This window comes from Paraoerskovia marina DSM 21750, from assembly GCF_000701465.1.
GTDB classification, from domain to species: domain Bacteria; phylum Actinomycetota; class Actinomycetes; order Actinomycetales; family Cellulomonadaceae; genus Paraoerskovia; species Paraoerskovia marina.
This window is the reverse complement of record NZ_JNIY01000005.1, coordinates 227,160-283,807: the sequence shown is the minus strand read 5'-3', so window position 1 is coordinate 283,807 and position 56,648 is coordinate 227,160. Positions and strand designations below refer to the sequence as shown.

The following is a 56,648-nucleotide window of genomic DNA, read 5'->3' as shown; positions in this document are numbered from 1 at the left end:
GGGCCTTGACCCCAGATAGTGGACACGCTTGATCCAGGTTCGTCCTGGAGGAAGCGAGATGATCCACTCATGGCGAGGAAGAACTATTCCGAGGAGTTCCGCCTCGATGCGGTCGAGCTCTACCGGTGCACCGATGGCGCGACGATCAGACAGATCGCGGACGAGCTCGGGGTCTACGACGCGACGTTGTCGAGCTGGCTCAAGGCAGCCGGCGTGCCGACAAGGTCGGCCTCCGGGACGACGGCGTCGTCGACCACCGGTGGTGGGGCCGGGACCGCCGAGGAGGAGAACGCCCGGCTGCGCGCCCAGGTCGCCCGCCTGGAGGCAGATCTCAAGCGCACCGAGACCGAGAAGGACATCTTGAAGAAGGCGGCGAAATATTTCGCCGGGGAGACGAACTGGTGAGCCGCTTCCAGTTCGTCGCCGACCACTGCGACACCTTCGAGGTCAAGCGGCTGTGCAGGGTCATGGGGATCGCCCGTTCGTCGTACTACAAGTGGGTCGCCACCGCTGGCGCCAGGGCCGCCCGCAAGGCCGCTGACGACGCCCTGGCCGCGCGGATCGTGGCGGTGCAGAAGAAGGACAAGGCCTACGGGGCGCCGCGGGTGACCGCGGACCTCAACGACGGCGTCGCCGAGCCTGAGCGGGTCAACCGCAAGCGAGTCGCCCGCGTGATGCGTCAGCACGCTCTGCCCGGGCTGCGGCTGCGCCGACGTGTACGCACCACGATCCCTGAACCCGCCGATCGCAAGTACCCCGATCTACTGGGCCGCGACTTCACCGCCGTCGAGGCGAACCGCAAGTACGTCGGCGACATCACCTACCTGCCCTGCGGTGACGGCACATTCCTCTACCTGGCCACCGTGATCGACTGCTACTCACGCCGACTGGTCGGCTGGTCGATCGCCGACCACATGCGCACCGAGCTCGTCATCGACGCCCTGGATGCCGCAGCCCGTGAACGCGGCACCCTGACTGACGCGATCTTCCACGCCGACCATGGGGCGGTCTACACCTCCAAGGACTACGCCGCTGCCTGCGCCCGCCACGGCGTGCTGCAGTCCATGGGCGCCGTGGGCTCCAGCGCGGACAACGCCCTGGCGGAGTCGTTCAACGCCACGATGAAACGCGAAACCCTCGCCGGCGCGCACGCCTACCACGGCCCCGAACACGCCCGCCGGACCGTGTTCCGCTGGATCAACCACTACAACAAGCGCCGCCGCCACTCCTGGTGCGGATACCGCTCACCGATCACCTACGAGACCACGACCACCGCTACGCTGCGACTGGTCGCCTAACCACCCAGCGCGTGTCCACTATCTGGGGTCAAGGCCCACCGAACGATCCTCTGCGCCTGCGGGCGGCGATCTCGTCCTTCTTCTGCGGGACCACCGCCTTGATCCCGCGGGCAGTGAGCATCCTTCGTGTTACACCCGAGGAGTGGACGCGATCGGCAAGGACCGCGTCGGGCCTGATGCGCGGTCGGCCGGCGCCCAGGCGTGGGACACGGATGTCGGCCAGCACGCTGGCGGGCATCGCTCCGTCGTTCCGCTGCCCGCCAGTGACGACCGCGGCCAATGGCCGCCCACCGCCGTCGACCGCGGCCAATGGCCGCCCACCGCCGTCGACCGCGGCCAATGGCCGCCCACCGCCGTCGACCGCGGCATGAATCTTGGTCGTCAGACCGCCGCGGGATCGTCCGATGCCGTGCCCGGCAGGTTCACACTCGCCGCCGAGCGGGCTGTGGACGAACCCCTCGGGCCTCGGCGTGTAGTTCGACGCCGCCCCCTGTGTCCTGCTCCGGGCGGGTCGTGTTCGTCGCGTGTTGGTGGGCGCGGGTGATCGTCGCATCCACACTCACGGCCCAGTCGATCTTTCCCTCAGCGTCCGCCTGAGCGAGCAGTGCCTGCAGGACCCGTTCCCAGGTGCCGTCCTCGGCGTAGCGTCGGTGCCGGTTCCACACCGTCTTCCAGGAGCCGAACTCCTCCCGAGGTAGATCGCGCCAAGGAATCCCCGTCCGATACCGGTAGACGATCCCTTCGACCACCCGCCGGTTGTCACCGAACGGACGACCCCGGCGGCCCGCGTTCGACGGCAGCAGCGGCTCGATCTGCTCGCACAGCGCATCGGACAACGACCGGAACTGCGACGAACTCACCCGGCGATCATGCCGCGAGCCTCAGCGCGCATATGGGAGACACGCCGTAGCCGCTGCTCCTGCTGTCGCGTTCCACCAAGTGCGATAGCCCAGTTCGTTCTGCCTATGCCTGGTTCTTAGCACGCTCGCGGCGCTTGAACTCCGCAGCGATGTTCCCGTCAGGCCAGTCTGTGAACGCGGTGAGCCGGTAGTAGCTGCGGATGCGCCCGTTCTCCTTGCGTTTGATGGTCTCGTAGTCCCAGCCGAGCTCCCTCAGCTCGCGCATCCGCTTCTGCCAGTCCTCTTGACACTGGTGCATCGATGCCACGACGCCAACGACCTGCGACGGTGCATCGACACCGGCGGCATGGAAGGCCTTCAGCAGCTCGCCGATGCGGCGGTGCGGCTCCATTTACGAGGTCGCGGCACGGATCTGCTCCTCGAACGGGTCCAGCGATGAATAGAACGCCTGCTTGTCGTGGTTGCACTGTGCGCAGAGCGGCTGGAGGTTTTCGATGTCGTCCGTTCCGCCCCAACTGTGCGGGATCTTGTGATCGACTTCCAGCTTCACGTGGTCGTCGGCCGGGGTCTTCCCGTACTGTGCGCACCGCTTCGCGCTAAGCACCTCGCCGCGCACCCTCGGGGAGATCCCGCCACGTCCGTCCCGGATGGTGTCTGCGCGGCCGTCGAGACGGTATACGTGCGCGCGGCCGGAGCGCACCGCGGGCAGCTTGAACCAGTTACGTCGTTCCCGGACTCGCCGGTCGGTCTGCGAATGTGACTCGCCGTTCTCAGCTGCGGCATGCTCCCGGATTTCCACCATCGTCGGCGGGTTCGCGCGCCGCTCATACAGGAACTCGTACAGCGAGCGCAGGCCCTCGCGCGTCAGGAGCTGCCGTAGCTCGTCACTATCGGGCCCGGGGAGATCGTTCTCGCTCATCGTGGCAGCACCGGGGCAGGCGATTCGATCTTCTCTTCCTGCCCGGCAAGCTTCCACCAGCCGCCCGCGATCTCGACGCCGTCTTGCGAGGTTGCGGGCACGACCTGGATGCTGACAAGTTCGCCAGGCTCGGGGGTCGTGGCGCCGAGTGCGGCCGCCAGGTTGCGCTGCACGGAGTAGTCACCGCCGAGGATGAGATAGCCCTCGGGGCGCAGGGCGCTGCGAGAGCCGCCGTTATCGCGCACGCGCTTCATGTAGTCGTCTTGCTGGGCGACCGTGGCGATGATGTTCCGGGACAGGCGCCGGTTGGTGGCCCGGCGGAACAGCTCGTTGAGCCTGGCCTGCCCGCTGCGTGCGGCCATAATCTCGGCCACGACGGGAGGCGGGAGCTGGAGCAGGGCGTTGGGCTGTATCGGTGCGTCCTTGAACAGCCAGGTGATCTGCGTACGGCCGTGTGCGTTCAGGCCCGTCTTCTTGTCGCGGTTCTCGCTCGTGCGACGGTTCTCTTCGGTCACTCGCACGACCCCGGCGCTCCAGACCGATCGCTGGTCATCGGCCTGGGTGACGAGGATGATCTGGTCGAAGCTCTCGATCGGCAGCATCCATGCGCCTGTGTGAGAGTACTTGCAGTCGACCTCGAGCCCGGCGATCTTGAAGTCGAGCACGTCTCCGTCGGTGAGCTTGAGCTCGCGCTGGAGATTGATCTCGATGAGCGTGCCGAAGTGCGTCTTCTCCGTCTTGAACAGCTGGTCGACGCTGTACCGGCCGGTGTGCTGGCCGTCATAAAGCTGATCGAACGTGGCCCGGAACACCTTCGCCATCCGCGTCCCGTCAGGGTCAAGTCGGCGCAGCTCGGCCACGACCGCGGCAACGCTAGGGCCAGCAGCAGGTGCGGGAAGGTCAATCAGGGTCACCCCTTCACCATAGGGGTCGTAGCCCACTTAACTTCTGGTCCCCGCCGCGCGATGCCCAGCCTGAATGTCGGAGGTGCACGGTTCTATAGCACTGCTGGCGTGGCCCGCGCTCAGCGCAGAGAGAGGAAGCGCGCATGTCCGGACCCAACTTCATGAAGTACGACCTTGGCAGGATCGAGAAGGGCTCGACCGTCGTTGTCACGCTGAGCACCGGGGCGAACGTCCGGCTCATGGACTCCTCGAACTTCACTAGCTACCGCAACGGGCGCGAGCACCGTTACTACGGCGGGCTCGCAAAGCGGACCCCGTTCCGCATCGTCGTCGCCTCGACCGGGACCTGGTACGTCACTGTCGACCTGGCGGGGCTTCGGGCAACCTCGGTCCGCTCCGGCGTCCGGGTCGAGCCGCCCGCCCTGCCGGTCGCCTGACCTGCCCGGAACGCGCCCCTGTCGGGCATCCGCTCCGAGCCGCCGGTCCGGCTGACCCGGGATGAGTCCGGGCAGACGTGGGACATTTTCGTCTCGCATGCCAGCGAGGACAAGGCCGCCGTCGCCAGCCCACTGGCGGCTGCCCTGGAAGAGCGCGGCCTGCGAGTATGGATCGACAAGGGCGAGTTGCGCATTGGCGACAGCCTGCGCCGGAAGATCGACGACGGCCTGGCGCACTCCTCGTTCGGGATCGTCGTGTTCTCCAAGTCGTTCTTCGCCAAGGGGTGGCCGCAGTACGAGCTCGACGGCATCGTCGGGCTCTCGGTGGCCGGGAAGCAGCGCATGCTGCCGATCTGGCACGAGATCTCCAAGGACGAGGTCGAGCAGCAGTCGCCATCTCTCGCGGACAAGATCGCCCGCACGACCGCGACCAGCACGATCGCTGAGATCGCCGACGAGATCGCCTCTGTCGTCCGCGACAGCATCGCCGCCTGACCCGCATGCCCAAACTCACCGAGGAGCAGAAAGCCGAGCGTGCCCTGAAACGCCGCCGGGCCGAGGCGCTGAAGGTGGAGGCCCAGGCATTCCGGCACGAGGCGAAACGCCGCGAGTGGGCCCAGCAGGGCATGTACCTGACACGAGAGGGAGCCCAGGCCGGTGCGCTCTGCCGCGGCTGCGGTCTTCCCGCCGCGGACAAGCTCGGTGAGCGGCCGCCGCTCACGCACCTCACCGATCAGGAGCGCGCTGAAGACGACGCGGCCGAGGCCGCATTCCAGGCAGCGCAACCGGACTGCGGAACCTACAGCCGGAGCATCAGCGGATCGCGGACCCGGCACTGCGGCCTGTGCTGCCCGCCGCACCCGATACCGGAGACGGCGCTAGGTGTACTGACCCAGCAGGTTGGTGACGCTCGCCAGGGCATGAGCAAGGGGTAGATCCCGAAAGGAGGATGGAAGTACTCCTACATCCGCCGGCCAAGAAGGACCTACCCCTCATGCCTGACGCTAACGCCCCGTTGACCCCTGCCGGAAGACTGCGCCTGATCGAACGCTGCCAGACCCGCCCGATCGCCCATGTCGCGGCCGAAGCCGGCATCTGGCGGGCGTGCCTGTCGAAGGCGAACGCCCGCTACGAGTCCGACGGGACCGAGGGCCTGGTCGATCGCTCCAGCGCCCCTACGCCCGCCCGACCCAACTCGGACCCGAGATCGTGGACCTGATCGAGACGTGGCGGCGCGAGAAGAAGTGGGCCGCTCGCCAGATCCACATCGAGCTCACCGGACGCGGCCATCAGGTCTCGATCGCGACGATTGGGCGCTGGTTCGTGCGCCCGGGGATCAACCGGCGCAAAGACCTCGACCCCACGGGCGAGAGCAACAAGAGACCGGGCAAGATCATCGCCCGGTTCGCCGGGTACGTGGTCCACCTCGACGCCGAAGGTGGTCGGACGTATCCCTGACGGCGGCGGGTGGCGTGCCCACGGACGCGGATCAGCAGCGGACAAGGCCGCCCAGCGCGCGAAGCCCAAGGGCGCCAGGGCCGGATACGTCTACCTGCACTCGATCATCGACGGCTACTCACGCCTGGCCTACACCGAGGCCCACGAGAACGAGACCGCAGCGACCACGATCGGGTTCTTCGCCCGCGCCCGGGCGTTCTTCGCCGCGCACGCCATCACCCGGATCGTGCGCGTGATCGCCGACAACGGGTCGAACTACCGGGCGAAGAACATCGTGCGCGCGGTGCTCTCGGCAGCCTCACGCCACCAACGGATCCGCCCCTACACGCCCAAGCACAACGGCAAGATCGAACGCTACAACCGGATCCTGGCCGAAGAACTTCTCTACTCCCGCATCTGGTCGACCGAAGCCGAACGACGCGTCGCGATCGCCACCTGGAGCATCCACTACAACTATCATCGCAACCACACCGCCATCGGGAACCGACCCCCAGCCTCACGACTCCGGGCCTGTGTCACCAACCTCATGAACCAGAACAACTAGCGGCAGTATCGGCGCGCTGCTTGGCTATCCGCGCGGCGACGCGGTCGTCGGGGGCGGCGTCTCGCGAACCTGGTCATGGTCGCCGGCTTCGCCTCCGTCGTCGCGCCGTTGGCCCCCTTCCTCCTGATCGTTGCGGGCATTGTCGCCGCGGTGACCGGCACCACTGCACCGGTTCCATGCAAGTCGCCGACGGTGGCACGGTCTCATGCACCGTGGACGGTTCGACGTTCGCCGACAACGATCCGGCGGCGAACGCGTGCGGCGGCGACGGTAGTGGCCGTACCCCTGCCGCGGACCCGTGCCTGGAGCCGACAGTGCTTGGGCATCGGGCCCGCTGCGACACGGCCGAGCCATTCGGCCACCTCACGGCAACGTCCAAGCAGGATTATGTCTCGTGACGGGGTCAGTGGAGACTTGGAACTGACGCTTCGACGGTAGTCGGAGCGGGGTTGTGATGGTAGTAGTAGTACTGCGCGAAGCCGGTGGGTGGGACGAGGCTGATCTCGCCGTGCAGGCGTCGGTGGTTGAGCCAGTCGATGTACTCCGCGGTCGCGATCTCGAGGCCGCCGATGTTCTTCCACGGACCCCTGTTTCGTACGAGTTCAGCCTTGAACAGCGAGTTGCACGCTTCAGCCATGGCGTTGTCATAAGAGTCGCCGGTCGGTCCGACCAAGGCCATGGCACCGGCCTGCGTGCGCCGCCGGGTGTAGCGAATTGCGGCGTACTGGACTCCTTTGTCGCTGTGGTGCCTCAGACCGGTCAAGTCGGCGCCCTCGCGGGTGCGGGACCAGATCCCTACCTCGAGCGCGTCTAACGCGAAGTCGGCGCGCAATGACGCGACAGTTGCCAACCGGCGACGTGGCGGGAGTGGAGGTCGACGATGCACGCCGCGTAGACCCGGCCGACGAGCGTGCGGCAGTACGTGATGGCAGCGACCCATTGCTGGTTGTGTGTGGTCGCGGTGAACTGGCGTTGGACCAGGTCCGGGCGAGTGTTGGGACGACGCTCGGCGATCGAGGTGCGCCGACCGTCCAGCGCGGGATCTGGTGGCCCTGACGATTCAACTCGGCGTGGACAATACTCACCCCGTAGACCCCGTCGTTGTGCTGATGAATCTTGCGGATCACGCTGAGTCGCTGTGCGTTGGACACCGACCGCCACGAAGGCGATCGTGACTTGGCGGCGCAGTAGGTGCACAGAGCGATCTGGAGCACCACGCAGATCGGCGTGACCCCGAGGTCACGACCCTCGAGGACCTCACGACGGTGCAAGTCGAGATTGGCCACTACCTAGGCGACGGGCAGTCGGGGTCGGCTACGAAGACGGCCGACGCACTGCGCAAAATGTGGATAGCACGGCGCAACTCGCGGCTCTCCCGTTCGAGCTCGGTCAACCGCTGCGCATCGCTCGTCGTAGGTCCAGGCCGATGACCAGCATCGACCTCAGCCGGTATCACCCAGTTGTGCAACGTCTCGGGGTTGATCCCGAGTTGCTCGCCGACCCTCGCCAAAGCGCCATTGCGCGTCGCAGGATCACGCCGCAGATCGACCGCCATCCAGATCGCGCACTCCCGAGCTTCGTCCGGGTACTCCCTCAGTTCTGCCATCACTCTCATCCTCTCGGAGAATGTAAGGCCCCACCAGGCCCGGCACGACCGCTCGTGCACTCCGGCGGACCTCCACGGGCGGAATCTCAACGATCTGAACATGCTTGACCAGGTCAGAGTTCATTCACACCGAAGAGGTCACTGGTTCGAACCCAGTATCGCCCACCCGAGACGAACGACCCCTGATCCGCGGAGACGCGGACCAGGGGCCGTTTGCGTGCGGCCGTGCACGCGTCAGACGACGGTCTCCGCCGATCGCCGGCCGGGTGTCCACGGCAGGGGGGACTCCGCCACGAGCGATCCCGGCACGTCGAGGACCCGCTGGTTGCGGCTGCCGCGGAACGCGAGGGAGAGGTCGCGTTCGTCGCGGCGGAACGGTCCGTCGACCAGGACGTCGACGTGCTGGAGCAGCTCTCGCTTGTCCGGGCTGCCGGCCAGGAGTTGCTCGAACGTGTACCCGCTCCATGCCCAGATGTCCTTGGTGCGCCCAAACCGTTCGCGGACGCGCCCGGCGAGCCGGAGACAGACCTCGGTGTTGAGGAACGGCTCACCGCCGAGGAGGCTCAGCCCCTGGACCGCCGGGTGTGCGAGGTCGTTGAGCACCCGGTCCTCCAGCTCGCGCGTGTACGGCGTGCCGTAGCGAAAGCTCCAGGCCGCCTCGTTGAAGCAGCCGTCGCACGCGAAGAGGCACCCGCTGACGTACAGGCTGCACCGCACGCCCTCGCCGTCGACGAAGACGAACGGCTTGTAGTCGGCGACTTGACCGTGGCTGACCCGGGCGGAGAGCCAGTCGGGCCGGGGCTCACGCATCTCGTGGACCTGCGTCGGGGGAGGGCGCCGCGGCGTCGAGGTGCTTGACCCGCGCCGAGATCTCGGCATGACGGCCCTGCACCATGGGGCGGGCCTGGGGGTTGCCGAGGTAGCCGCAGGTGCGCTTGACGACGTCGCACGTGCGCGGGTCGTCGTTGCCACACCCCGGGCAGGCGAAGCCCCGGGCGGTGGGCGTGAAGTCGCCGGAGAAGCCGCACGCGTAGCAGCGGTCGATCGGGGTGTTGGTCCCGAGGTATCCGACGCGGTCGTAGGCGTAGTCCCACACAGCCTCGAGCGCGGACGGGTTCTGCTCGAGCACCGGGTACTCGCAGTAGTGGATGAAGCCGCCCGAGCTGAACTGCGGGTACGGGTGCTCGAAGTCCAGCTTCTCGAACGGTGTCGGGTTCTTGCGCACGTCGTAGTGGAAGCTGTTCGTGTAGTAGCCCTTGTCGGTGATGTCAGGGATGGCGCCGAAGCGGGCCGTGTCGAGGCGGCAGAAGCGGTCGGTCAGACTCTCGCTCGGGGTGGCGTACACGGAGAACCGGTAGCCGTGGGTGCGGGTCCAGGCCTCGGCCGCCTCGGCGAGCCGGCGGACGACGTCCAGCGTCAGTGCCTTGGCGGCGGGGTCGCTCTCCCAGGCGCCGCCGAAGAAGGCGGTCGCCACCTCGTACAGTCCGATGTACCCGAGCGAGACGGTGGCCCGGCCGTCCCGGAACAGCTCGTCGACGGCGTCGTGCGGGCCGAGTCGTCGGCCGAAGGCTCCGTACCGGTACAGGATCGGCGCGTTCCCGGGAACCGCCTCGGTGCAGCGGGCGATCCGGTAGACCAGGGCGTCGTGGACGGTCTCGAGCCGCTCGTCGAGGAGCGACCAGAACCGCTCGAGGCTGCCGTCGGCCTCGAGGGCGACGCGGGGGAGGTTGAGGGTGACGACGCCCAGGTTCATCCGTCCGTCGACAACCTCGTTCCCGTCGGGGTCGGTCCAGGACGGCAGGAAGGAGCGGCAGCCCATCGGCGTCTTGAAGCTCCCCGTGATCTCGACGATCTTGTCGTAGTTGAGCACGTCGGGGTACATCCGCCGGGTCGAGCACTCGACCGCCAGCTGCTTGATGTCGTAGTTCGGGTCGGTCGGCTCGAGGTTGAGCCCCCGCCGCAGCGAGAAGATCAGCTTGGGGAAGATCGCGGTGCGGTGCTCGGCACCGAGCCCGTCGATCCGGACCTGGAGGATCGCCCGCTGGATCTCCCTCTCGAGCGGCCCCGCGCCGAGCCCCAGGCCGAGGGAGGTGAACGGTGTCTGGCCGTTCGACGTGAACAGCGTGTTGATCTCGTACTCCAGGGACTGCATCGCGTCGTAGACGTCCTTGCGGGTCCGGGCCTGCGCGTACTCCTCCCGACGCTCGGGCTCGCTCACCCACCTCTCCGCCTCGGCGCGGTGCTTCGCCAGGTTCTTCGCGGCGTAGGGCGCGAGCAGCTCGTCGATCCGGTCGACCGAGCATCCGCCGTACTGGCTCGAGGAGACGTTCGCGATGATCTGGGCGATCTGGGCGGTCGCGGTGCCGATCGACCGGGGGGACTCGACCTCGGCGTTGCCGATCCGGAAGCCCTGGCCGAGCATCGACGTGAAGTCGATGAGGCAGCAGTTCGTCATCGGCGAGTACGGGTGGTAGTCGAGGTCGTGGTAGTGGATGTCGCCCTTCTGGTGGGCGTTCGCGACGTGCGGCGGCATCATGCCGAGCCCGACGACCTTCCCGACGGCCCCGGCGGTCAGGTCTCTGCGCGTGTTGAAGACGTTGCTGTCCTTGTTGGCGTTCTCGTTGACGACGGTGGAGCGTCCGGCGTCGAGCTGGTCGAGGGCTGTCTCGAGGCTCGTCGAGGCGGCACGGTCCGCGGCACGTTCGACCCACCGTCGTTCGTACGCGGCCGCGGCCTCGGCGAGTCCGGCCGCCACGAGTCCCTGCATCACGGCCTCGCGGATGTCCGCGACGGCGATCTCCGTCCGTCCGTGACCGCCGACCCGGGTCACGACGCTGTCGACCAGCCCCGCGACGTCGGCGTCGCGGGGGTCGCAGGACTCCGTCGCGGCACGGACCGACCGCGCGAGTCGTGCCGAATCGAACGCGAGACGTCGTCCGTCCCGTTTTGTCACGATCGACGCGTTGCCCTCGACGGGGCCGTGGTTCGACAGACGATCCGACTCGACAACAGTCACGGTTCTCCTCGGGCTTTGGCGAGCCTCGCCGCGCGAGGGGCATCGAGATTCACATCATCTAGTGGGTCGATCTGAATCTGATACTAGATGTAGTGGTCGACGCGTGCTGCCGGGAGAAGGCCTGTCAGATCGTCCGCCGCATCGGGCTGCGGAGGATCTGTCGAAAATAGGTGTGGTGTCAGAATGTCGGGCGTGCGCCGGTGCGGCCCGCCGGACGTCAGGCGCTCGGGCCCGACTGGCGACGCCCCGTCTCGCGCTCCCAGGCGTCGAGCTGCTTGGTCAGGGCGCTCGCCAGCTCGAAGACCTGCTCCGGAGGGATGCGGATGCGCGAGACGACCTTGACGGGCAGGTCCGACACCTCACGGTCCGTCTCGGGGTCGCGCCGCGAGATCGGTGGCGACTTCATCGCGACGAAGTCAATGACGAACGTCGACTGGGTGTGCCACAACCGGGCGAAGTCGGCGGGGACGCCCGCCTCGTTCTCCACGGGCAGGTCGATCTGAAGATTGCGCTGCTGGCGTTCTGCCGGCTGGTCCATGAGTGCCTCCTCGGTGTCGTGGGCGACGCTACGGCGTCGGGCAGGGCAGCGCACCAGGGGCGAACGGGACGTTGCTCAGATCTCCGACGCCTGCCGGGTGAGGGCGACGTTTCCGGCCTAGCGTGGAGAGGAGCGGGGCACGAGCCTCGCCGTCCCGGACGCAGGAGGTTGACCGTGAGCGACATCTTCAACAAGGCGAAAGAGGCCATGACCGACGAGCGCGTCGACCAGGTCGCCGAGCAGATCAAGGACAGGACGCCGGACGACGTCGACGACAAGGTGGACCAGATCAAGGAGCAGGCGAAGAAGTACAACGACTGACCCGCCAGGGATCGGTAGGATCAGGGGCGCCGCCGGTCGGTGGCGCCCCTGTCGATCTCGAGGAGATTTCCGTGTCGCAGCCCGATGTGTCCGCCGTACCCGTCACCGTCGACGGTGAGGCGACGACGATGACGCCGGGCACCACCGGCGCCGACCTGTTCGCCGGACGGCGCGAGGTGGTCGTGGTCCGGGTCGACGACGAGCTCCGCGACCTCGACCAGCCGCTGCCCGAGGGCGCCGTCGTGGAGGCGGTCACGATCGACTCTCCGGACGGGCTCTCCGTCCTGCGCCACTCGGCGGCCCACGTGCTCGCCCAGGCGGTCCAGCAGGTGGACCCCGACGCGAAGCTCGGCATCGGCCCGCCGATCACCGACGGCTTCTACTACGACTTCGACGTCGAGACGCCCTTCACCCCCGAGGACCTGAAGAAGCTCGACAAGGCCATGGCGCGCATCATCAAGGAGGGTCAGACCTTCCGTCGTCGTGTCGTGACCGAGGACGAGGCGCGCGCAGAGCTCGCGGACGAGCCGTACAAGCTCGAGCTCATCGGGCTCAAGGGCGGCGCGAGCGACGACGACGGGTCCTCCGTCGAGGTCGGTGCCGGCGAGCTGACGATCTACGACAACGTCCGCGGTGCCGGTCGCGAGAGCGAGACGGTGGTCTGGAAGGACCTCTGCCGCGGCCCGCACCTGCCCAGCACCAGGCTCATCGGCAACGGGGTCCGGCTCATGCGCAGCGCCGCCGCCTACTGGCGAGGCAGCGAGAAGAACGACCAGCTGCAGCGTGTCTACGGCACCGCCTGGCCGACCAAGGACGAGATGCTGGCCTACCTCGACCGGCTCGCCGAGGCCGAACGGCGCGACCACCGTCGTCTCGGCTCCGAGCTCGACCTCTTCTCCTTCCCGGACCAGATCGGCTCCGGGCTTGCGGTGTTCCACCCCAAGGGCGGCATCATCCGCAACGAGATGGAGGACTACTCCCGGCGCAAGCACGTCGAGGGAGGCTACTCGTTCGTCAACACCCCGCACATCACCAAGGGGCAGCTGTTCGAGACGTCCGGCCACCTCGACTGGTACCGCGAGGGAATGTACCCGGCGATCCACCTGGACGAGGTGCTCGACGACGACGGCGCCGTCGTCAAGCCGGGCCAGGACTACTACCTCAAGCCGATGAACTGCCCGATGCACAACCTGATCTTCGACTCCCGCGGGCGCTCCTACCGCGAGCTGCCGCTGCGGCTGTTCGAGTTCGGGACGGTGTACCGGTACGAGAAGTCGGGCGTCGTGCACGGCATGACCCGCGCGCGCGGGTTCACCCAGGACGACGCGCACATCTACTGCACCCGTGACCAGATGAAGGACGAGCTCACCACGACCCTCACCTTCGTGCTGGACCTGCTCAAGGACTACGGGCTCGACGACTTCTACCTCGAGCTCTCCACGCGGGACCCGGAGAAGTCGGTCGGCTCGGACGAGGTCTGGGAGGAGGCGACCCGCACCCTCGAGGAGGTCGCCACCGCCTCGGGGCTCGAGCTCGTGCCCGACCCGGAGGGCGCCGCGTTCTACGGTCCCAAGATCTCCGTCCAGGCACGCGACGCGATCGGTCGCACCTGGCAGATGTCGACCATCCAGCTCGACTTCAACCTCCCCGAGAAGTTCGAGCTCGAGTACACGGCCGCGGACGGCACCCGTCAGCGTCCGGTGATGATCCACCGTGCACTCTTCGGGTCGATCGAGCGCTTCTTCGCCGTGCTGCTCGAGCACTACGCGGGCGCCTTCCCCGCGTGGCTCGCCCCCGTCCAGGTGCTGGCGATCCCGGTCGCCGAGCCCTTCAACGCCTACCTGGAGGAGATCGTCGGCCGGCTGCGCGCGCAGGGCATCCGGGCCGACGTCGACGTGTCCGACGACCGGTTCGGCAAGAAGATCCGCAACGCGAGCACGCAGAAGATCCCGTTCGTGATGATCGCCGGGGGTGAGGACGTCGAGGCCGGCGCGGTCTCGTTCCGCTTCCGTGACGGTACGCAGGAGAACTCCGTGCCGGTCGACGAGGCCGTCGAGCGGGTCGTGGCGGCCGTACGCGACCGCGTGCAGGTCTGACGATGGCAGCGCCTGGACCCCGCGTCGACGCGGCCGGTGACTTCCCGCCGGCCGACGACTCCCTCGAGCGTCTGTGGACCCCGCACCGCATGGTGTACATCGGGGGGCAGGACAAGCCCGAGGACGCCTCGGCGAACGCCTGCCCGTTCTGCCGTGCGCCCGAGCGGGACGACGAGGACGCGCTTGTGGTCGCCCGCGGGGAGCACTGCTTCGTCGTCCTGAACCTGTACCCCTACAACTCGGGACACCTGCTGGTCTGCCCGTACCGGCACGTGGCCGACTACACCGACTTGACCGCGCCGGAGACCGTGGAGCTGGCGGAGATGACGCAGACGGCGATGACCGTGGTCCGTTCGGTCTCCTCGCCCGCGGGCTTCAACCTCGGGATGAACCAGGGCGACGTCGCGGGCGCGGGGATCGCCGCGCACCTGCACCAGCACGTCGTGCCGCGGTGGCTCGGCGACGCGAACTTCCTGCCGATCGTGGGCCAGACGAAGGCCGTGCCCGAGCTCCTGGCCGACACCCGGCGACGGTTCGCCGAAGCCTGGCCGGAGGGGGACTGATGTTCGGCAGGCTCCGCGGGCTGACCACCCGGATCTTCACCCCGCTCGGCGCACTCCTCCTGCGGTGGGGCGTGAGCCCCGACGCCGTCACCGTCGTCGGCACCCTCGGCGTCATGGTCAGTGCGCTCTGGCTCTTCCCCACGGGCCACCTGTTCGCGGGGACGATGGCCGTCATGGTCTTCGCCTTCTCGGACGTCCTGGACGGCAACATGGCGCGCCAGGCCGGACGGACGGGCACCTGGGGCGGGTTCCTCGACTCCACGCTCGACCGGCTCGCCGACGCCGCGGTCTTCGCCGGCCTCCTGCTGTGGTGCTGGTCCGTGGACGACGTCTGGGGCATGGGCGCGGCGCTCGCGTGCCTGGCGCTCGGCGGGGTGGTGCCGTACGCGCGTGCCAAGGCCGAGAGCCTGGGGGCGACCGCGAGCGTCGGCATCGCCGCTCGCGCGGACCGCCTCGTCCTCGCCCTCGTGGCCTCGGGATTCGTCGGGATCGGCGTCGACCAGCTGCTCCTGACGGGCATGCTGACCCTGCTCGCGGCCGCGAGTGCCGTCACGGTCGTCCAGCGCATCCTGGTCGTCCGGCGCCAGCTCGCGACGGCGGAGCCCGACCCGACGCCGCGGACCGGGTGATCCGTATCGCCCGCTCTGCGTTCCTCCTCGCCTGGAAGCATGCCCACCGGGTGCCCGCGCCCGTCCTGCGCGGGGCGTTCGGTCTCGGTGCCGACTACGTCTGGTGGCGTCGGACGGCGGGGGTCCGACGTCTCGAGGCCAATCTTCGCCGCGCCCGTCCCGAGGCCTCCGGCGACGAGATCCGCAGGCTCTCGCGCGCCGGCATGCGCAGCTACATGCGGTACTACAGCGAGGTGCTCACGCTTGCGCACCTGGGGGACGACGTCGTCGACGCCCGGGTGCGTACCCGCGGGGCCGACGCCGTGCGCGCCGAGCTCGCCGCCGGACGCTCACCTCTCCTGGCGCTCGGCCACCTGGGCAACTGGGACCTCGCGGGTGCGTGGGCCGCGCGCCACCTCGCGCCGGTGCTGACCGTCGCGGAGCGGCTGGAACCGCCCGAGCTCTTCGACGAGTTCGTCGCGCTCCGCAACGCCGTCGGGATCGAGATCATGGCCCTCGGCGACGTCGGGGTGTTCCGCGACCTCACGCGCGCCGCCGGGGCCCCGGGCCGGGTGCTTCCCCTCCTGGCCGACCGTGACCTGACCGCCAGCGGCATCGAGGTCGACCTGCTCGGCGAGCGCGCTCGTGCCGCGGCGGGGCCCGGGGCGCTCGCGGCCGCCACCGGGGCACCCCTGTTCGTCGCCGTGCTCTACTCCGAACGGCTCCACGGGACGGCACGCCGTGCCGCACGGTCGCCCTGGGGAATGGTGATCGAGTTCCGGCGCGTCGAGATCCCTGACGTGCACCGTGCTGAGAAGATCCAGGCGATCACCCAGGCCTGGATGGACCTTCTCGGCGAGGGGATCCGCGAGCACCCGGAGGACTGGCACATGCTGCAGCGTGTGTTCGTCGACGACCTCGACGCCGACCGCGACGCCGAGATCCGGCGTCGGACACCCGCCGACGAAGGAGGCGCAGGATGACCCGGCCGCTGCGGATCGGCATCGTCTGCCCCTACTCCTTCGACGCGCCCGGGGGAGTCCAGTTCCACATCCGCGACCTCGCCGAGGAACTGATGGAGCGGGGACACTCGGTCGACGTCCTCGCCCCGGCCGACGAGTCCACACCCGTCCCGGACTACGTGACCTCGGCCGGCAAGGCCGTCCCCGTCCGGTTCAACGGGTCCGTCGCCCGGCTCACCTTCGGGCCTCGTGCGAACGCCAAGGTCCGCCGATGGCTCGACGCGGGGCAGTTCGACGTCCTGCACCTGCACGAGCCGATGACCCCCAGCCTGAGCATGCTCGCCCTCTGGGCCGCCACGTGCCCCGTCGTCTGCACGTTCCACACGTCGCTCGTCCGATCGCGTGCGCTCCAGTTTGCCAACCCGCTCGCCCGGTCGAGCCTGGAGAAGATCGACGCGCGGATCGCGGTCTCCGAGGACGCCCGTCGCACGCTGATCGACCACCTCGGGGGAGACGCCGTCGTCATCCCCAACGGCGTCTACGTCGAGAAGTTCGCCGACGCCGAGCCCGCGGCACGCTGGCAGGGAACACCCGAGCGGCCGACCGTCGCGTTCCTCGGACGTCTGGACGAACCCCGCAAGGGACTGCCCGTGCTGACCGGCGCCGTGCCGACGATCCTCGCCAGATATCCCGGCGCGCGGATCCTGGTCGCCGGGCGGGGCGACGCCGGGCACCAGCAGGCGCTCGCGGATCTCGGCGAGAACGCGTCCGCCGTCGAGTTCCTCGGCGGCCTGAGCGACGAGGACAAGCGGTCCATGCTCGCGTCGGTCGACCTCTACGTCGCCCCCCAGACCGGTGGTGAGAGCTTTGGCATCGTCCTCGTCGAGGCGATGAGCGCCGGGGCCGGGGTGGTCGCGAGCGACCTCGGAGCGTTCCGACGGGTGCTCGACGACGGTGCGGCTGGCGGCCTGTTCGCGACGGGTGACAGCGAGGCTCTCGCCACGTCGGTCCTCGACGCCCTCGACCACCCGGAGCAGACCGACGAACGCCGCGCCGGCGCGACGCAGTTCGTCCAGCAGTTCGACTGGTCGAGCGTCACCGACCGGATCGTCGCCGTCTACGAGACCGTTCTCGCGACGAGCGAGGCCGGCCGCGACGTCGGTTCGCGGCGCACGCTCCTCTCGCGCCTGACACAGCGCGCACGGATCAAGGACGACGCATGACCGGGGCCGAGACGGCCATCGTCGTCATCGCGGTGGTCGCGGTCCTGACGTGGGTCGGGGTCGTCGCCGCGACGCGGCTGGATCGGATCCACCGCAAGGTCGTCGCCTCCCGTCTGGCGCTCGACGCCCAGCTTGTCCGCCGCGCGGCCGTCGCGACGGAGCTGGCTGGCTCCGGCGTCCTCGACCCCGCCAGCTCGTTGCTCGTGGCCGAGGCGGCCTCGGCCGTGACCCAGGACGCAGAGGACGCGCGGAACGAGCTCGCGCTCGCGCTGCCCGACCTCGACGAGGAGTCCGTGCGCTCGGTACGCGCCGGCCTCAACGGGTCGGTCGCCGAGTCTCGCGTCCGGGCGGAGAGCGAGCTGTCGGAGCTCCTGCGCACGGCTCTCGGCGACCCGGACGAGATCCGTGCGCTCGCCGAGGACCCCGACGCCGCGCCGCTGATCCACGCGCTCGGGGCCGCGTGGTACCGCGCACAGCTCGCGCGGCGCTTCCACAACATGGCTGTCGCGCACGCGCGCCAGTACCGGCGGCACTGGTCGGTGCGCCTCCTGCGACTGGCCGGACACGCACCGATGCCCGTGACCGTCGACCTCGACGACGCGCTCCCGGACGGGCTCGACCACGGGTCGGTCAGCGTGGTCGGCGGGTGATCGCGGCGCGTACGATGGTCCGGCGGCGTCCGCGGGGCGATCGCACGACCAGCAGAGTGAAGGTGAGGTAGTGGTGACGAACGAGACCACCCCGGAGGGCACGAACGTCGGGACCGCGCACGTGAAGCGTGGAATGGCGGAGATGCTCAAGGGCGGCGTGATCATGGACGTCGTCACGCCGGAGCAGGCGAAGATCGCCGAGGACGCCGGTGCAGTGGCCGTCATGGCTCTCGAGCGTGTCCCGGCCGACATCCGCGCCCAGGGCGGCGTGTCGCGCATGAGCGACCCGGACATGATCGACGGCATCATCGAGGCCGTCTCGATCCCGGTGATGGCCAAGGCGCGCATCGGCCACTTCGTCGAGGCGCAGGTCCTGCAGTCGCTCGGTGTCGACTACATCGACGAGTCCGAGGTCCTCACTCCGGCCGACTACGCGAACCACATCGACAAGTGGGCGTTCAAGGCTCCGTTCGTCTGCGGTGCGACGAACCTCGGCGAGGCGCTCCGTCGTATCACCGAGGGTGCGGCGATGATCCGCTCGAAGGGCGAGGCCGGCACCGGTGACGTCTCGAACGCGACGACGCACATGCGTCAGATCCGCCAGCAGATCCGCGCGCTCGCGTCCCTGCCCGAGGACGAGCTCTACGTGGCCGCCAAGGAGCTCCAGGCGCCGTACCAGCTCGTCAAGGAGGTCGCGGCCACAGGCAAGCTCCCGGTCGTGCTCTTCACCGCGGGCGGCATCGCGACCCCTGCCGACGCCGCGATGATGATGCAGCTCGGCGCCGAGGGCGTCTTCGTCGGGTCCGGCATCTTCAAGTCGGGCAACCCGGCCGAGCGTGCCGCGGCCGTCGTCAAGGCCACGACGTTCTTCGACGACCCCGACGTCATCGCGAACGTGTCGCGCGGTCTCGGCGAGGCGATGGTCGGGATCAACGTCGACGAGATCCCGGAGCCGCACCGGCTCGCCGAGCGCGGTTGGTGACGACACCCTGATCGACGACGCCCCCGGACCGGACGGTCCGGGGGCGTCGTCGCGCGTCGGCCGGGCATGGAACCCGTAGCCTGGCCCGATGGTCGACCTTCCTCCGCGCCGGCCCGTCCTCGGAGCCGACTGGGTGCCCGGACCGGACGGTCTGCGGCACCGACGCGCCGCGCGCGTGATCCTGCTGGACCCGGACGGCCGGGTGCTGCTCGTGCGCGGGCACGACGTCGACCAGCCGGGCCGGTCGTGGTGGTTCACCGTCGGCGGCGGGATCGACCCGGGCGAGTCGGCGTGCGCCGCCGCCGTGCGCGAGGTCCGCGAGGAGACCGGGATCGTGCTCGCCGAGGCTGATCTCGAGGGGCCCGTCGTCCGGCGCAGCGCGCTGTTCGACTTCTTCGCCGAGCACTGTCGCCAGGACGAGGAGATCTTCGTCGCCCGGGTCTCGCGCGAGAGCGCCGGTGCGTTGAGCCGGGACGGGTGGACCGCCGTCGAGCGCGAGGTGGTCGACGACGTGCGCTGGTGGTCCGCGACCGACCTGGAGACCGTCGACATCGAGGTTTTTCCGGCCGAGCTGCCCGACCTGGTGCGTTCTCTCGGGGCAGGGTGGGACGGCGTCGTGCGTCACCTGGGGACCGGGGGCGGCTAGCGCTGCGCCGCTGCCAGGCTCCGGTTCCCGGGGCCTGCTGCGCGGTCGGCGGACGGTGCGGCCGAGAGCGCGGCGAGCACCGTGCGGTGCGAGAGCCATCCGACGAGCGCCTCGCCGTCCGTCACGGCCCCGCCCTCGTCGTGGGGGAAGCGGCGTAGCGCCTCGAGAGCCTCCAACAGCGTCGAGGAGACGGGGATCCGTGCGACGTCGTCCACCGCGTCGCCGACCCGTGCCTCGGTCGCCTCGTCGTCGAGCTCGAGCACCTCCGAGGCCGCGTCGGCACGGAACTGGCCGACGAGCGCACCCTCGTCGCACACGGGAAGCGTCGTGCGGCCGCTGACGAGCAGGAGCCGGGTGGCGCTGCTCACGCGGGTCGACGACGTGACGGAGGAGGGCGCAGGTTCCATCACCGTCCGGACGGGGACGTCGTGGAGGATCTGGTCCGCCGGGTGCCCGTCGAGGACGACTCCTCGCCGGCGCAGCTTGAGGGTGTACACCGTGTCGGAGCTCAAGAGCCTGCTCGTCCCGGTCGCGAGCACGATCGCGAGCATGAGCGGCAGCACGACCGAGTACTGGTCCGTGAGCTCCACGAGCATGATGACGGCGGTCAGCGGCGCGCGGGCGGTCCCGGCGAAGACGGCGCCCATCCCCACGATCGCGAACGCCCCGGGCGAGGGCGCGAGGTCCGGGGCGACAGCGTGCACGACCTGCCCGACGGACGCACCGAGCACGGCACCGATGAAGAGCGAGGGTGCGAAGACGCCGCCCGAGCCGCCGATGCCGAGCGTCAGGCTCGTGGCGACGACCTTGCCGACGAGGAGCAGCGCGAGGAACCCGACCGCGTACCGACCGGCCACGCTCGCCTCCAGGACGGGATACCCGACGCCGTACATCTGGGGCAGCACCAGGAGGACGACCCCGAGCACAAGGCCGCCCACGGCCGGGCGGGCCCACTCCGGCCCGCGCCAGATCCTGTCGCAGAAGTCCTCGGTGGCGTAGAGGAACCGGACGAAGACCACGCCGACGAGTCCGGCGAGGACACCGAGCGCGGCGAAGACCAGGTAGGCCCAGGGACTGTCGACGGCGAACGGGGGCAGGTCGAGGAACGGTGCGTCGCCCACGAGGGCGCGCGAGACGATCGATCCGACGACGCCGGCGACCACGACCAGGCCGAACGACCCCGCCGAGTACGAGCGGAGGATCAGCTCCATGGCGAACAGTACGCCGGCGACCGGGGCGTTGAACGTCGCGGCGATCCCCGCCGCCGCGCCGGCCGCGACGACGGTGCGCACGCGATGGAGGGGCAGGTGCAGGGCCTGGGCGATCCCCGACCCGAGCGCGGACCCGATCTGGACGATCGGTCCCTCCCGTCCGACGCTGCCCCCGGAGCCGATGCAGATCGCCGAGGCGACAGCCTTGACCGCCGCGACGCGAGGGCGGATGCGGCCGCCGTTCCGGGAGACGGCGAGCATGACCTCCGGGACGCCGTGGCCGCGGGCCTCGCGGGCGTAGCGATAGACGAGCGGTCCGTAGATCAGGCCGCCGACCGCCGGGACGAGGACGACGAACCAGGGGCCGAGCCAGCTCACGCCCTCGTATCCGGGGTGGGTGCCGGGTGCCGCGGCCGAGAAGTCGGCCGTGCCGCTGAAGAGCGTGGTCGTCTCCGTGATGAGCCATCGGAACCCGACGGCGGCGAGTCCGGTCACCGCGCCGACGGCGACCGTGACGGCGACGATCCCGACGGTTCCGACACGAATGCTCGCCGCTGTTCGTGTGCGGAGACCGTGCAGGAGACGTGTAGGCATGCAATGAATGTATCAATACACCGGCCAGGCTACGGCCAGATATCCTGATCGGATGTCCGCCGTCGACGACTCCGTCCGTGCCACGCTCCAGGCCTCGCGCGCGCTTCTGGGCGTGATCGCCCGTTCCGTCGCCGATGCGCTGGAGGAGGTCTCGCTCCCGCAGTTCAGGGTCCTCGTGCTCCTCGCCCACGACGGACCGACGCGTTCGGGCGTCGTCGCCGACCATCTCGACATCCACCCGTCGACGTTCTCGCGCAACGCCGACAGGCTCGTGGCCGCAGGGTGGGTCGTCCGCACCGAGGACCCCGACCGGCGCGGGGCCGTCCGTATCGAGCTCACCGCGCGGGGGCTGCAGCTCGTGGAGGACGTGACCGAGTCCCGCCGACGAGCGATCGCCGAGATCCTCGGGGCGATGACCTCTGCCGAGCGGGAGGCTCTGACCGCCGCCCTGGACGACTTCTCCCGGGCGGCGGGAGAACCGGCCGCCCGTGACCTGCGGACCCTCGGCATCTGAGTACGGACCCGTCGTCGGGCCCGTCTACGATGGCCCGGTGAAACCCTCCATCGGTGTGCTGGCCCTGCAGGGCGACGTCCGCGAACATGTCTCGGCGCTCGAGGAGAGCGGGGCGCGAGCCGTGCCGGTGCGCCGCCCCGCCGAGCTGGAGGCCGTCGACGGCCTCGTCCTGCCGGGCGGGGAGTCGACCACGATCGACAAGCTCCTGCGGATCTTCGAGCTGCGAGACCTGCTGGTCGAACGGATCCGCCAGGGCCTGCCGGTCTACGGGTCCTGCGCCGGGATGATCCTGCTCGCCGACCGCGTGATCGACGGCTCCCACGACCAGCAGACCGTGGGAGGCATCGACATGACCGTGCGGCGCAACGCGTTCGGGCGGCAGGTCGACTCGTTCGAGACGAGCCTCGAGATGGCCGGGATCGCCGGTGGGCCGTTGCCGGCGACGTTCATCCGCGCCCCGTGGGTCGAGGAGGTCGGAACCGGCGTCGAGATCCTCGCCCGGGTGCCCGACGGCCGGGACGACGCGGCCGCCGGTAGGATCGTCGCCGTACGCCAAGGAGCACTGCTCGCGACGTCGTTCCACCCGGAGATCACGGGGGACGCGCGCGTGCACGAGCTCTTCGTCACCATCGTGAAGGAGTAAAGCGGGCAATGTCAGGTCACTCCAAGTGGGCTACGACCAAGCACAAGAAGGCCGCGATCGACGCCAAGCGTGGCAAGTTGTTCGCCAAGCTCATCAAGAACATCGAGGTCGCCGCGCGGACCGGTGGCGGGGATCTTGCGGGCAACCCGACCCTCTTCGACGCCGTGCAGAAGGCGAAGAAGTCGTCGGTGCCGAACGACAACATCGACCGCGCGGTCAAGCGTGGATCGGGCGCCGACGGCGGTGGTGTGGACTACCAGACGATCATGTACGAGGGGTACGGCACCGGCGGGATCGCCGTCCTCGTCGAGTGTCTGACCGACAACAAGAACCGCGCGGCCGCCGAGGTGCGGACCGCGTTCAGCCGCAACGGCGGCCAGCTCGCCGACCCGGGGTCCGTCTCCTACCTCTTCTCCCGCAAGGGTGTCGTGATCGTGCCCAAGGAGGGGACCGACGAGGACTCCGTGATGGAGGCCGTGCTCGAGGCTGGGGGCGAGGAGGTCACCGACCTCGGCGAGTCGTTCGAGGTGCTGTCCGAGGCGACCGACCTCGTGCCGGTGCGCACGTCGCTGCAGGAGGCCGGGATCGACTACGACTCGGCGGACGTCATCTGGCACCCCTCCATGCAGGTCGAGGTCGACGTCGACGGCGCCCGCAACATCCTGCGCCTCATCGACGCGCTCGAGGACAGTGACGACGTGCAGAACGTCTACGCGAACTTCGACGCACCCGACGAGGTCCTGGCCGCGCTCGACGAGGACTGACCGGCGCGGCGTGGGGTGCGACGCGTGTCCCACGCCCGTGGGACAGTGACCCGGTGCGAGTCTTCGGTGTGGATCCGGGCCTGACGCGTTGTGGCGTCGGTGTCGTCGACCAGCTGTCTGGGCGGCGTGCCGCCCTCGTCGACGTCGGCGTCCTGACGAGTCCGGCGGAGACCTCCGTCGACCTGCGTCTCCTGCAGATCGACCAGCGCCTGGGCGCGTGGATGGACGAGCATGTCCCCGACGTCGTGGCCGTCGAGCGTGTCTTCGCCCAGAACAACGTCCCGACCGTGATGGGGACCGCACAGGTGGCGGGGCTGGCCATGGTCGCGGCGGCCCGGCGAGGGATACCCGTCGCGCTCCACACGCCCAGCGAGGTCAAGGCCGCCGTCACGGGGTCCGGACGTGCGGGCAAGGAGCAGGTGCAGCGGATGGTCGCCCAGATCCTCAGCCTCGCCGAGCCGCCGCGACCCGCCGACGCGGCGGACGCGCTCGCCATCGCGATCTGCCATCTCTGGAGACCGGGGGGTGCGCTCCAGGGTGGCGACCGGCACCAGCTCACCGCCGCGCAGCGGGCGTGGGCGGCGGCCGAGCACACGGCGCGCCGCGGCAAGCGGTGAACGGCACCGTGTAGCGTGAGATTCGTACATATGTTCGCCTGAGCTCAGGGAGGCCTGGTGTGATCGCATCGTTGTCCGGCACGGTGGAGGCGGTCTCGCTCGACCGCACCGTGATCGACGTCGGGGGAGTGGGCTACCTGGTCCACGCGACGCCCGCGACTCTCGCGGGGCTCCGTGTCGGCGAGCGCGTGCGGCTCGCGACGAGCCTCGTGGTCCGCGAGGACTCGATGACGATCTACGGATTCGGCGACGACGACGAACGTCATGTCTTCGAGACCGTGCAGTCGGTCAGCGGCGTCGGCCCACGGCTGGCGCTCGCGATGCTCGCCGTGCACACACCGGACGGGCTGCGTCGGGCGGTGGCCTCGGAGGACCTGGCCGCGCTGGTCCGCGTCCCGGGCATCGGACGCAAGGGGGCGCAGCGGATCACCCTCGAGCTGGGTGACCGGCTCGGCGTGCCCGCCCAGGCCGACCCCGGCCCGTCCTCGTCGGAGGTGGGGGCCGACCAGCGCGACCAGGTCGTCGACGCGCTCGTCGGACTCGGGTGGACCACCAAGGTCGCGGACGAGACGGTGTCCACCGTCCTCCGGCAGGCCGACGCCGAGATCGTTGAGGAGGCCGATGTCGCCGGGGCGCTCCGGGCCGCCCTGCGGATCCTGGGGGCCCAGCGTGGCTGACTTCGACCAGGTGGGGGCGGACGAGTCGCTCCTCGGCACCGTGTCCGAGCGGGTCGTGACCTCGGGCGCCGACGACCTGGAGCGAGCCGCCGAGGCGGCGCTCCGACCACGCGCGCTGGCCGACTTCGTCGGACAGGCCACCGTTCGGGACCAGCTCTCGCTCGTTCTTCACGCCGCGCTCGGTCGCGGTGTCCCACCAGACCACGTCCTCCTGTCCGGCCCGCCCGGTCTGGGCAAGACGACGCTCGCCATGATCATCGCGGGGGAGCTCGGGACGTCCTTCCGCGTGACGTCGGGCCCGGCGATCCAGCACGCCGGCGATCTCGCCGCGGTGCTCTCGTCGCTCGAGGAGGGCGAGGTTCTCTTCATCGACGAGATCCATCGGCTCGCGCGGCCCGCGGAGGAGCTGCTGTACGTCGCGATGGAGGACTTCCGCGTGGACGTCGTCGTCGGCAAGGGGCCCGGAGCGAGCGCGATCCCGCTGACCCTTCCGCCGTTCACCGTCGTCGGCGCGACGACACGCGCCGGGCTGCTGCCCGCCCCGTTGCGAGACAGGTTCGGGTTCACGGGGCATCTCGACTTCTACGCGGCGGGCGAGCTCGAGCGGGTGCTCGTCCGGTCGGCAGGTCTGCTCGGTGTCCGTCTCGACGCGGACGCGGCTGCCGAGATCGCCTCCCGCTCACGGGGAACCCCGCGGATCGCCAACCGCCTGCTGCGGCGCGTGCGGGACTGGGCGCAGGTGCGCGGGGACGGAGGGCTCGACCTGCGGGCCGCCCGGGCCGCGCTCGAGGTCTACGAGGTCGACGCGCTCGGGCTCGACCGGTTGGACCGCGGGGTGCTCCAGGCGCTCTGCACACGGTTCGGCGGTGGCCCGGTCGGGCTGTCGACGCTTGCCGTGAGCGTCGGTGAGGAGCCGGACACCGTCGAGACCGTCGCGGAGCCCTACCTCGTCCGCGAAGGTCTGATGGGGCGGACGCCGCGCGGCCGCGTCGCGACTCCCGCGGCTTGGGCCCATCTCGGCCTCACCCCGCCGCAGCCCGACGGGCTTTTCAGCACGTGAGACGAATCGCCCCTGAATGTGACGGACCGCTCACTCCAAGGCCCTAGACTGTCTGCACCTCGCGTCAGCACCTCGGGTGTGTGCGGTTCGCCCCAGGGTGGACCACACGCCTAGACTGCGCGTGCCGCTCTGCCCGCAACCCGAAGGACTGTGACTCCTGATGGACCCCCTGATCATCTTTGCCATCCTCGCGGTGGGACTTCTGTTCCTCATGAGCAGCCGGACGCGCAAGCAGCAGCGCAAGCAGCAGGAGTTCCGTCACTCCCTGGTGCCGGGCGACGACGTGATGACCGCCTCCGGCCTGTTCGGGACCGTCGTCGAGGTGGACGACGTCAGCGACATCATCACGCTCGAGACCGAGCCCGGCGGTGCCCAGACGCGCTGGCTCCGTGCCGCGATCGCCAAGCGACTCGAGGGCGAGGAGTACGAGAACGGGGAGGACGAGGAGACCGACGACGAGCAGCCTGTCGTCGACCTCGCCAAGGACGACCAGTCTGCAGCAGACGACGTCACGATCCCCGACGACCTCTCGGGCCTGTCCAAGGACAGCTCCTCGGGCGACGACGCGCCGCAGCGCGACGAGGACGACAAGACCAAGTGATCAAGCGCCCGGGGTAATCCCCGGGCACGACGGTGCGCCGACGATGGCGCCGCCCTGACACGAGAAGAGACGGACTGTTGGCCAGCACCAAGTCACGGACGCGACCTGTACGCACACTGGTCGTCCTCGGTGCATTGATCGTTGCGCTCTTCGCATCGATCTTTGCCGGGACGCAGCTCGACGCAAAGAGCGAGGACAACCCGGGCGGCGCGAGCTGGTCGCCCGAGCTCGCGCTCGACCTGCAGGGCGGGACCCAGCTCATCCTCTCGCCGGTGACGGACGACGGGCAGGAGGTCACCGACGAGGACATCAACCAGTCCATCGCCGTGATCCGCCAGCGCATCGACTCGTCGGGCGTCGCCGAGGCGGAGATCGCCCGCCAGGGGGACAGCAACATCGTCGTCGGCATCCCCGGTGAGGTCAGCCAGGAGACGATCGACCTGATCGTCACTCCCGCGCAGATGACGTTCCGGCCGGTGCTGTCCGTCGGTTCGCCGCTGCCGGCCGAAGACCCGGACGCCGAGACCGAGACCCCGAGCTCCGAGGAGTCCGCGGACGCGACCGGCGACGAGAGCGCTGACGCCGCGACGGAGGATTCCGCCGACGCGACGACCGAGGACGCCGAGGCAGACGCCGAGGACGGCGCGACCGACGCCGCGACCGAGCCGGCACCGGAGCCGACCGATCCCAGCGACCTCGCGCAGATCACGCCGGAGGTCCAGGCCGAGTTCGACGCCCTCGACTGCACCGACCCGACGAACCTCGTCGGCGGCGAGCCGAGCGACCCCGACGCACCGCTGGTCACCTGTGACCAGGACGGGTTCGCCAAGTACATTCTCGGCCCGGTCGAGGTCGAGGGCAGCGACATCGACCACGCGACCTCGGGCCTTCGCACCAACAGCCAGGGCATTCAGACGAACGAGTGGGCGGTGAACCTGACGTTCACCGACGAGGGCGCCGACACCTTCCAGGGAGTCTCCGAGCGTCTCGTCGGCCTGCCGAGCCCGCAGAACCAGTTCGGCATCGTCCTCGACGGGCTCGTCATCTCGGCACCGTCGATGAACGCCGTCATCACCAACGGCCAGGCGGAGATCTCGGGCAACTTCACGCGCGAGTCGTCGGCGACGCTCGCGAGCCAGCTGAACTTCGGTGCGCTGCCGCTGACCTTCGAGGTCCAGAGCCAGGAGCAGATCTCTGCGACGCTCGGCGCCGACCAGCTCGAGAAGGGTCTGATCGCCGGTCTCATCGGTCTGGCACTCGTCGCGGTCTACTCGCTGTTCCAGTACCGCGGGCTCGGCCTCGTGACCGTCGCCTCGCTGCTGATCGCCGGGCTGATCACCTATGGGGTGATCACGCTGCTCTCGTGGACGTACGGGTATCGGCTGTCGCTGCCCGGCGTCGCGGGTCTGATCGTCGCGATCGGCATCACGGCAGACTCCTTCATCGTCTACTTCGAGCGTGTGCGCGACGAGCTGCGCGACGGGCGCGGGCTCACCGCCGCCGTCGACCGGGGCTGGTCGCGAGCGCGTCGCACGATCGTGGCCTCGGACGCCGTCAACTTCCTCGCTGCGGCGATCCTCTACCTCCTGGCGGTCGGCGGGGTCCAGGGCTTCGCGTTCACGCTCGGGCTCACGACGCTTGTGGACCTGCTCGTGGTCTTCCTCTTCACGCACCCGCTGCTGCAGCTTCTCGCGAAGACGAAGTTCTTCGGCGAGGGGCACCCCGGGTCGGGCCTCGACCCGCGTCGTCTCGGCGTCACGTCCGTCCGCTACGCGGGCCGCGGCACGACGCGACGCGCGAAGAGCAGGGACGACCTGCTCTCGCTCGACGACGGGGCGACGACCGACGCGTCGGACACCCCCGCGCGCCTGCCTCAGCCCGCCACGGTCGGAGGCGGTGCCGACGGGATGACCATCGCCGAGCGACGCGCGGCGCGCCGACGTGAGGCCGACGCCGAACCGCCCGTCGACGGCGACGGCACGTACGCACAGGACGAGGAGAAGAACTGATGGCAAGCGGATTCGCCCAGTGGGGGAACGACCTCTACACCGGTCGTCGTTCCTACGGGATCGTCGCCGGCCGCAAGAAGTTCTTCGCGGCATCGATCATCGCGGTCGTCCTCGCGCTGCTCGTCGTGACCTTCAAGGGTTTCGACCTCGGCATCGAGTTCCGCGGAGGCTCGGAGTTCGTCGTCTCGAACGTGGACGACACCTCGGAGCAGACTGCGATCGACGCCGTCCAGGACGTCGCGCCGGGCGAGGTGCCGAAGGTCTCGGTGCTCGGAGGCGACTCGATCCGTGTGCAGACGGAGAAGCTCACCACGGGTGAGCTGGAGACGATGAGCGATTCTCTCGCCGACGCCTATGGTGTCTCCGCGGAGGAGGTGACGTCCACCTACATCGGTCCGGTCTGGGGCAAGGACGTCTCGGCCGCCGCGCTGCGCGCACTGGTGATCTTCCTGCTCTTCGTCGCCGTCGTCATGGCCGTGTACTTCCGCAGCTGGCGCATGTCCGCCGCGGCGATCCTCGCGCTCTTCCACGACGTCGTCATCACCGCGGGCGTGTACGCGCTGATCGGTTGGGAGGTGACACCGGCCACGGTCATCGGGTTCCTCACGATTCTCGGCTACTCCGTGTACGACACGGTCGTCGTGTTCGACAAGGTGCGTGAGAACACGAAGGGCGTGCTCGACCAGTCGCGGTCGACGTACGCCGAGCGGGCGAACCTGGCCGTCAACCAGACGCTGGTCCGCTCGATCAACACGTCGGTCGTGGCACTCCTTCCGGTCTCATCCATCCTGTTCATCGGCGCGTTCCTGCTCGGCGCAGGCACGCTGCGCGACATCGCGCTAGCCCTCTTCATCGGCATCGTCGCGGGAGCGTACTCGTCGATCTTCCTGGCCACGCCGTTGGAGGTCGCCCTGCGTGAGCGCGAGCCGAAGATCAAGGCGCACACCGAACGCGTCCTCACCGAGCGTGCGGCGCGCGCCGAGGAGTCCGGCGACGACGCGGACGCAGCCCTCGCCGCCGCGGGCATCGAGGGCGGGGCACAGCTGATTCCCGGCCACCACCGGGGGAACAGTTCCCAGCCCCGGCGTCGTCGCAGGTGACGCTCGAGGTCCGCGAGCCTGAGCTGTTCGAGCCCGGTCGCGCGCACGAGGCTCTCCGCCGCGTGCGCGCGGTCCCGGACCACCCGGTCGCCGGCGTCACGTTCCAGGACGTCACACCGTTGCTCGCTGACGGGCAAGGCCTGCACGACGTCGTCGAGGCGTTCGCCCTCGCTGCCGCGCGTCGTGGTGCGGTCGACCTCGTCGTGGGGATGGAGGCGCGCGGTTTCCTGCTGGGCGCGCCCCTGGCGCTCCGTCTCGGTACGGGGTTCGTCCCGCTTCGCAAGGCGGGCAAGCTGCCGCTGCCCACCCGGTCCGTGGCGTACGAGCTCGAGTACGGTTCTGCAGAGCTCGAGGTAGGCCGTGAGTCGATTCCCGCGGGCGCTCGTGTCCTCGTCGTCGACGACGTCCTGGCGACCGGGGGCACGGCCGAGGCGGCGTGCGTCCTCGTCGAGCAGTGCGGGGCCGAGGTCGTCGGGGTCGACTTCCTTCTCGAGATCGACGTGCTGGCCGGGCGGACGCGGCTCTCCGGTCGCTCGGTGAGGTCGATCTTCGGAGTCCCGGCGTAGGATCGACGCATCACTGACAGCGGGCGCATATCGCCCGTTGGCCCAGAAGTTGCGACGACGGAGGTGGCTTTGAGCGACGAGACGCGTACCACTCCCCGCTCGCGGGGACGGATCTCCCTGTTCGGTGCCAAGTCGCAGGCCTCGCCGACACTCGAACCGCTCCTCCAGGCGGTGCGAACGAACCATCCGAAGGCGGATGTCTCGGGGATCTCTCGCGCGTACCGCACAGCGGAGAAGGCGCACCGGGGTCAGATGCGCAAGAGTGGCGACCCGTACATCACGCATCCCGTCGCGGTGGCGACGATCCTGGCGGAGCTCGGGATGACGCCGTCGACCCTGCAGGCTGCGCTGCTCCACGACACCGTCGAGGACACGGACTACTCCCTCGAGATGCTGACCAAGGAGTACGGCGAGGAGATCGCCATGCTCGTCGACGGCGTCACCAAGCTCGACAAGGTGACGTACGGCGACGCGGCGCAGGCGGAGACCGTCCGCAAGATGGTCGTCGCGATGGCGCGCGACATCCGCGTGCTCGTGATCAAGCTCGCGGACCGGTTGCACAACGCCCGGACGTGGAAGTTCGTCCCGGCCGCGTCGGCCGAGCGCAAGGCGCGCGAGACGCTGGAGATCTACGCACCGCTCGCGCACCGGCTCGGGATGAACACGATCAAGTGGGAGCTCGAGGACCTGTCGTTCGCGGCGCTGTACCCCAAGGTCTACGACGAGATCGTCCATCTCGTCGCCGAGCGGGCACCGGCGCGCGAGGAGTACCTCGCGGTCGTGCGGGAACAGGTCACGGCCGACCTGCGCGGTGCCAAGCTCAAGGCGACGGTGACGGGGCGTCCCAAGCACTACTACTCGATCTACCAGAAGATGATCGTCCGCGGGCACGACTTCGCGGAGATCTACGACCTGGTGGGCGTGCGGGTGCTCGTGGACTCGGTCCGCGACTGCTACGCGGCGCTCGGCTCGTTGCACGCGCGGTGGAACCCGGTCCCGGGCCGGTTCAAGGACTACATCGCGATGCCGAAGTTCAACATGTACCAGTCGCTGCACACGACGGTGATCGGCCCGGGCGGCAAGCCCGTGGAGATCCAGATCCGCACGCACGACATGCACCGGCGCGCGGAGTACGGTGTCGCGGCGCACTGGAAGTACAAGGAGGCTGCGAAGGCGGGCAACGTCCCCGCCGACGGATCCTCGGACATGCACTGGTTGCGCCAGCTCGTCGACTGGCAGAAGGAGACGGCCGACCCCGCGGAGTTCCTGGACTCGCTGCGGTTCGAGATCGCCGGCGGAGAGGTGTACGTCTTCACGCCCAAGGGCGACGTGATGGCGCTTCCGGTGGGCTCGACGCCGGTCGACTTCTCCTACGCCGTGCACACCGAGGTCGGCCACCGCACGATGGGCGCGCGGGTCAACGGCCGACTCGTCCCGCTCGACTCGGCACTGGACAACGGCGACGTGGTCGACGTGCTCACGTCGAGCTCCGAGAACGCTGGTCCGAGTCGCGACTGGCTGAGCTTCGTCAAGAGCCCCCGGGCGCGCAACAAGATCCGGCAGTGGTTCTCGAAGGAGCGCCGCGAGGAGGCCGTCGAGCACGGCAAGGACCAGCTGGCGCGCGCGATGCGCAAGCAGAATCTCCCTCTGCAGCGGCTGCTCTCCCACGAGTCGCTCCTGGCACTGGCCAACGAGCTTCGCTACCCCGACGTCACGGCCCTGTACGCCGCGATCGGGGAGGGCCAGACCTCCGCGTCGACGGTCGTCAAGAAGTTCCTGCAGTCGATGGGCGGCGACGAGGGGACGACGGAGGACGTCGCCGAGACGGCGCGTCCGGGCCAGACGGCGCGGCGCGTGCGGACCGGGGACCCCGGGGTCACGGTCAAGGGCGTCGACGACGTCTGGGTCAAGCTGGCGAAGTGCTGCACGCCGGTGCCAGGCGACGAGATCATCGGGTTCGTGACCCGCGGAGCTGGCGTCAGCATCCACCGTGCGGACTGTGCCAACGTCGAGGGGCTGCGTCGGCAGCCCGAGAGGTTCGTGGACGTCTCCTGGTCGACGAGCGCGAACACCATGTTCCTGGTCCAGATCCAGGTCGAGGCCCTCGACCGTTCCCGGCTTCTGTCGGACGTGACCCGGGTGCTGTCCGACCACCACGTGAACATCCTCTCGGCCTCGGTCTCGACGTCGAACGACCGGGTCGCGATCTCGCGGTTCGTCTTCGAGATGGCGGAGCCGGGCCACCTGACCAAGGTGCTCGCCGCGATCCGGACGATCGACGGGGTCTTCGACGTCTACCGGATCACCGGGTCCAAGCAGGAGTCCGTGCCACAGCTGCCCGAGTAGTCGGACGTCCACGGGTCTCAGGCCCGTGCGGACCGGAGCGGGGGACCGAGCCGCAGCGCCGCCTGCCTGAGGACGTCCTCGGCCACCGCACGCCCTGTCCACCGGTACCTGAGGTTCAGCGCACGCGCTGCGCCGTGCGGACTGAGGCCTGTCGTCTCGCAGACGGCCACGACCGTCTCGACGGCCTCGGCGACGGCGGCGGGCTCCGGCGGGCCGCCGCCACGACGTCGTGGCACGTGGGGGCCGGAGGCGACGTCGAGCACCGTTCGTAGCGGCGAGGTGACGGGGGCTGTTCCCCAGGTCACGGTCTCGCCCGCGAGGAGGCGGACGTAGCGGGTGCGCACCGTGCTGACGGCACGCGGCCGCCCCGCGCCGGGTGGGCAGATGAGCTCGAGCACCGCAGGTGCCGGCCCGCCGACGAAGACCCAGGCGGCGCTACGACCCGCGAGGACGGTCGCGCGCGCTGCGGCGGTCGTCAGGACCTCGGCACGCAGGGCCGGTGTCAGGGGTGTCCCCGCGACGACCGCGGCGTCGCCGAAGACCTGCGTGAGAGCTCCGCGGCGGACGAGCTCGTCGAACGCGACCCGACCACCGACGTCTCGGGGCAGGACGACGGCGCCGATCTCGGTCGAGTACGGCGTCAGCAGGGTGCGAAGGGTGGTCACCGCCCCACCCTCGCGCAGGGGCGAGCCCGACCGCCAGGCCTGACCCGCCCCTGTGGACGACCGTCAGCCGCGGGAGTCCTGCGCGGCCTGCTCGATCTGCTCGAGCCAGGCCTTGCGCGCCTCGAGGGCCGCCGTGACCTCCTTGACCTTGCGGTCGTTGCCCGAGGCTTTCGCGCCGACGAGATCGGCCTCGAGAGAGGCGATCGCGTCCTGCAGCTGGGCCGCTGCGCCCTCGGCCCGTGCCTGCTGCTCCGGGTTCGTCTTCTTCCACTTCGCCTCGTCGGCGTCGCGGATGGCGTTCTCGACGGCGCGGAGACGGCCCTCGACCCGCTGGAGATCCCCGCGGGGGACCTTGCCGGCAGCGTCCCAGCGGTCCTGGATGTCCCGCAGCGAAGCCTTGGCCGCCTCGAGGTCCTTGACCGGCACGAGGGCCTCGGCCTCGGTCAGGATCTCCTCCTTGACCACCAGGTTGGCGCCGTACTCGGCGTCGATCTCGGCGTTGGCGGCGTCGCGCGCACCGAAGAAGACGTCCTGTGCGGACCGGAATCGGGCCCACAGGGCGTCGTCGTCTCGGCGTGCGGCGCGACCGGCGGCCTTCCACCGGGTCATCAGGTCGCGGTAGGCGCCCGCCGCGTGGCCCCAGTCGACGCTGCTGGAGAGAGCCTCGGCCTCGGCCACGATCTGCTCCTTGAGCCGCTTCGCCGTCGCGTTGCGCTCCTCGAGCTCGGAGAAGAAGTGGCGGCGTTCACGGTCGAAGGCGGTGCGTGCGTGGCTGAACCGCTTCCAGAGCTCCTCCTCGACCGTGCGGTCGATGCGGGGGCCGTTGTGCTGTGCGGCCTTCCACTGGTCGAGCAGGCCTCGGAGCTTCTCGCCGGCAGGACGCCACTGCATCCGCTCGGGATCCGTGGTCGCGATGGACTCCGCGGCCTCGACGATCTTGGTCCGCTCGGTCACGGCCTCCGCCTTCGCCGCGGCGCGCTCGGCGGCGATCTCGGCGCGACGCTCGTCCGCACGGACGCCCAGCGCCTCGACCTTCGACCGCAGTGCGGCGAGGTTGCCGACGGCAGAGGGCTCTGCCGTCTCGGACCGCAGCCGTTCGAGGGTGGAGTCGATCTCCTTGACGGTGAGGTCGGTGCTCGCCAACCGGGCGTCGAAGAGGTCCACCTTGGCGTTGAGGTCCAGGTAGCGACGTACGTACATCGCCAGCGGGTCGTCGCCCGTCCCTGCGGCGAACTGACCGACGGCCCGCTCGCCGCTCTCCTCGCGGACGTAGACGGTGCCGTCGTCGTCCACCCGGCCGTAGGTCGCGGCCTCCTTGGCGGCTGCTGCGTCGTTCGGTGCCGGGACGGGCTGCGCGGCAGGTCCCGGGGTCTGCTTCGACGCGGCGGCGGGCGGTCCGGGACGCGGGACGGGCCGGGGCTTGGGCGTCGGCTTCGGCCGCGGCGCCGGGGCAGCAGGCTGCTCGGGCGCGGGTTCCGGTGCGGGCTCGGGGGCAGGACTCACGTCCGAGGTGCGAGCGGAGGCCTCGGTGGGCGTCGGCTCGGGCGCCTGGTTGTCGGTGCTCTCGCTCACTTGATTTCCACTCCTTCGATGGTGACGGGGGTGGCGGGGGAGCCGTCGGACGCCCCGTCTGCCGTGCCCTCGTCAGCGACTGCCTGGACGGCGTCCAGGCCAGATGTAACCGTGCCGAACACTGTGTACCCACCACCGTCGGTGGGCAATTCGGTGTCTTGGTAGACGATGAAGAACTGGCTTCCCATCGAGTCCGGCTCGGCCGTGCGTGCCATGGCGATGGTGCCTGCGGGATAGAGGCCGTCGGCGGGGGCGTTCTCGATCGGGCCGAACGAGTAGCCGGGTCCGCCGGTCCCGGTGCCCGTCGGGTCCCCGCACTGGAGCACCCAGATCCCCGCGGTGGTCAGGCGGTGGCAGTCGGTGCCGTCGAAGTAGCCGGCGTCGGCGAGGGCGACGAAGTTCGCCACCGCGGCGGGTGCGGCCGCGCCGTCGAGCGTGACCCCGATCTCGCCGATCGACGTCGTCAGCTCCCCGGTCCACTCCCGGCCCTCCGCCGTGGACGGGTCCGGTGCCGACGTCGGGACGTCCGTGTCGGAGTCCCCGTCCTGGGAGACGAGCCACCAGGAGCCGAGCCCCACGAGGAGCAGGACCGCACCGATCGCCACGAAGGCCCACGTCCTGCGCCTCTGAGCGGCCCTTGCGTCGAGCGCCGCCTGCCGCTTCTGTTCACGGCGGCGCTGCGCGGCGCGTTCTCGATCGCGTTTGCTCGCGGACAACTCTGTCGTCTCCTCTGTGCTGCGTGACCCGCCGAGATCGGCGGCGCGCCACAGTCTAGGCGGGATGGCGGCCTTCGTGCTGGACGTCGCGCGTCGTGGCTAGGCTGGGACGATGCTCTCCCTCACCACGATCACGTCCACGGTGCTCGGCGCCAACTGCTACCTGGTCGCGCACGACGACGGGACGTGCGTCGTGATCGACCCGTCCGGCGGTGTGGTCGGTGCGGTGCGTGAGCATGTCGAACGGCACGGGTTGCACGTCGCCGCCGTGCTTGCCACGCACGGGCACGTCGACCACGTGCTGGACGCCGCGGCGGCCGTGGCCGTGTTCGACGTGCCGCTGACGGTGGCCGAGGGCGACGCGTACCGGATCGCCGACCCGTTCGGCACGCTGGAGCCCGCCGGGTCCGGTCTCGTCCCCGCGATCGCTGCGGCGGCCGGGATCGACGTCGAGGACCACCAGGTTCCGGAGCGGGTCGAGACGTTCTCCGGGGCGACGACCCGGATGCGCTTCGGCGGCATCGACGTGACGTGCCTGGCCGCACCGGGGCACACCGAGGGCTCGACCCTCTACCGCGTCGACGGCGTCGAGATCGACGGGCAGGAGCGCCGCCTCGTCCTGACGGGCGACGTGCTCTTCGCGGGGACCGTCGGGCGCGTCGACCTCCCGGGCGGCGACGCCGCGACCATGCAGCACACGCTGACGACGGTCGTGGGCGCGCTCGACGACGATCTCGTCGTGCTGCCCGGGCACGGCCCCGCCACCACGATCGCGCGCGAACGGACGACCAACCCCTATCTCACCGGGTCGGCGCGTCTCTGACGGGGACACGGGCCGTCTCCGTCTGGGAAGATCTCTGCCATGGCACGCCCAACACCTCTGTCCGGATTCCCCGAGTGGCTCCCCGACGCGCGCGTCGTCGAGCAGCACGTCCTCGACACGCTGCGACGCACCTTCGAGCTCCACGGCTTCGCAGGCATCGAGACCCGCGCCGTCGAACCGCTCGACCAGCTCTTGCGCAAGGGGGAGACCTCCAAGGAGGTCTACGTGCTCTCGCGTCTCCAGGAGGACGGCCCGGGCGGTGACCGTGCCGACAAGCAGCTCGGGCTCCACTTCGACCTCACCGTGCCGTTCGCGCGGTACGTCCTGGAGAACGCCGGCCGGCTGACGTTCCCGTTCAAGCGTCACCAGATCCAGAAGGTCTGGCGCGGGGAGCGCCCGCAGGACGGGCGGTTCCGCGAGTTCGTGCAGGCGGACATCGACGTCGTCGGCGCCGGCGAGCTGCCCTACCACTACGAGGTCGAGCTCCCGCTCGTCATGGCCGAGGCCCTCGGGGCCCTGCGGGAGATCGGCGTGCCGGAGGTCCGGGTCCTGGTGAACAACCGCCGGGTCGCCGAGGGCTTCTACCGCGGGATCGGCCTCGAGGACGTCGACGGGGTGCTGCGGAACATCGACAAGATCGACAAGATCGGCCCAGAACGGGTGGCGCAGCTGCTCGTCGACGAGTGCGGTGCGACGGCGGAGCAGGCGCAGGCCTGCCTGGACCTCGCCGCGATCCACGGCGCCGATACGACCGTGGTCGACCGTGTCCGGGCGCTCGCGGCGTCGCACGGGGTCGAGAGCGCTCTCCTCGACCAGGGGCTGTCCGAGCTCGGTGCGCTGATCACCGCGGCGTCGCGGCGCGCGCCGGGCGTCGTGGTGGCCGACCTGAAGATCGCCCGCGGCCTGGACTACTACACCGGTTCCGTCTACGAGACGGTGCTGGTCGGGCACGAGGAGCTCGGGTCGATCTGCTCCGGGGGGCGCTACGACACGCTCGCCTCCGACGGCGCGAACACGTACCCGGGCGTCGGGCTCTCGATCGGCGTCTCTCGCCTCGTCTCGCGTCTCGTCGGCGGAGGGCTCGTCGCGGCGACCCGGTCGGTCCCCGCGGCCGTGCTCGTAGCAGTGACGGACGAGGAGTCGCGCGCGCAGTCGGACGAGGTCGCGCTCGCGCTGCGCGCTCGAGGTATTCCGTGCGACGTCGCCCCGGCGGCCGCCAAGTTCGGCAAGCAGATCCGCTACGCCGACAGACGCGGCATCCCGTTCGTCTGGTTCCCCGGCCGGGACGAGCTGGCCGACGACGGCAGCACGACCCGCGGCGCGGACCAGGTGAAGGACATCCGGTCGGGGGAGCAGAGCTCGGCCGAGAGCGCGTCGTGGTCGCCCCCGGCCGAGGACCTCTGGCCGCGCGTCGTCCCGGCCGCGCGGTAGCGGCCGGGACGCGGCCGTGGGCTATCCCGCGGTCAGCGCACCGGGCCCCGTCAGCCAGCCCGCGGCGGCACCGATCACGAGCACGGTCGTGACGGTGCCGCCGACGGCGGCAGCGAGCGCGACGTCCCCGGGCCCCAGCGGGACGGGGTGTGCCAGGGTGCGCGGGCCTGACCCCAGCCCGCGTGCCTCGAGGGCCACCGAGATGCGTTCGGCCCTGCGGACCGCTCCCACGAGCAGCGTGAACGTCGCGGCGCCGGTCGCGCGGACGCCCGTCGGGAGCCGACCGGGCTCGTGTCCCGGGTCCCGCAGCGCCTGGGCGCACCGGATCGTCGTCCACTCGGCCGGCAGCTGTTCGAGCACGCGCATGCCCGCGAGGACGGCGAACGTCGCGCCCGCCGGCAGACGCGCGTGCTGGTGGAGGCTGGTCATCAGACGGACGGGGTCGGTCGTGGCCACGAGGATCACGGAGATCACCCCGAGGTAGAAGACGCGGATCGCGAGGGCCGCCGCCACGTCGAGCCCGTGGTCGGTGACCCGGACCGGTCCGACGACGGCGACCACCTCCCCGGCCGAGCGCAGCAGCACGTTGCCGACGAAGATCGACAGCGCGAACGCGAGGAGCGCGGCGTGGGCCCCGGCCAGGGTCCTCGGGGGAACCCGCCCAGCCACGACGGCGGCGCACACGGCGGCGGCCCACAGGATCGTCGGTGTCCACGGGTCGGTGACCGCGACGATGACGGCGGAGGCGGCGAGCAACGTGCCCAGCTTGACGGTCGGGTTCCATCTGCCGAACGCCGAGGTGCGCGCGGTCATCGTCGGCCCCCGTCCGTCGCGGCGACGTCGTGCGTCTCGAGTCCGGCCAGCACGCGCTCGTCGATCCCGACGAGGAAGTCTCGGACCGTCGTGGGGGACGCGAGCGCGGACCAGCGTTCGAGGAGCCGGGTCGGCCGGAGGCCCGCGGCACGAAGCCCTTCCGTGTCCCGGAGGACCTGGTCCGCCGGACCAGCCGTCGCCGGCCTCCCGTCGACGAGGACGAGGATCCGGTCGGCGAGGCGGCCGGCGAGCTCGACGTCATGGGTGACGACGAGGACGGCCCGTCCGTCGCGGGCGGCCTCCCGCAACGCCGCCTGGGTGGCCACGGTCGCCGCACGGTCCAGGCCGTACGTCGGCTCGTCGGCGAGGACGACGTCCCCGGGATGGACGAGGGCGGTCGCGAGCGACAGACGCCGCTTCTCACCGCCGGACAGGCCGAACGGCGACCTGTCGGCGAGGGAGGTCAGGTCGAACCGCGCGAGCGCGTCGTCGACGACCCTGCGCAGGTCGTCGCCGTCGAGGCCCGCGAGCCGCGGGGTCCACGCGACCTCCTCGGCGACGGTCCGGGCCACGAACTGGTGCTCGGGGTGCTGGACGACGAGCGAGACCCGGCCCCGGTCGATCCGGCCTCGGGTGGGCGCAAGACCGGCGAGTCCCCGCACGAGTGTCGACTTGCCGCTCCCGTTCGTCCCGAGGACCGCCACGACCTCGCCACGGTGCAGGTCGAGGTCGACCGCGCCGACCGCCTCCAAGAGCGGTTCCCGGCGACGCCGTCGTCCGGACGGCGAGCCGTGGCCCACCGCCAGCCCGCGCGCATGCAGGACCCGTTCGCCGCGCGCGGGCGTGGACCCGCACTGCTGCGCCCGCACCTCACCGAGCCAGGCGTCGGTCGCGGTCGACTCCCAGTCCGGCGGGGCTCCGGCGACGGCGAGGAGGGCCGAGGTCGGCACCCAGCACCCCCGGCGGACCAGGGCGCGGGCCTGGTCCCTCATGACGTCGGCGGTCGGGCCGTGCGCGACGACCTCCCCGTCGACCAGCACGAGCGTCGAGTCGGGCAGTGGGTCGAGGTCGTCGAGGCGGTGCTCGACCACGACGGTCGTCGTCTCGCCGGCGGCCAGCCGCCCGACGAGCGCGCCGACGGCGCGCGCCGCCTCGGGGTCCAGGAGGGCCGTCGGCTCGTCCAGGAGCAGGACGGCCGGCGAGGGGGCCAGGGCCGCGGCCGTCGCGACGCGCTGGCACTGTCCACCCGAGAGGGTGCCGGTCCGTCGACCGGCGAGCCCACCCGCACCCGCCGCGTCCAACGCGCGCGCCACCGTCGGCCCGATCTCCTCGACGGGCCACTCCCGGTTCTCGAGCGTGAACTCCACCTCGGCGTCGACGGAGTCGAGGCACACCTGTGCCAGCGGGTCCTGCTGCACCAGCCCCAGGTGCCCGGCCAGCGCCCGCGGCCCCCGCTCCCACGCACCGGGCACACCGATCACGACCCGGCCGTGGAGATCCGCGTCCACCGTGTGCGGGACGATCCCCGCGAGAGCCGCGACGAGGGTGGACTTGCCGGACCCCGAGGGGCCGACCACGAGCAGGCTCGACCCGGACCGCACCCGGAACGACACGTCGTGGAGCACGGACGTCGGTTCCCCCGGGAACCGCACGTCCAGGTGCTCGACGACGAGGTCCGACGACGTCACGCCGTCACCCCCGCGGCAGCTGCCCCGCGGCGGCGCTCGCGGCCGATCGGGTAGTTGTCCAGCACGCCCGTGCGCAGCAGACGGTCGCCGATGAACTTCGCCGCCAACCCGCTGAGCACGATGCACGAGACGATCTGGACACCGAGGCGGAGCACCAGGTAGTCCTGTCCGAGGTACCCGTTCGCCACGCACTGGTAGGCGAAGGTCACGACCGCCGCGGTGACCCCGCTGAGCACGAACACGCCCCAGCCGTAGCGGCGGTACCGCGTCAGGGTGAACGCGAGCTCGGCGCCGACGCCCTGGACCAGTCCGATGACGAGGATCATCGGCCCGAACGGCGAGGCAAACACCACGAGCTCGACGGCGGCCGCCAGCATCTCCGCGACCACGGCCACGAACGGCTTGCGCACGATGTACACGGCGAGGGGGGCCACGACGATCCACGCCCCGGCGAGGACGTTCTCCGCGAGCGTCCCGAAGGGCCCCAGCGCCAGGTGCAGCGGACCGTAGATCTGGTCGGCCACCCAGAACACGAACCCGAAGACCACCCCGAGGACGGCGAGCAGCACCGTGGTGTGCAGGCCGGAGGACCGCCGCTCCAGACGTGTCCCTCCCGCCCCTGTCGACGGCTCCGTCGCGTACGACTGCGAATCCTGGTCCACAAGCATCTCCCTGCGTCGGCCCCGGGGGTGGACGCAGCAAGACCCCGGACAGCGCGCACCCTGGCGGCGCGCAACGGCCGACGTCGCCCTGCTCCCTTCGCTGGTACGAACCAGATCAGGTTCCACGGGTCAGCGGATCTTCCGCAATCTCAGCGCGCGAGCGCACCCCGGGGGCTAGTGAGGCCAACCTAGAGCCGCGCGACGAATCGGGCAATCTGCGACCCCGCCCGTCCCACCCTGTGAACGGGCCGAGCGGTGGAGTCCGCCCGGACACCGACTAGACTTGTCGCGGTGCGCCACGCGGCGCTCGCGGCAGACCCCCGGGGCAGCCGCCCACCACCCCCCGATCCGGAAGGACCCCTCCGTGCTTCGCACCCACACGGCCGGCTCACTGCGGGCCGAGCACATCGGCCAGACCATCACCCTGACCGGGTGGGTCGACCGCCGCCGCGACCACGGAGGCGTGGCCTTCATCGACCTGCGCGACGCCTCGGGCATCGCCCAGGTGGTCATCCGCGACGAGGCCGTCGCCCACCCCCTGCGCAGCGAGTTCGTCCTCCAGGTGACCGGAGAGGTCTCGCAGCGGCCGGAGGGCAACGCGAACTCCAACCTGCCGACCGGAGAGGTCGAGGTCGTCGTGAGCGACGTCGTCGTGCTCAACGAGTCCGCGCCGCTGCCCTTCCAGGTCTCGACCGCGCTCGACGGCACCGAGACCATCGGCGAGGAGGCACGGCTCAAGCACCGCTACCTCGACCTGCGACGCCCGACGCCCGCGCGCGCCCTGCGCCTGCGGTCTAAGGCGAACCAGGCCGCCCGGGCCGTGCTCGACGCCCAGGACTTCGTCGAGATCGAGACCCCGACCCTCACGCGCTCGACCCCCGAGGGCGCTCGCGACTTCCTCGTCCCCGCGCGCCTCGCGCCGGGCTCCTGGTACGCGCTGCCGCAGTCCCCGCAGCTCTTCAAGCAGCTGCTCATGGTCTCGGGCATGGAGCGCTACTACCAGATCGCGCGCTGCTACCGCGACGAGGACTTCCGCGCCGACCGCCAGCCGGAGTTCACCCAGCTGGACGTCGAGATGAGTTTCGTCGAGCAGGACGACGTCATCGACCTCGGCGAGCAGATCCTCGTCGCGCTCTGGAAGCTCATCGACGTCGAGATCCCGCGCCCGATCCAGCGGATGACGTTCGCCGACGCGATGCGCCTGTACGGCAGCGACAAGCCCGACCTTCGCTTCGGCAACCCGCTGATCGAGCTCACCGAGTACTTCGCCGAGACACCGTTCCGCGTCTTCCAGGCCGACTACGTCGGTGCCGTCGTCATGGCCGGCGGGGCGTCCCAGCCCCGCCGTCAGTTCGACGCGTGGCAGGACTGGGCCAAGCAGCGCGGCGCGCGCGGTCTCGCGTACGTCACGTTCGCCGAGGACGGGACGCTGGCCGGGCCCGTGGCCAAGAACCTCTCCGACGCCGAGCGTGCGGGCCTGGCCGAGGCGACCGGCGCCCAGCCGGGCGACGCGGTCTTCTTCGCCGCCGGCAAGGTCGACGACTCCCGGGCGCTGCTCGGCGCCGCTCGCCTGGAGATCGCCCGCCGCACCGGCCAGATCGACGAGAACGCGTGGTCGTTCGTCTGGATCGTCGACGCGCCGCTGTTCAAGCCAGCCGGACAGGACGACGACGTCGACCTGGGCAGCTCAGCCTGGACGGCCGTGCACCACGCCTTCACGTCGCCGACCCCGGAGTGGGTCGACACGTTCGAGCAGAACCCCGGCGAGGCCCTCGCGTACGCCTACGACATCGTCTGCAACGGCAACGAGATCGGCGGCGGCTCGATCCGTATCCACCGTCGAGACGTGCAGGAGCGGGTCTTCGAGGTGATGGGCATCGGTCAGGCCGAGGCGCAGGAGAAGTTCGGCTTCCTGCTCGACGCCTTCGCGTTCGGGGCTCCGCCGCACGGCGGGATCGCGTTCGGCTGGGACCGGATCGTCTCGCTGCTCACGGGGTCCGACTCGATCCGGGACGTCATTGCGTTCCCGAAGTCGGGCGGCGGGTTCGACCCGCTGACCCAGGCCCCGGCCCCGATCACGCCGGCCCAGCGCAAGGAAGCGGGCGTCGACGCCGTCCCGGAGGACCACGCGGACGCGTCCGAGGGCACCACCTCCGCATGAGTGCGGGTGCGGGGCCGCTCACCGGCCTCGCACCCCGGTGGCGGACTCACCCCTGGATCGAGGTCGACGCGCGCCGGCGGGGTGTACGCGCCTGCTGGAGCAGCGCCGAGGCCTGCCTCGTGCTGACGGGATTCGTGGACGACCGCCCCGGGATGCCGACCCCTGCCGCGGACCAGCTGGCGGTCTGGGGGATCGGCGCCCCGGTCGCTGCGGCGGAGCTCATCCTCGACGTTGCCGAGCGCGGGCAGTTCCCCGGAACGGCGACCGGACCGTCCGACGGCTCCGTGGTGGGCGGATGCGTGCCACGCGGGATGCCGGTGCTCTCGTCGGCCGCGGACCACCCGGGCCTGCCGGCGCTCCTGACCGGGCCGACGACCTCCGACTGGGACTGGTTCTCGACCACCGTGGCGCCTGCGGCGCATCCCGGTGAGGTGCACGTGCGCGAGCTCGTCTCCGGCACCGACCGCGAGGCGGCCGCGCGCTGCCTCGCTGAGGCCAACCCGCACGCCGAGGCCGACCCGTGGGCGCAGGAGACTCGCTGGTGGGGCTACGACGACGGGTCCGGTCTCAGTGCCGTCGTCGGGGCGCACGTACGTCCCGACGGGTGGGAGCTCGGCGGGATCGGGACGCTGCCGGCCGCCCGTGGCCGGGGGTCCGCCGGTGCGCTCGTCGCCGTCGCGACGCGCGAGGCGCTCCGCCACGCGGACCGCGCCGCGCTCGGCATGTACGCCCACAACGTCGCCGGCCGGGCGCTCTACACGCGAGCGGGCTACGTCGTCGGCCAGGAGTTCTCCGGCTGGCGGACCCTCCCGTCCTGACGGACTTCAGTGTGTGATGGCGAACCTGCGGTAGAGCGCGCGCAGCGGTCGCGGTGCCCACCAGTTGGCGCGGCCGAGCACCGTCATCGTGGCCGGCACCAGGAGCATGCGCACCAGGGTGGCGTCGATCGCCACCGCGACGGCGAGCGCGAACCCGACCTCCTTGATCACGAGCAGGTCCCCGACGACGAACCCTGCGAACACCACGATGATGATCAGCGCGGCGGAGGTGATGATCCGCCCGGACCGCTGCAGACCGAGACGGACCGACTCGTCGTTGGAGTACCCCGCGTCGTGCAGCTCCTTGATCCGGGAGAGCAGAAAGACCTCGTAGTCCATGGCCAGGCCGAACGCGAACGCGATGACCAGTGCGATGACGTAGGTCTCGATGCCGCCGGTCGAGGTGAAGTCCAGCAGGTTCTCCAGATGCCCGTCCTGGAACACCCACACGAGGACGCCCAGGCTCGCCGCGAGCGAGAGGGCGTTCGTCAGCAGGGCCTTGACCGGGATGACGACGGAGCCCGTCATCAGGAAGAGCAGGATCAGCGTCGCGGCCACGACGATGCCGACGGCCCACCAGACGCCGTCGGCGAGGGCGTCGACGAAGTCCGCCTGTCCTGCCGCCTGGCCCGTCACCCACGCGGGGAACGGGACCGGGAGCTCTCGGATGTCACGGACCGCGGTCACGGCCTCGGCGCTGCCCGGGTCGTCGGTGTCGAGCTGGACGCCGAAGACTGAGTAGTCGGCGCTCGCCGTGGCCGACCCGACGGCGCTGACACCCTCGAGGTCGGCGACCTGCTCGGCCCACTGGTCGGTCGCCGCAGGCGTCGACCGCGTGACGACGATGATGTCCGGGCTCTGGCTCGCGGGGTACTCGTCGGCGAGCGTCTCCACGAACTGGCGCTGGGGCGCGTCGGCGGGCAGGAGCTCGATCCCGGAGTTGCGCAGCTGCAGTCCGGCGGCGGGGAGAGCGAGGACCACCAGGACCGTCGTCGAGGCCAGGATCACCCACCACGGGTGCCGCTGGACGCGGCCCGCCAGGGCGGAGAACACGCCTTCGTCGGACTGCACGTCGGCGGTCCGCCGTGCGACGGCTCGCAGTCCGGGGATCCGCTCGAACAGACCGGGCCGTGCGAGGCGTCGTCCGGTCATCACGAGCAGGGCGGGCACCAGGGTCAGAGCGGTGGCGACGGCGATGAGGACGGCGATGACGCCGGCCGCGCCGATCGCGCGCAGGATGTCCGGGGTGAAGACGAGGAGACCGGAGATCGAGATCGCGACGGTGAGGGCGGAGAACGCCACGGTGCGGCCCGCCGTGGCCATCGTGCGCGTGATCGCCGTCAGGACGGCGCCGTCGCCGCGGCGACGGCGCACCGCCGCGCCGTCGTCTGCGTCGAGGACGAGGTGGAGCTCCTCGCGGTACCGCGAGACGATCAGCAGGCCGTAGTCGATCGAGAGGCCGAGCCCGAGCAGCGTGACGACGTTGACGACCGACGCGTCGACGTCCATGAGGTACGAGAGACCGAGCAGGGCGCCGAGCCCGACCCCGATCGAGGCGATCGCGCCGATCAGCGGCATGGCGGCCGCCACGAACCCGCCGAAGACGAGAACCATCACCAGCAGGGCGATCGGGAGCGCGACGAGCTCGCCGGTGCGAAGGTCCTCCTCGACCTGGTCGGTGACGGCCTCGACGATCAGGTCGTTGCTCCCCACGAGACCGGTCACGCCGGGGGAGAGGGCCGCCAGGTCGTCGTCGACGGTGTCGAGACGCTCCTCGACCTCGGCCGCGACCTCGTTCTCGCGCTCGCCCGTCAGGTCGGCCTCGGTCGTCACCTCGACGACGAACCCGTCGCCGTCGGCGGCGAGCAGGCTCGCCGCCGCGGGGTTCTCGAGAGCGCCAGGAAGGATGTACGGGTCGATCACGGACTCGACACCGTCGATCAGGAGCAGGTCCTGCTGCGCGGGTGCCAGAGCCTCCGCGATGCCGTCGGTCGCGGGGTTGATGCCCTCGACGAGGAGCGTGATGGACTCGCCCTCGTCGGACTGCGCCGCCAGCACGTCGTTCGCGTACTGGCTGTCCGAGCCGGGAACCGTCGGCTCGCCGGTCGAGAGCCGCTCGAACAACGACTCTCCGTGCACGCCCAGTACCGCCAGGGCGAACCCCAGCGGGGCGAGCACGAGCCAGACCAGGGCCGTCCAACGGGGGCGCCGCGCGATCGCGCGGCCGAGGTTCTCGAACACGGGGGTCAGTCTGTCACTAACGTGACCGGACCGACGGGATGCTGTGCACGGCGAGACGCCCCGACGTCGGACCCGGTCCGTACCCTCGGAGCATGGACCTGTTCGACACCGCCGGGATCGCGGACCACGGCACCCCGGCCACCAGCCCCGGCGCGCCCCTGGCCGTACGGATGCGTCCCGCAAGCATCGACGAGGTCGCGGGGCAGGGGCACCTGCTGGGACCCGGATCGCCGCTGCGACGGCTCGTCGACCCGGCCGACCCCGGCTCCCGACGGGCCGCGCCGGGATCGGTGATCCTCTGGGGTCCGCCCGGCACGGGCAAGACGACCCTCGCGTACGTCGTCGCGGCGACGTCCGGACGACGGTTCGTCGAGCTGTCGGCGGTGACCGCCGGCGTCAAGGACGTGCGCGCCGTCGTCGAGGACGCCCGGCGGCGCCTCGCCTCCTCGGGTGAGGAGACCGTGCTCTTCGTCGACGAGGTCCACCGCTTCTCGAAGTCGCAGCAGGACGCGCTCCTGCCGAGCGTCGAGAACCGCTGGGTGACGCTCGTCGCCGCCACGACGGAGAACCCCAGCTTCTCGGTCAACTCACCGCTCCTGTCGAGGTCACTCCTCCTGACCCTGCAGCCGTTGAGCACCGACGACGTCAGGAGGCTCGTCGACCGTGCCCTCGTCGACCAGCGTGGCCTCGCCGGGGAGGTCGCGCTCGACGACGAGGCCGCCGAGCACCTGCTCCGCCTCGCCGGCGGCGACGCCCGCAAGGCGCTGACGATCCTCGAGGCCGCCGCCGGTGCCGTGCTGACCGACGCCGCGGCGGACGACGACCACCGCCCTCCCGCACGCATCGACCTCCCCGCCGTCGAGCGGGCGATCGACGTCGCCGCCGTGCGCTACGACAAGGACGGTGACCAGCACTACGACGTCATCAGCGCCTTCATCAAGTCGATCCGAGGCTCCGACGTCGACGCCTCCCTGCACTACCTCGCGCGCATGATCTCGGCGGGGGAGGACCCCCGCTTCATCGCGCGACGGATCATCATCTCCGCCGCCGAGGACGTCGGACTCGCCGACCCCTCCGCCCTGCAGACCGCGGTCGCCGCCGCCCAGGCCGTCGCCCTCATCGGGATGCCGGAGGCCCGCATCGTCCTCGCCGAGGCCGTCGTCCACCTCGCCACCGCCCCCAAGTCCAACGCCGCCTACCTCGGCATCGACGCGGCGCTCGCGGACGTCCGTGCCGGGGGAGCGGGCCCCGTGCCGACGCATCTGCGGGACGCCCACTACCCGGGTGCCAAGAGCGTCGGTCACGGCCAGGGGTACCAGTACGCCCACGACGCGCCGCACGCCGTCGCCCCGCAGACCTACCTGCCCGAGAATCTGGGGTCGGCGCGGTACTACACCCCCAGCGACCGTGGTTTCGAGCGGAGCGTCGGGGAGCGTCTCGTCAGGGTCCGCGAGATCCTGTCACGGGCTCGGCGTGGCCAGTGACCGAGCACATGCCCGGAGCGGCGCGGGCGGCGGCCGGCGTGCGATAGACTGTCGTGGTTGCCTACCGGCGACACCTGGGACCTCGGCCCCGTGAGCACCGCTTCGGCAGGTTCTCCGACGGCTGGTCCAGCACCCGGCTGGTTCCGGGTGCGACGTCCATCGCACACGACAGGTAAGGAAATACCACTGTGTCCTCCGTGACCCGTTCGCGCCGCCAGGTTCGCCTGAGCCGCGCCCTGGGCCTTGCGCTCACCCCCAAAGCCGTCAAGCACTTCGAGAAGCGTCCGTACCCCCCGGGCGAGCACGGCCGCGCCCGCCGCCGCACCGAGTCGGACTACGCGGTCCGTCTGCGCGAGAAGCAGCGTCTGCGTGCGCAGTACGCGCTCCGCGAGAAGCAGCTCGCCCGTGCCTACGAGGACGCCCGCAAGGAGTCCGGCCTGACCGGTGAGGCTCTCGTCGAGAACCTCGAGGTCCGCCTCGACGCCCTCGTCCTGCGCTCCGGCTTCGGTCGGACGATCCTGCAGGCGCGCCAGGCCGTCGTGCACCGCCACATCCTCGTCGACGGCAAGATCGTCGACCGCCCCTCGTTCCGCGTGAAGCCGGGTCAGACGATCCAGGTCAAGCCGAAGAGCCAGGCGACCGTCCCGTTCCAGGTCGCCGCCGCCGGTGCGCACCGCGACGTCCTGCCGGCCGTCCCGGGCTACCTCGACGTCCAGCTCGAGAAGCTCTCGGCGACGCTCGTCGACCGCCCGAAGCGTGCCGACGTGCCCGTCACGTGCGACGTCCAGCTCGTCGTCGAGTACTACGCTCGCTGATCTCGCACAGCAGTTCTCGAACGCCCCGGGCGTGACGCGAAGGCGTCGCGCGCGGGGCGTTCGTGCATCCGGGTAGTGTTCCCTCGAAGCCTTCCCCCTCTCGTACAGGAGCAGCAGACATGGTCGGAGATATCGCCGGACTCATCGCAGCGATCGCCTTTGTGCTTCTCGTCGGTGCGCTCGCCGTCCCGCTGGTCAAGCTGGGTCGCGTGTTCGACGAGGCGCGGACGAGCCTGCGCGAGGCGACCGACCACGCCGTGCCGATCCTCGACGAGGCGGCCCAGACCTTGGTCTCCACCAACACCCAGATGGAGCGGATCGACGCGATGACGACGTCGGCCGCGCAGGTCAGCGAGAACGTGTCGGCGCTCTCGAGCCTCTATGCCGCGACCCTGGGGCGGCCACTGGTCAAGGTCGCCGCCTTCAGCTACGCGGCCCGGCAGGCGTTCGGCGCGGCGACCGCCGCCGGCCGCGGCGCAGGGAAGGACTCCTGATGCGGCGAGTCTTCTGGATCGGTGTGGGCGTCGGGGTGACGGTCGTCGTCATGTCGCAGGGGCGCAAGCTCGTCGCCCGCTACGCTCCCGCCTCTGTCGTCGACCGGTCCATGGACGCGGTGGACGACGCCGGCGCCCGGACCGTCGCCTTCGTCCAGGCCTTCCGTGCGGAGTTCACGGACGCACGCGCCCGGCGCGAGGCGGAGCTGACCGGCTCCCTGCTCGCCGAGGGGCAGACTCCTCCCGAGGCGGTCCGCGCGCGTCACCGTGCGGACGACGACGAGGACGAGCTCGGCTACTCCTTCTTCTGACCGAACCGGCGTCCCCTGCGGGCCGCCGCACCTCCCACCCGAACGACCCCCGAAGGACATCATGCGTACCGCCGAGATCCGTCAGCGCTGGCTCAACTACTTCGGTGGCCACGGGCACACCGTGGTGCCGTCCTCGTCCGTGGTCTCCCCGGACCCGTCGACGCTGTTCACGATCGCGGGCATGGTCCCGTTCATCCCGTACATGACCGCGGAGCAGACGGCGCCGTGGCCGCGGGCGACGAGTGTCCAGAAGTGCGTGCGGACGCTGGACATCGAAGAGGTCGGCAAGACGACGCGGCACGGCACGTTCTTCCAGATGAACGGCAACTTCTCCTTCGGCGACTACTTCAAGGAGCAGGCGATCACCTACGCCTGGGAGTTCGTCACCGGCTCTCAGGAGGACGGCTTCCTCGGGTTCGACCCGGACTCCGTGTGGGTGACGGTCTACCACGACGACGACGAGGCCCGTGAGCTGTGGCGCCGGATCGCCGGGCTTCCCGACGAGCGCATCCAGGCCCGCGGCAAGGCCGACAACTACTGGACGACGGGCCAGCCCGGACCCGCGGGCCCCTGCTCGGAGATCTACATCGACCGTGGTCCCGAGTACGGCCAGGACGGCGGACCGGTCGTCGACGAGAGCCGGTTCCTCGAGATCTGGAACCTCGTGTTCATGCAGTATCAGATCGACGACGTGCGGTCCAAGGACCAGTTCAACATCGTCGGCGAGCTCGCCCGCAAGAACATCGACACGGGCATGGGCCTGGAGCGGGTCGCGTTCCTGCTGCAGGGCAAGGACAACATGTACGAGATCGACGAGGTCTACCCCGTCATCGAGGCCGCCGAGAAGCTCTCGGGCAAGACGTACGGTGCGGTGCACGACGACGACGTCCTCTTCCGCGTCGTCGCCGACCACGTGCGCTCGTCCCTGATGATCATCGGGGACGGTGTGCGCCCGTCGAACGAGGGTCGCGGGTACGTCCTGCGCCGGTTGATCCGACGCGCGGTGCGGGCGATGCGCCTGCTCGGTGTCACCGACCCGGCCATGCCGGGCCTGCTCCCGGTCTCCCGCGACGCGATGTCGCCGTCGTACCCCGAGCTGGCCGACGACTTCGCCCGGATCTCGGCCGTGGCGTACGCGGAGGAGGAGGCGTTCCGCCGCACCCTGGTCCAGGGGACGTCGATCTTCGACGACGCCGTCGCGGAGGCGAAGTCCGCCGGGACCGCGACCATCGGTGGCGAGAAGGCCTTCGCCCTGCACGACACCTACGGCTTCCCGATCGACCTGACGCTCGAGATGGCAGCCGAGCAGGGCGTGAGCGTCGACGAGCCCGCCTTCCGGTCGCTGATGGCCGAGCAGCGTTCGCGGGCACGGGCCGACGCACTCGCCAAGCGCCAGGGCGGAGCGGACGTCGGCGCCTACGAGGAGCTGCAGAAGCAGCTCGCGGCGCCGGTCGAGTTCCTCGGCTACACGGACGCGACGGCGTCGGTGACGGTCACGGGTCTGCTCGTCGACGGCGTCGCCGCACCGGCGGCCACGGCTCCGGCGGACGTCGAGATCATCCTCGACCGCACGCCGTTCTACGCCGAGGCCGGCGGTCAGCTCGCTGACCAGGGGACGATCGTCCTCGACGGCGGCGCGACGGTCGAGGTCGACGACGTCCAGCGTCCGATCAAGGGTCTGTCGGTGCACCGCGGACGCCTGACCGAGGGAACCGTCGCGCTCGGCGACCCCGGGACCGCGCAGATCGACGTCGCGCGCCGCACCGCGATCAGCAAGTCGCACTCGGCGACCCACATGATCCACAAGGCGATCCACGAGTCGCTCGGCAAGGACCACACGCAGGCGGGCTCGGAGAACTCCCCGAGCCGCATCCGTTTCGACTTCCGTTCCACGGGTGCGGTCCCGGCAAGCGCGCTCTCCGAGATCGAGGAGCGGGTCAACGTCCAGCTCGCCGAGAACCTCGAGGTCACCGACGTGACGATGCCCATCGCCGAGGCCAAGGCGCTCGGTGCGATGGCGCTCTTCGGAGAGAAGTACGGCGACCAGGTGCGGGTCGTGTCCATCGGCGGTGACTGGTCGCGCGAGCTGTGCGCGGGCACGCACGTGAGCCAGACCGGTCAGCTCGGTCTGGTCACCCTGCTCGGCGAGTCCTCGATCGGCTCCGGGGTCCGCCGTGTCGACGCGCTGGTGGGCAACGGCGCGTACGGTTTTCAGGCGAAGGAGCACGCGCTGGTGAACCAGCTCGCCGGGATGGTCAACGCCCGCGCCGACGAGCTCCCCGACCGCATCGGGTCGCTGATGAGCCGCCTGAAGGACGCGGAGAAGGAGCTGGCGGGTCTGCGTCAGGCCCAGCTGCTCGGCGCCGCGGCCTCGCTGGTCGAGCAGGCGCAGACCGTGGGGACGACGCGCGTCGTGACGCACGACGCCGGCGTCGTCGCCTCCGCGGACGACCTGCGCGCGCTGGCCCTCGACGTCCGCGCGCGTCTCGGCGAGGACGGTGCCGCCGTCGTCGCGATCGGCGGTGTCGCCAAGGATCGCCCGCTCGTCGTGGTCGTCACGAACGCCGACGCCCGCGGCGCCGGCATCCGCGCCGGGGCGCTCGCCAAGGCGGCTGCCGGCACGCTCGGCGGCGGCGGCGGCGGCAAGGACGACATGGCCCAGGGTGGTGGCAGCGACGTGTCGGCCCTCCCGGCCGCGCTGGACGGGATCCGGAGCTCGATCGCGTGAGCGACCACTCCCCGGAGCCGCTCCCGCGCGGGGCGCGGCTCGCGGTCGACGTCGGTGCGGTACGTGTCGGCCTGGCCGCGAGCGACCCGGACGGTCTCGTGGCGACTCCCGTCGAGACGCTGGCGCGCGACACCTCTGACGCCGAAGTCCCGGCGGACGTCGCCCGGATCGTCGAGGAGGTGGCCGAGCGGAACGCCGCGGTGGTGTACGTCGGCCTGCCCAAGCACCTGTCGGGCAGCGAGGGAGCCGCGGCGGAGCACACCCGTGCCTACGCGGCCGTGCTCGCCGCCCAGATCGCCCCGGTCCCGGTGCAGATGGTCGACGAGCGCATGAGCACCGTGACCGCGCACCAGGCGCTGCACGCTGCCGGGCGTGCGGGTCGGAAGCACAGGGCTGTCATCGACCAGGCGGCAGCCGTTATCATTTTGCAATCAGCCCTCGACGCGGAGCGATCCTCGACGCAGCGAGCCGGCGAACGTGTAGGTATCTGACGAACTAGGAGGACGCTCCCGTGAGCGACTTGTTCCCCGGAACTTCGACGTTGGAGGCCCAGCAGCCTCCCGCGGCGAATTCGCGCACGGAGGAGCGGCGTCGGCGCCGCGCGAAGCAGCGCAAGCGTCAGCGTCGCCGCAACGCCCTGCTGGCAATCTTCCTGATCCTCGTGATCGTCGCGGCCGTCGCCTACGTGCTGCGGCCGCAGATCATGGCGATGGTCGACGACTTCCGCCCGGACACCGTGGCGGACTACGCCGGGCCGGGCACGACTCCGGTCGACGTCACGATCGAGCCGGGCTCGACCGGGTACGACATGGCCGCCGTGCTCGAGGGGGCCGACGTCGTCGCGAGCCAGCAGGCGTTCGTCGACGCGTTCGAGGCCAACCCGAGCGCGGGCCAGATCCAGGCGGGCACGTTCACGATGCTGACGCAGATGGACGCGCAGTCCGCGGTCGCGCGGCTCGTGGCGAACGACTCGCGGGCCGAGACCAAGCTGACGATCCCCGAGGGATACACGGTCGACCAGGTGGTCGAGCGTGCGGCGTCCGTCACGGGACACTCCGTCGAGGAGTACGAGGCCGCCATGGAGGACACGGAGGCGCGAGGTCTGCCGGCCGAGGCGGGGGGCGACTACGAGGGATGGATGTTCCCCACGACCTACCTGCTGCCGCCGGACAGCACGCCGGCCACGGTCATCTCGCAGATGGTCACCCAGACGACCCTCGAGCTGGACTCCCGCAACGTGCCGGAGGAGGACCGCGAGGAGGTCCTGAACAAGGCCTCGCTCGTCGAGCGTGAGGCGAAGGCCGTCGAGGACCGCCCGAAGATGGCACGGGCGATCGAGAACCGTCTCGACGTCGGCCAGCGCCTGGAGATCGACGCCGCGGTCGCCTACGGCCTGGGGATCTCCGGCACCGAGCTGACCCGCGAGGACACCGACGACCCGAGCAACGAGTACAACCTGTACGAGCACGCGGGTCTGCCGCCGACGCCCATCGCCAACCCGGGCGGTGCCTCGATCGACGCGGTCCTGGAGCCTGCCGACGGCGCCTGGGTCTTCTGGACCGCCGTGAACCTCGACACCGGCGAGACGAAGTTCGCCGAGACCTTCGAGGAGCACCAGCAGAACGTCGCGGAGCTGCGCGAGTGGCAGGCGGCGAACGGGTGACGGCTCGTCGTGCCGCGGTGCTCGGGCATCCTGTCGCCCACTCGTTGTCCCCGGCGCTGCACCGTGCCGCGTACCGCGCGCTCGGACTCGACGACTGGACGTACACCGCGGTGGACGTGCGGGAGGCCGAGCTGGCGGGATTCGTCGACGCGATGGACGAGTCCTGGGCCGGGCTCAGCCTGACGATGCCGCTCAAGCACGCCGTCATCCCGCTGCTCGACTCGGTCGAGCCGCTCGCCGAGGTCGTCGGCGCGGTGAACACGCTGCTGCCGTCCGGCCGCACGCGCGTGGGGGCGAACACCGACGTGCACGGCCTCGTGGCGGCGCTCGGGGAGGGGCTCGGCCAGCAGGCACGCACGGGCCCGCCCGCGCACGCCGTGATCCTCGGCGCCGGTGCCACGGCTGCGTCGACGCTCGCAGCGCTCGGCGAGCTCGGGTGCACGAGCCCGCACGTCCTCGTGCGGTCGTTGGCGCGGACCGGAGAGCTGCGCGCCGCAGCGCACCGGATGGGCGTCACGCCGCAGTTCTCGCGCCTCGACGCCGCGACGGACGTCCTTCCGCGGGCCGACGTCGTCGTCTCGACGATGCCGAAGCACGCCGCCGACCCGTGGGCGCAGGTCCTGGCGGATTCGGGGGCACCCGTCTCCGGCGTCTTGCTCGACGTGGTCTACGACCCGCGCCCGACGGAGCTGTCCCGGGCCTGGTCGCGCGCCGGGGGCGTCGTCGTCGGCGGTGAGCGGATGCTGCTGCACCAGGCGGCCGAGCAGGTCCGCCTGATGACGGGGCACGCCGCGCCGGTCACGGCGATGGACGAGGCCCTGCGGTCGGCCCTGGCTCCGGTCTAGAAGGAGAACGCGCCGGCGCTGTCGAGGCCGATCGCGACCGCCGCTCCGACGAGCATGAACGGACCGAACGCGAAGGCGGTCGTCCCGGTCGCTCGACGTGCCAGCAGCAGTGCGAGCGCCCAGAGCCCGCCGAGGGTGAACGCCGCGAACGTGCCGAGGAACCAGGCCTCCCACCCGCACCAGGCGAGATAGAGCCCGACGACGCCTGCGAGCTTGACGTCACCGAGGCCGAGCCCGCCGGGGCGCACGATCGCCAGTGCCAGGTAGGCCGCGAGGAGCAGGAAGGCGCCGAGCGCCGCGCGACCGAGGTCGGCGAGTGTGTCCGGACCGATGAGCACCGTCAGTCCGAGGACCACGAGCGCGGCGGCGGCCGTCGGCCCGGTCAGGGCGTCGGGCAGGCGGTGGCTGCGCAGGTCGATGACGGTCAACGGACCGCAGGCCACGGCCAGTACCACGAACGCCACGGTGTCGGGAGCGGGCCACCTGCTGACCAGGACTGCGAGCACCAGCGCTGCCGACAGCGCGAGCGAGACACGGCGGTCGGCCCGTGTCTCGGTGTCGATGCGGGCGGCGAGGTCGGCGAGCATGGCTTCGACGCTAGCGTCGAGAGGCCGTCCGCAGCCGGTTGTCCACAGGTTCACCCCGCCGTCCGCACGGTGGGCGGCCGACGGCTGTGCGGGCGTGTCGTGGGAGGATGACGCCATGCTTCGGTGGTTGACCTCAGGTGAGTCGCACGGTGAGGCGCTGGTCGGGATCCTTGAGGGGCTTCCCGCCGGCGTCGAGATCGTGACGGCCGACGTCCAGGATGCTCTTGCCCGCCGCCGGCTCGGCTACGGCCGCGGGGCGCGGATGAAGTTCGAGAAGGACCAGGTGCGCATTCTCGGCGGCCTGCGTCACGGGATCTCCCAGGGTGGTCCGCTCGCGATCGAGATCGGCAACACCGAGTGGCCCAAGTGGGTCGACGTGATGTCGGCAGACCCGGTCCCGCCCGAGGCGCTGCAGGTCGACGCGGGCACGGGTGACGTGCGGGAGGTTGCGCGCAACCGTCCGCTGACCCGGCCACGTCCCGGACACGCCGACCTGGTGGGCATGCGCAAGTACGGGTTCGACGACGCCCGTCCCGTCCTGGAGCGTGCGTCGGCGCGCGAGACCGCCACCCGCGTGGCGCTCGGGACGGCGGCCGCCCATCTGCTCGAGCAGGCGTTCGGCGTCCGGCTCGTCTCCCACGTGGTCGCCATCGGTCCCGTCGAGGTGCCCGAGGACGCCGTCCTGCCGACGGCGGACGACGTCGCCGCTCTCGACGCCGACCCGGTGCGCTGCTTCGACCCCGAGACCTCGGCGGCGATGGTCGCCGAGATCGACCAGTGCCACAAGGACGGCGACACGCTCGGCGGTGTCGTCGAGGTGCTGGCCTACGACGTACCGACGGGTATCGGGTCCTACGTCCACGCCGACCGGCGCCTGGACGCGCGCCTGGCGGCCGAGCTGATGGGGATCCAGGCCATCAAGGGGGTGGAGGTCGGCGACGGCTTCCGCACGGCACGCCGTCGTGGGTCCGCGGCCCACGACGAGATGGTCCGCGAGGACGGCCGCATCACCCGCCTGAGCAACCGGGCCGGCGGCGTCGAGGGCGGTATGACCAACGGTGAGGTCCTGCGCGTGCGCGCCGCGATGAAGCCGATCTCGACCGTCCCGCGGGCGCTGCGAACGATCGACACCGCCACGGGCGAGGCCTCCACGGCCCAGCACCAGCGCTCCGACGTCTGTGCCGTCCCGCCGGCCGCCGTCGTCGCCGAGGCCATGGTCGCGCTCACCCTGGCCCAGGCCGCCCTCGAGAAGTTCGGTGGTGACTCGGTGCCGGAGATCCGCCGCAACGTCGAGTCGTACCTCGCCGCCATCCCGGAGAACCTGCGCTGAGATGAGCACCGCACCCACCGGACCGCTGGTCGTCCTGGTCGGCCCGCCCGGCTCCGGCAAGTCCACCGTCGCCGCGATCCTCGCCCGTGCCTGGGGCGTGGCCCACCGCGACACCGACGACGACGTGGAGCGCACGGCGGGCAAGCCCGTCGCCGACATCTTCGTCACCGACGGAGAGCCCGCCTTCCGCGCCCTGGAGCGGGAGGCCGTCGTCACGGCCGTCCGCGAGCACGACGGTGTCCTGTCCCTCGGCGGCGGGGCCGTCCTCGACCCCGACAGCCGCCGGGTTCTGGCGGACTATGCCGAGGCGGGCGGGACGGTCGTCTTCCTCGACGTCTCCCTCGCGCACGCCGCGCCCCGTGTGGGCTTCAACCAGTCCCGCCCCCTGCTGCTCGGCAACCCGCGGGCCCGGTGGCAGGCACTGATGAACGAACGCCGCGCGGTCTACGAGCAGGTCGCGACCACGA

At 70.7% G+C, this 56,648-nt stretch carries 55 protein-coding genes, 2 pseudogenes and 1 riboswitch (1 of these 58 only partly in view); of the genes and pseudogenes, 39 read left to right on the top strand and 18 right to left on the bottom strand.

Annotated elements, in window-relative coordinates; genetic code table 11:
* Positions 1–69 precede the first annotated feature (69 nt).
* Positions 70–1,298, top strand: a protein-coding gene (locus Q343_RS0110330) for an IS3 family transposase (RefSeq protein ID WP_407946453.1) whose coding sequence is annotated in 2 segments (ribosomal slippage) — positions 70–385 and positions 385–1,298 — 1,230 coding nt in all. Because the reading frame shifts where the segments join, the coding sequence is not laid out codon by codon here.
* Positions 1,299–1,332: 34 nt separating this feature from the next.
* Here the strand turns inward: Q343_RS0110330 and Q343_RS15610 are convergent.
* From Q343_RS15610 to Q343_RS0110310, 4 genes and pseudogenes are all read right to left on the bottom strand, one after another.
* Positions 1,333–2,158: pseudogene (locus Q343_RS15610) on the bottom strand (IS5 family transposase); the annotation flags it as partial.
* Positions 2,159–2,261: 103 nt separating this feature from the next.
* Positions 2,262–2,549, bottom strand: a complete 288-nt coding sequence (locus Q343_RS15475; protein ID WP_052367107.1) for a hypothetical protein — start codon at positions 2,547–2,549, stop codon at positions 2,262–2,264.
* Positions 2,550–3,077, bottom strand: a complete 528-nt coding sequence (locus Q343_RS15470; RefSeq protein ID WP_052367106.1) for an HNH endonuclease — start codon at positions 3,075–3,077, stop codon at positions 2,550–2,552. It abuts the gene before it with no gap.
* A complete protein-coding gene (locus tag Q343_RS0110310) occupies positions 3,074–3,991 on the bottom strand; it encodes a NaeI family type II restriction endonuclease (protein WP_029253506.1) in 918 nt (305 codons plus the stop codon). Before Q343_RS0110310 ends, Q343_RS15470 begins: the two co-directional genes overlap by 4 nt.
* A gap of 134 nt (positions 3,992–4,125) precedes the next feature.
* Between Q343_RS0110310 and Q343_RS15465 the strand changes: the two genes are divergently transcribed.
* From Q343_RS15465 to Q343_RS14035, 4 genes and pseudogenes are all read left to right on the top strand, one after another.
* Positions 4,126–4,419, top strand: a complete 294-nt coding sequence (locus Q343_RS15465; protein WP_211248994.1) for a DUF1883 domain-containing protein — start codon at positions 4,126–4,128, stop codon at positions 4,417–4,419.
* Between the two features lie 18 nt (positions 4,420–4,437).
* Complete coding sequence (locus Q343_RS15460; RefSeq protein WP_211248995.1) at positions 4,438–4,914, top strand: toll/interleukin-1 receptor domain-containing protein; 477 nt, start codon at positions 4,438–4,440, stop codon at positions 4,912–4,914.
* A gap of 5 nt (positions 4,915–4,919) precedes the next feature.
* Positions 4,920–5,354, top strand: a complete 435-nt coding sequence (locus tag Q343_RS0110300; RefSeq protein ID WP_029253505.1) for a hypothetical protein — start codon at positions 4,920–4,922, stop codon at positions 5,352–5,354.
* Between the two features lie 59 nt (positions 5,355–5,413).
* A pseudogene (locus tag Q343_RS14035) lies at positions 5,414–6,421 on the top strand (IS481 family transposase).
* Positions 6,422–6,824: 403 nt separating this feature from the next.
* Here Q343_RS14035 and Q343_RS14905 read toward each other — a convergent pair.
* The 5 genes from Q343_RS14905 to Q343_RS0110270 all read right to left on the bottom strand — a co-directional run bounded on the left by Q343_RS14905 (position 6,825) and on the right by Q343_RS0110270 (position 11,581).
* Positions 6,825–7,253: an IS3 family transposase gene (locus tag Q343_RS14905; RefSeq protein ID WP_162175481.1), complete on the bottom strand. Its 429-nt coding sequence runs from the start codon at positions 7,251–7,253 to the stop codon at positions 6,825–6,827.
* Positions 7,254–7,706: 453 nt separating this feature from the next.
* Entirely contained in the window at positions 7,707–8,027 is a 321-nt protein-coding gene (locus Q343_RS0110285; RefSeq protein WP_029253504.1) for a transposase, read from the bottom strand.
* A 234-nt stretch (positions 8,028–8,261) separates the two neighbouring features.
* Positions 8,262–8,837: an anaerobic ribonucleoside-triphosphate reductase activating protein gene (gene nrdG / locus Q343_RS0110280; RefSeq protein ID WP_052367105.1), complete on the bottom strand. Its 576-nt coding sequence runs from the start codon at positions 8,835–8,837 to the stop codon at positions 8,262–8,264.
* Positions 8,830–11,043 (bottom strand): anaerobic ribonucleoside-triphosphate reductase, encoded by a 2,214-nt coding sequence (gene nrdD, locus Q343_RS0110275; protein ID WP_052367104.1) that lies wholly within the window; start codon positions 11,041–11,043, stop codon positions 8,830–8,832. Before nrdD ends, nrdG begins: the two co-directional genes overlap by 8 nt.
* Positions 11,044–11,260: 217 nt before the next feature.
* Positions 11,261–11,581, bottom strand: coding sequence for a DUF3467 domain-containing protein (locus Q343_RS0110270; RefSeq protein WP_052367103.1), 321 nt, complete (start codon positions 11,579–11,581; stop codon positions 11,261–11,263).
* Between the two features lie 174 nt (positions 11,582–11,755).
* Between Q343_RS0110270 and Q343_RS15185 the strand changes: the two genes are divergently transcribed.
* The 9 genes from Q343_RS15185 to Q343_RS0110225 all read left to right on the top strand — a co-directional run bounded on the left by Q343_RS15185 (position 11,756) and on the right by Q343_RS0110225 (position 19,632).
* Positions 11,756–11,902 carry a hypothetical protein gene (locus Q343_RS15185; RefSeq protein ID WP_155990709.1) on the top strand — a complete coding sequence of 49 codons (147 nt, stop codon included), beginning with the start codon at positions 11,756–11,758 and terminating at the stop codon, positions 11,900–11,902.
* 128 nt (positions 11,903–12,030) lie between these two features.
* Complete coding sequence (gene thrS, locus Q343_RS0110260) at positions 12,031–13,998, top strand: threonine--tRNA ligase (RefSeq protein WP_248616811.1); 1,968 nt, start codon at positions 12,031–12,033, stop codon at positions 13,996–13,998.
* A gap of 2 nt (positions 13,999–14,000) precedes the next feature.
* Positions 14,001–14,561 (top strand): HIT family protein, encoded by a 561-nt coding sequence (locus tag Q343_RS0110255; protein WP_029253499.1) that lies wholly within the window; start codon positions 14,001–14,003, stop codon positions 14,559–14,561.
* A complete protein-coding gene (gene pgsA / locus Q343_RS0110250) occupies positions 14,561–15,190 on the top strand; it encodes a phosphatidylinositol phosphate synthase (protein WP_029253498.1) in 630 nt (209 codons plus the stop codon). Before Q343_RS0110255 ends, pgsA begins: the two co-directional genes overlap by 1 nt.
* A complete protein-coding gene (locus tag Q343_RS0110245) occupies positions 15,187–16,152 on the top strand; it encodes a phosphatidylinositol mannoside acyltransferase (RefSeq protein WP_155990708.1) in 966 nt (321 codons plus the stop codon). The genes pgsA and Q343_RS0110245 overlap by 4 nt, the downstream gene beginning before the upstream one ends.
* Positions 16,153–16,160: 8 nt before the next feature.
* Positions 16,161–17,354, top strand: a complete 1,194-nt coding sequence (locus Q343_RS0110240; protein WP_081829774.1) for a glycosyltransferase family 4 protein — start codon at positions 16,161–16,163, stop codon at positions 17,352–17,354.
* Complete coding sequence (locus tag Q343_RS0110235; protein ID WP_029253495.1) at positions 17,351–18,004, top strand: hypothetical protein; 654 nt, start codon at positions 17,351–17,353, stop codon at positions 18,002–18,004. Before Q343_RS0110240 ends, Q343_RS0110235 begins: the two co-directional genes overlap by 4 nt.
* A 73-nt stretch (positions 18,005–18,077) precedes the next feature.
* A complete protein-coding gene (gene pdxS, locus Q343_RS0110230) occupies positions 18,078–18,986 on the top strand; it encodes a pyridoxal 5'-phosphate synthase lyase subunit PdxS (protein ID WP_029253494.1) in 909 nt (302 codons plus the stop codon).
* Between the two features lie 88 nt (positions 18,987–19,074).
* Positions 19,075–19,632 (top strand): NUDIX hydrolase, encoded by a 558-nt coding sequence (locus Q343_RS0110225; RefSeq protein WP_043109956.1) that lies wholly within the window; start codon positions 19,075–19,077, stop codon positions 19,630–19,632.
* Here the strand turns inward: Q343_RS0110225 and Q343_RS0110220 are convergent.
* On the bottom strand, positions 19,629–21,437 hold the full coding sequence (locus Q343_RS0110220; protein WP_081829764.1) for a chloride channel protein: 1,809 nt from the start codon (positions 21,435–21,437) through the stop codon (positions 19,629–19,631). The genes Q343_RS0110225 and Q343_RS0110220 overlap by 4 nt on opposite strands.
* Positions 21,438–21,489: 52 nt before the next feature.
* Here Q343_RS0110220 and Q343_RS0110215 point away from each other — a divergent pair, with 52 nt between their 5' ends.
* The 11 genes from Q343_RS0110215 (at position 21,490) to Q343_RS0110165 (ending at position 32,334) form a co-directional block, all read left to right on the top strand.
* A complete protein-coding gene (locus Q343_RS0110215) occupies positions 21,490–21,951 on the top strand; it encodes a MarR family winged helix-turn-helix transcriptional regulator (RefSeq protein ID WP_043109955.1) in 462 nt (153 codons plus the stop codon).
* 37 nt (positions 21,952–21,988) lie between these two features.
* Positions 21,989–22,594, top strand: coding sequence for a pyridoxal 5'-phosphate synthase glutaminase subunit PdxT (pdxT, locus tag Q343_RS0110210; RefSeq protein ID WP_029253490.1), 606 nt, complete (start codon positions 21,989–21,991; stop codon positions 22,592–22,594).
* Between the two features lie 8 nt (positions 22,595–22,602).
* Positions 22,603–23,358, top strand: coding sequence for a YebC/PmpR family DNA-binding transcriptional regulator (locus Q343_RS0110205; protein WP_029253489.1), 756 nt, complete (start codon positions 22,603–22,605; stop codon positions 23,356–23,358).
* A 53-nt stretch (positions 23,359–23,411) separates the two neighbouring features.
* Positions 23,412–23,975: a crossover junction endodeoxyribonuclease RuvC gene (gene ruvC, locus Q343_RS0110200; protein WP_029253488.1), complete on the top strand. Its 564-nt coding sequence runs from the start codon at positions 23,412–23,414 to the stop codon at positions 23,973–23,975.
* 59 nt (positions 23,976–24,034) lie between these two features.
* A complete protein-coding gene (gene ruvA, locus Q343_RS0110195) occupies positions 24,035–24,652 on the top strand; it encodes a Holliday junction branch migration protein RuvA (protein ID WP_029253487.1) in 618 nt (205 codons plus the stop codon).
* A gap of 40 nt (positions 24,653–24,692) precedes the next feature.
* Positions 24,693–25,712: a Holliday junction branch migration DNA helicase RuvB gene (ruvB, locus tag Q343_RS0110190; protein WP_029253486.1), complete on the top strand. Its 1,020-nt coding sequence runs from the start codon at positions 24,693–24,695 to the stop codon at positions 25,710–25,712.
* Positions 25,713–25,872: 160 nt separating this feature from the next.
* Positions 25,873–26,313, top strand: coding sequence for a preprotein translocase subunit YajC (gene yajC, locus Q343_RS0110185; RefSeq protein ID WP_029253485.1), 441 nt, complete (start codon positions 25,873–25,875; stop codon positions 26,311–26,313).
* A 77-nt stretch (positions 26,314–26,390) separates the two neighbouring features.
* On the top strand, positions 26,391–28,322 hold the full coding sequence (gene secD, locus Q343_RS0110180; RefSeq protein WP_043109954.1) for a protein translocase subunit SecD: 1,932 nt from the start codon (positions 26,391–26,393) through the stop codon (positions 28,320–28,322).
* The gene (gene secF / locus Q343_RS0110175; RefSeq protein ID WP_029253483.1) at positions 28,322–29,422 is read left to right on the top strand and encodes a protein translocase subunit SecF; all 1,101 of its coding nucleotides are present in this window, start codon (positions 28,322–28,324) and stop codon (positions 29,420–29,422) included. The genes secD and secF overlap by 1 nt, the downstream gene beginning before the upstream one ends.
* Positions 29,419–29,988, top strand: coding sequence for an adenine phosphoribosyltransferase (locus Q343_RS0110170; protein WP_345940101.1), 570 nt, complete (start codon positions 29,419–29,421; stop codon positions 29,986–29,988). Before secF ends, Q343_RS0110170 begins: the two co-directional genes overlap by 4 nt.
* A 69-nt stretch (positions 29,989–30,057) precedes the next feature.
* The gene (locus tag Q343_RS0110165; RefSeq protein ID WP_428829348.1) at positions 30,058–32,334 is read left to right on the top strand and encodes a RelA/SpoT family protein; all 2,277 of its coding nucleotides are present in this window, start codon (positions 30,058–30,060) and stop codon (positions 32,332–32,334) included.
* Positions 32,335–32,351: 17 nt separating this feature from the next.
* Here Q343_RS0110165 and Q343_RS0110160 read toward each other — a convergent pair whose 3' ends face one another.
* The 3 genes from Q343_RS0110160 to Q343_RS0110150 all read right to left on the bottom strand — a co-directional run bounded on the left by Q343_RS0110160 (position 32,352) and on the right by Q343_RS0110150 (position 35,176).
* Positions 32,352–32,999 (bottom strand): hypothetical protein, encoded by a 648-nt coding sequence (locus Q343_RS0110160; RefSeq protein WP_029253480.1) that lies wholly within the window; start codon positions 32,997–32,999, stop codon positions 32,352–32,354.
* A 63-nt stretch (positions 33,000–33,062) separates the two neighbouring features.
* Positions 33,063–34,571, bottom strand: a complete 1,509-nt coding sequence (locus Q343_RS0110155) for a DUF349 domain-containing protein (protein ID WP_052367100.1) — start codon at positions 34,569–34,571, stop codon at positions 33,063–33,065.
* Positions 34,568–35,176, bottom strand: coding sequence for a peptidylprolyl isomerase (locus Q343_RS0110150; protein ID WP_345940100.1), 609 nt, complete (start codon positions 35,174–35,176; stop codon positions 34,568–34,570). The genes Q343_RS0110155 and Q343_RS0110150 overlap by 4 nt, the downstream gene beginning before the upstream one ends.
* 223 nt (positions 35,177–35,399) lie before the next feature.
* Here Q343_RS0110150 and Q343_RS0110145 point away from each other — a divergent pair, with 223 nt between their 5' ends.
* A complete protein-coding gene (locus Q343_RS0110145) occupies positions 35,400–36,110 on the top strand; it encodes an MBL fold metallo-hydrolase (RefSeq protein ID WP_029253477.1) in 711 nt (236 codons plus the stop codon).
* Between the two features lie 39 nt (positions 36,111–36,149).
* Positions 36,150–37,541, top strand: a complete 1,392-nt coding sequence (gene hisS / locus Q343_RS0110140; RefSeq protein ID WP_029253476.1) for a histidine--tRNA ligase — start codon at positions 36,150–36,152, stop codon at positions 37,539–37,541.
* Positions 37,542–37,562: 21 nt separating this feature from the next.
* On the opposite strand, the gene Q343_RS0110135 is transcribed toward hisS, so the two are convergent.
* The 3 genes from Q343_RS0110135 to Q343_RS0110125 are packed head-to-tail and all read right to left on the bottom strand — an operon-like array spanning position 37,563 to position 40,704.
* Positions 37,563–38,354 (bottom strand): energy-coupling factor transporter transmembrane component T family protein, encoded by a 792-nt coding sequence (locus Q343_RS0110135; RefSeq protein ID WP_052367099.1) that lies wholly within the window; start codon positions 38,352–38,354, stop codon positions 37,563–37,565.
* The gene (locus Q343_RS0110130) at positions 38,351–40,042 is read right to left on the bottom strand and encodes an ABC transporter ATP-binding protein (RefSeq protein ID WP_052367098.1); all 1,692 of its coding nucleotides are present in this window, start codon (positions 40,040–40,042) and stop codon (positions 38,351–38,353) included. Before Q343_RS0110130 ends, Q343_RS0110135 begins: the two co-directional genes overlap by 4 nt.
* Positions 40,039–40,704 (bottom strand): ECF transporter S component, encoded by a 666-nt coding sequence (locus tag Q343_RS0110125; protein WP_248616808.1) that lies wholly within the window; start codon positions 40,702–40,704, stop codon positions 40,039–40,041. The genes Q343_RS0110130 and Q343_RS0110125 overlap by 4 nt, the downstream gene beginning before the upstream one ends.
* A 73-nt stretch (positions 40,705–40,777) precedes the next feature.
* Positions 40,778–40,884: riboswitch (TPP riboswitch) on the bottom strand.
* Between the two features lie 184 nt (positions 40,885–41,068).
* On the opposite strand from Q343_RS0110125, the gene aspS reads away from it, so the two are divergent.
* Positions 41,069–42,865 (top strand): aspartate--tRNA ligase, encoded by a 1,797-nt coding sequence (gene aspS / locus Q343_RS0110120; protein ID WP_029253472.1) that lies wholly within the window; start codon positions 41,069–41,071, stop codon positions 42,863–42,865.
* Positions 42,862–43,683, top strand: coding sequence for a GNAT family N-acetyltransferase (locus Q343_RS0110115; protein WP_029253471.1), 822 nt, complete (start codon positions 42,862–42,864; stop codon positions 43,681–43,683). The genes aspS and Q343_RS0110115 overlap by 4 nt, the downstream gene beginning before the upstream one ends.
* 6 nt (positions 43,684–43,689) lie before the next feature.
* Here Q343_RS0110115 and Q343_RS0110110 read toward each other — a convergent pair whose 3' ends face one another.
* Positions 43,690–45,924, bottom strand: a complete 2,235-nt coding sequence (locus Q343_RS0110110; RefSeq protein ID WP_345940099.1) for an MMPL family transporter — start codon at positions 45,922–45,924, stop codon at positions 43,690–43,692.
* Between the two features lie 92 nt (positions 45,925–46,016).
* Between Q343_RS0110110 and Q343_RS0110105 the strand changes: the two genes are divergently transcribed.
* The 8 genes from Q343_RS0110105 to Q343_RS0110070 all read left to right on the top strand — a co-directional run bounded on the left by Q343_RS0110105 (position 46,017) and on the right by Q343_RS0110070 (position 54,264).
* On the top strand, positions 46,017–47,408 hold the full coding sequence (locus Q343_RS0110105) for a replication-associated recombination protein A (RefSeq protein ID WP_029253469.1): 1,392 nt from the start codon (positions 46,017–46,019) through the stop codon (positions 47,406–47,408).
* Positions 47,409–47,596: 188 nt separating this feature from the next.
* Positions 47,597–48,223 carry a 30S ribosomal protein S4 gene (gene rpsD, locus Q343_RS0110100; protein WP_029253468.1) on the top strand — a complete coding sequence of 209 codons (627 nt, stop codon included), beginning with the start codon at positions 47,597–47,599 and terminating at the stop codon, positions 48,221–48,223.
* A 119-nt stretch (positions 48,224–48,342) separates the two neighbouring features.
* Complete coding sequence (locus Q343_RS0110095) at positions 48,343–48,717, top strand: DUF948 domain-containing protein (RefSeq protein ID WP_029253467.1); 375 nt, start codon at positions 48,343–48,345, stop codon at positions 48,715–48,717.
* Positions 48,717–49,028, top strand: coding sequence for a hypothetical protein (locus tag Q343_RS0110090; RefSeq protein WP_052367097.1), 312 nt, complete (start codon positions 48,717–48,719; stop codon positions 49,026–49,028). Before Q343_RS0110095 ends, Q343_RS0110090 begins: the two co-directional genes overlap by 1 nt.
* A 61-nt stretch (positions 49,029–49,089) precedes the next feature.
* Complete coding sequence (gene alaS, locus Q343_RS0110085; protein WP_029253465.1) at positions 49,090–51,756, top strand: alanine--tRNA ligase; 2,667 nt, start codon at positions 49,090–49,092, stop codon at positions 51,754–51,756.
* Complete coding sequence (gene ruvX / locus Q343_RS0110080; protein WP_029253464.1) at positions 51,753–52,247, top strand: Holliday junction resolvase RuvX; 495 nt, start codon at positions 51,753–51,755, stop codon at positions 52,245–52,247. Before alaS ends, ruvX begins: the two co-directional genes overlap by 4 nt.
* 20 nt (positions 52,248–52,267) lie before the next feature.
* Entirely contained in the window at positions 52,268–53,419 is a 1,152-nt protein-coding gene (gene mltG / locus Q343_RS0110075) for an endolytic transglycosylase MltG (RefSeq protein ID WP_029253463.1), read from the top strand.
* Positions 53,416–54,264, top strand: coding sequence for a shikimate dehydrogenase (locus Q343_RS0110070; protein WP_029253462.1), 849 nt, complete (start codon positions 53,416–53,418; stop codon positions 54,262–54,264). Before mltG ends, Q343_RS0110070 begins: the two co-directional genes overlap by 4 nt.
* Here the strand turns inward: Q343_RS0110070 and Q343_RS0110065 are convergent.
* Entirely contained in the window at positions 54,261–54,851 is a 591-nt protein-coding gene (locus Q343_RS0110065) for a prepilin peptidase (protein ID WP_052367096.1), read from the bottom strand. The two genes, Q343_RS0110070 and Q343_RS0110065, sit on opposite strands and share 4 nt — an antisense overlap.
* A 115-nt stretch (positions 54,852–54,966) precedes the next feature.
* On the opposite strand from Q343_RS0110065, the gene aroC reads away from it, so the two are divergent.
* Positions 54,967–56,181 (top strand): chorismate synthase, encoded by a 1,215-nt coding sequence (gene aroC / locus Q343_RS0110060; RefSeq protein ID WP_029253460.1) that lies wholly within the window; start codon positions 54,967–54,969, stop codon positions 56,179–56,181.
* Position 56,182: 1 nt separating this feature from the next.
* Positions 56,183–56,648 carry the 5' portion of a shikimate kinase gene (locus tag Q343_RS0110055; protein WP_029253459.1) on the top strand. 104 nt of this gene lie beyond the right edge of the window, so the window shows 466 of its 570 coding nt (coding positions 1–466); the start codon lies at positions 56,183–56,185; its stop codon lies beyond the right edge, outside the window.

What these genes read in the sequence shown, in the direction of transcription:
- Q343_RS15475 (WP_052367107.1), bottom strand. Translation starts at nt 2,549, where the DNA reads ATGGAGCCGCACCGCCGCATCGGCGAGCTGCTGAAGGCCTTCCATGCC.
- Q343_RS15470 (WP_052367106.1), bottom strand. Translation starts at nt 3,077, where the DNA reads ATGAGCGAGAACGATCTCCCCGGGCCCGATAGTGACGAGCTACGGCAG.
- Q343_RS15465 (WP_211248994.1), top strand. Translation starts at nt 4,126, where the DNA reads ATGTCCGGACCCAACTTCATGAAGTACGACCTTGGCAGGATCGAGAAG.
- Q343_RS0110300 (WP_029253505.1), top strand. Translation starts at nt 4,920, where the DNA reads ATGCCCAAACTCACCGAGGAGCAGAAAGCCGAGCGTGCCCTGAAACGC.
- Q343_RS0110285 (WP_029253504.1), bottom strand. Translation starts at nt 8,027, where the DNA reads ATGGCAGAACTGAGGGAGTACCCGGACGAAGCTCGGGAGTGCGCGATC.
- nrdG (WP_052367105.1), bottom strand. Translation starts at nt 8,837, where the DNA reads ATGCGTGAGCCCCGGCCCGACTGGCTCTCCGCCCGGGTCAGCCACGGT.
- Q343_RS0110270 (WP_052367103.1), bottom strand. Translation starts at nt 11,581, where the DNA reads ATGGACCAGCCGGCAGAACGCCAGCAGCGCAATCTTCAGATCGACCTG.
- thrS (WP_248616811.1), top strand. Translation starts at nt 12,031, where the DNA reads ATGACGCCGGGCACCACCGGCGCCGACCTGTTCGCCGGACGGCGCGAG.
- Q343_RS0110255 (WP_029253499.1), top strand. Translation starts at nt 14,001, where the DNA reads ATGGCAGCGCCTGGACCCCGCGTCGACGCGGCCGGTGACTTCCCGCCG.
- pgsA (WP_029253498.1), top strand. Translation starts at nt 14,561, where the DNA reads ATGTTCGGCAGGCTCCGCGGGCTGACCACCCGGATCTTCACCCCGCTC.
- Q343_RS0110235 (WP_029253495.1), top strand. Translation starts at nt 17,351, where the DNA reads ATGACCGGGGCCGAGACGGCCATCGTCGTCATCGCGGTGGTCGCGGTC.
- Q343_RS0110225 (WP_043109956.1), top strand. Translation starts at nt 19,075, where the DNA reads ATGGTCGACCTTCCTCCGCGCCGGCCCGTCCTCGGAGCCGACTGGGTG.
- Q343_RS0110220 (WP_081829764.1), bottom strand. Translation starts at nt 21,437, where the DNA reads ATGCCTACACGTCTCCTGCACGGTCTCCGCACACGAACAGCGGCGAGC.
- Q343_RS0110215 (WP_043109955.1), top strand. Translation starts at nt 21,490, where the DNA reads ATGTCCGCCGTCGACGACTCCGTCCGTGCCACGCTCCAGGCCTCGCGC.
- Q343_RS0110205 (WP_029253489.1), top strand. Translation starts at nt 22,603, where the DNA reads ATGTCAGGTCACTCCAAGTGGGCTACGACCAAGCACAAGAAGGCCGCG.
- yajC (WP_029253485.1), top strand. Translation starts at nt 25,873, where the DNA reads ATGGACCCCCTGATCATCTTTGCCATCCTCGCGGTGGGACTTCTGTTC.
- secF (WP_029253483.1), top strand. Translation starts at nt 28,322, where the DNA reads ATGGCAAGCGGATTCGCCCAGTGGGGGAACGACCTCTACACCGGTCGT.
- Q343_RS0110145 (WP_029253477.1), top strand. Translation starts at nt 35,400, where the DNA reads ATGCTCTCCCTCACCACGATCACGTCCACGGTGCTCGGCGCCAACTGC.
- hisS (WP_029253476.1), top strand. Translation starts at nt 36,150, where the DNA reads ATGGCACGCCCAACACCTCTGTCCGGATTCCCCGAGTGGCTCCCCGAC.
- Q343_RS0110135 (WP_052367099.1), bottom strand. Translation starts at nt 38,354, where the DNA reads ATGACCGCGCGCACCTCGGCGTTCGGCAGATGGAACCCGACCGTCAAG.
- Q343_RS0110115 (WP_029253471.1), top strand. Translation starts at nt 42,862, where the DNA reads ATGAGTGCGGGTGCGGGGCCGCTCACCGGCCTCGCACCCCGGTGGCGG.
- Q343_RS0110105 (WP_029253469.1), top strand. Translation starts at nt 46,017, where the DNA reads ATGGACCTGTTCGACACCGCCGGGATCGCGGACCACGGCACCCCGGCC.
- Q343_RS0110095 (WP_029253467.1), top strand. Translation starts at nt 48,343, where the DNA reads ATGGTCGGAGATATCGCCGGACTCATCGCAGCGATCGCCTTTGTGCTT.
- Q343_RS0110090 (WP_052367097.1), top strand. Translation starts at nt 48,717, where the DNA reads ATGCGGCGAGTCTTCTGGATCGGTGTGGGCGTCGGGGTGACGGTCGTC.
- alaS (WP_029253465.1), top strand. Translation starts at nt 49,090, where the DNA reads ATGCGTACCGCCGAGATCCGTCAGCGCTGGCTCAACTACTTCGGTGGC.
- Q343_RS0110065 (WP_052367096.1), bottom strand. Translation starts at nt 54,851, where the DNA reads ATGCTCGCCGACCTCGCCGCCCGCATCGACACCGAGACACGGGCCGAC.
- aroC (WP_029253460.1), top strand. Translation starts at nt 54,967, where the DNA reads ATGCTTCGGTGGTTGACCTCAGGTGAGTCGCACGGTGAGGCGCTGGTC.